Annotated in this window: 42 protein-coding genes and 1 rRNA gene; 19 read left to right on the forward strand and 24 right to left on the reverse strand. The window is 71.5% G+C overall.

From position 1 onward, the window contains the following. The first annotated feature begins 189 nt into the window (after positions 1 to 189). The 5 genes from ACFVT2_RS36905 (at position 190) to ACFVT2_RS36925 (ending at position 3,998) form a co-directional block, all read left to right on the forward strand. Positions 190 to 1,128: an alpha/beta fold hydrolase gene (locus tag ACFVT2_RS36905; protein ID WP_390025321.1), complete on the forward strand. Its 939-nt coding sequence runs from the start codon at positions 190 to 192 to the stop codon at positions 1,126 to 1,128. Between the two features lie 97 nt (positions 1,129 to 1,225). Further along, on the forward strand, positions 1,226 to 1,963 hold the full coding sequence (locus ACFVT2_RS36910; RefSeq protein WP_390025323.1) for a MerR family transcriptional regulator: 738 nt from the start codon (positions 1,226 to 1,228) through the stop codon (positions 1,961 to 1,963). Positions 1,964 to 2,376: 413 nt separating this feature from the next. Beyond that, positions 2,377 to 2,832 carry a helix-turn-helix domain-containing protein gene (locus ACFVT2_RS36915; protein ID WP_390025325.1) on the forward strand — a complete coding sequence of 152 codons (456 nt, stop codon included), beginning with the start codon at positions 2,377 to 2,379 and terminating at the stop codon, positions 2,830 to 2,832. A gap of 32 nt (positions 2,833 to 2,864) precedes the next feature. Next, complete coding sequence (locus ACFVT2_RS36920) at positions 2,865 to 3,509, forward strand: hypothetical protein (RefSeq protein ID WP_390025327.1); 645 nt, start codon at positions 2,865 to 2,867, stop codon at positions 3,507 to 3,509. Positions 3,510 to 3,656: 147 nt separating this feature from the next. Continuing rightward, the gene (locus tag ACFVT2_RS36925; RefSeq protein WP_180985833.1) at positions 3,657 to 3,998 is read left to right on the forward strand and encodes a DUF2516 family protein; all 342 of its coding nucleotides are present in this window, start codon (positions 3,657 to 3,659) and stop codon (positions 3,996 to 3,998) included. Positions 3,999 to 4,213: 215 nt separating this feature from the next. On the opposite strand, the gene ACFVT2_RS36930 is transcribed toward ACFVT2_RS36925, so the two are convergent. The 3 genes from ACFVT2_RS36930 to ACFVT2_RS36940 all read right to left on the reverse strand — a co-directional run bounded on the left by ACFVT2_RS36930 (position 4,214) and on the right by ACFVT2_RS36940 (position 7,756). Further along, on the reverse strand, positions 4,214 to 4,501 hold the full coding sequence (locus ACFVT2_RS36930) for a hypothetical protein (RefSeq protein WP_390025329.1): 288 nt from the start codon (positions 4,499 to 4,501) through the stop codon (positions 4,214 to 4,216). A gap of 65 nt (positions 4,502 to 4,566) precedes the next feature. After that, on the reverse strand, positions 4,567 to 6,192 hold the full coding sequence (locus tag ACFVT2_RS36935; RefSeq protein ID WP_390025331.1) for a SpoIIE family protein phosphatase: 1,626 nt from the start codon (positions 6,190 to 6,192) through the stop codon (positions 4,567 to 4,569). Between the two features lie 442 nt (positions 6,193 to 6,634). Then, positions 6,635 to 7,756 (reverse strand): NlpC/P60 family protein, encoded by a 1,122-nt coding sequence (locus ACFVT2_RS36940; RefSeq protein ID WP_390025333.1) that lies wholly within the window; start codon positions 7,754 to 7,756, stop codon positions 6,635 to 6,637. A gap of 428 nt (positions 7,757 to 8,184) precedes the next feature. Here ACFVT2_RS36940 and pstS point away from each other — a divergent pair, with 428 nt between their 5' ends. The 4 genes from pstS to pstB all read left to right on the forward strand — a co-directional run bounded on the left by pstS (position 8,185) and on the right by pstB (position 12,519). Further along, the gene (pstS, locus tag ACFVT2_RS36945; protein ID WP_390025335.1) at positions 8,185 to 9,312 is read left to right on the forward strand and encodes a phosphate ABC transporter substrate-binding protein PstS; all 1,128 of its coding nucleotides are present in this window, start codon (positions 8,185 to 8,187) and stop codon (positions 9,310 to 9,312) included. A gap of 100 nt (positions 9,313 to 9,412) precedes the next feature. Further along, positions 9,413 to 10,408, forward strand: a complete 996-nt coding sequence (pstC, locus tag ACFVT2_RS36950) for a phosphate ABC transporter permease subunit PstC (RefSeq protein WP_390025337.1) — start codon at positions 9,413 to 9,415, stop codon at positions 10,406 to 10,408. 118 nt (positions 10,409 to 10,526) lie between these two features. Further along, positions 10,527 to 11,606: a phosphate ABC transporter permease PstA gene (gene pstA / locus ACFVT2_RS36955; RefSeq protein ID WP_390025339.1), complete on the forward strand. Its 1,080-nt coding sequence runs from the start codon at positions 10,527 to 10,529 to the stop codon at positions 11,604 to 11,606. A 136-nt stretch (positions 11,607 to 11,742) separates the two neighbouring features. Beyond that, positions 11,743 to 12,519, forward strand: a complete 777-nt coding sequence (gene pstB, locus ACFVT2_RS36960) for a phosphate ABC transporter ATP-binding protein PstB (RefSeq protein WP_390025341.1) — start codon at positions 11,743 to 11,745, stop codon at positions 12,517 to 12,519. Positions 12,520 to 12,663: 144 nt separating this feature from the next. Here the strand turns inward: pstB and ACFVT2_RS36965 are convergent, their stop codons facing one another. Then, positions 12,664 to 13,662, reverse strand: a complete 999-nt coding sequence (locus tag ACFVT2_RS36965; protein WP_390025343.1) for an anion permease — start codon at positions 13,660 to 13,662, stop codon at positions 12,664 to 12,666. A 9-nt stretch (positions 13,663 to 13,671) separates the two neighbouring features. Further along, positions 13,672 to 14,292, reverse strand: coding sequence for a DUF47 domain-containing protein (locus ACFVT2_RS36970; RefSeq protein ID WP_100606098.1), 621 nt, complete (start codon positions 14,290 to 14,292; stop codon positions 13,672 to 13,674). A gap of 194 nt (positions 14,293 to 14,486) precedes the next feature. Here ACFVT2_RS36970 and ACFVT2_RS36975 point away from each other — a divergent pair, with 194 nt between their 5' ends. Continuing rightward, positions 14,487 to 14,903, forward strand: coding sequence for a metal-sensitive transcriptional regulator (locus ACFVT2_RS36975; RefSeq protein ID WP_390025345.1), 417 nt, complete (start codon positions 14,487 to 14,489; stop codon positions 14,901 to 14,903). 20 nt (positions 14,904 to 14,923) lie between these two features. Here the strand turns inward: ACFVT2_RS36975 and ACFVT2_RS36980 are convergent, their stop codons facing one another. Then, positions 14,924 to 15,127 (reverse strand): hypothetical protein, encoded by a 204-nt coding sequence (locus tag ACFVT2_RS36980; RefSeq protein ID WP_390025347.1) that lies wholly within the window; start codon positions 15,125 to 15,127, stop codon positions 14,924 to 14,926. Between the two features lie 193 nt (positions 15,128 to 15,320). Beyond that, positions 15,321 to 16,181 (reverse strand): hypothetical protein, encoded by an 861-nt coding sequence (locus ACFVT2_RS36985; RefSeq protein WP_390025349.1) that lies wholly within the window; start codon positions 16,179 to 16,181, stop codon positions 15,321 to 15,323. 228 nt (positions 16,182 to 16,409) lie between these two features. Here ACFVT2_RS36985 and ACFVT2_RS36990 point away from each other — a divergent pair, with 228 nt between their 5' ends. Continuing rightward, entirely contained in the window at positions 16,410 to 16,595 is a 186-nt protein-coding gene (locus ACFVT2_RS36990) for a hypothetical protein (protein WP_390025351.1), read from the forward strand. Between the two features lie 232 nt (positions 16,596 to 16,827). Beyond that, positions 16,828 to 18,411 carry an FAD-binding oxidoreductase gene (locus tag ACFVT2_RS36995; RefSeq protein WP_390025353.1) on the forward strand — a complete coding sequence of 528 codons (1,584 nt, stop codon included), beginning with the start codon at positions 16,828 to 16,830 and terminating at the stop codon, positions 18,409 to 18,411. Positions 18,412 to 18,557: 146 nt separating this feature from the next. Here ACFVT2_RS36995 and ACFVT2_RS37000 read toward each other — a convergent pair whose 3' ends face one another. Then, a complete protein-coding gene (locus ACFVT2_RS37000) occupies positions 18,558 to 19,283 on the reverse strand; it encodes a phosphatase PAP2 family protein (RefSeq protein WP_390025355.1) in 726 nt (241 codons plus the stop codon). Positions 19,284 to 19,503: 220 nt separating this feature from the next. Next, positions 19,504 to 20,508 (reverse strand): NlpC/P60 family protein, encoded by a 1,005-nt coding sequence (locus tag ACFVT2_RS37005; protein WP_390025357.1) that lies wholly within the window; start codon positions 20,506 to 20,508, stop codon positions 19,504 to 19,506. Positions 20,509 to 20,968: 460 nt separating this feature from the next. Between ACFVT2_RS37005 and ACFVT2_RS37010 the strand changes: the two genes are divergently transcribed. From ACFVT2_RS37010 to ACFVT2_RS37035, 6 genes are all read left to right on the forward strand, one after another. Continuing rightward, positions 20,969 to 21,277, forward strand: coding sequence for a hypothetical protein (locus tag ACFVT2_RS37010; RefSeq protein ID WP_390025359.1), 309 nt, complete (start codon positions 20,969 to 20,971; stop codon positions 21,275 to 21,277). A gap of 549 nt (positions 21,278 to 21,826) precedes the next feature. After that, positions 21,827 to 22,678, forward strand: coding sequence for a hypothetical protein (locus tag ACFVT2_RS37015; RefSeq protein ID WP_390025361.1), 852 nt, complete (start codon positions 21,827 to 21,829; stop codon positions 22,676 to 22,678). Further along, complete coding sequence (locus tag ACFVT2_RS37020) at positions 22,668 to 23,963, forward strand: hypothetical protein (RefSeq protein ID WP_390025363.1); 1,296 nt, start codon at positions 22,668 to 22,670, stop codon at positions 23,961 to 23,963. Before ACFVT2_RS37015 ends, ACFVT2_RS37020 begins: the two co-directional genes overlap by 11 nt. Continuing rightward, a complete protein-coding gene (locus ACFVT2_RS37025) occupies positions 23,960 to 25,525 on the forward strand; it encodes an SCO6880 family protein (protein WP_390025365.1) in 1,566 nt (521 codons plus the stop codon). Before ACFVT2_RS37020 ends, ACFVT2_RS37025 begins: the two co-directional genes overlap by 4 nt. Before the next feature lie 46 nt (positions 25,526 to 25,571). Then, positions 25,572 to 27,050 carry an ATP/GTP-binding protein gene (locus ACFVT2_RS37030; protein WP_390025393.1) on the forward strand — a complete coding sequence of 493 codons (1,479 nt, stop codon included), beginning with the start codon at positions 25,572 to 25,574 and terminating at the stop codon, positions 27,048 to 27,050. Positions 27,051 to 27,193: 143 nt separating this feature from the next. Further along, the gene (locus tag ACFVT2_RS37035) at positions 27,194 to 28,702 is read left to right on the forward strand and encodes a type VI secretion protein (protein WP_390025395.1); all 1,509 of its coding nucleotides are present in this window, start codon (positions 27,194 to 27,196) and stop codon (positions 28,700 to 28,702) included. Between the two features lie 42 nt (positions 28,703 to 28,744). On the opposite strand, the gene ACFVT2_RS37040 is transcribed toward ACFVT2_RS37035, so the two are convergent. The 14 genes from ACFVT2_RS37040 to ACFVT2_RS37105 form a co-directional block, all read right to left on the reverse strand. Continuing rightward, entirely contained in the window at positions 28,745 to 29,581 is an 837-nt protein-coding gene (locus ACFVT2_RS37040) for a thioesterase II family protein (protein WP_390025367.1), read from the reverse strand. After that, positions 29,571 to 30,380 carry an SDR family NAD(P)-dependent oxidoreductase gene (locus ACFVT2_RS37045; protein ID WP_390025369.1) on the reverse strand — a complete coding sequence of 270 codons (810 nt, stop codon included), beginning with the start codon at positions 30,378 to 30,380 and terminating at the stop codon, positions 29,571 to 29,573. The genes ACFVT2_RS37040 and ACFVT2_RS37045 overlap by 11 nt, the downstream gene beginning before the upstream one ends. Positions 30,381 to 30,390: 10 nt before the next feature. Then, a complete protein-coding gene (locus ACFVT2_RS37050) occupies positions 30,391 to 31,137 on the reverse strand; it encodes a 3-oxoacyl-ACP reductase family protein (protein ID WP_390025370.1) in 747 nt (248 codons plus the stop codon). 131 nt (positions 31,138 to 31,268) lie between these two features. Continuing rightward, positions 31,269 to 34,181, reverse strand: a complete 2,913-nt coding sequence (locus ACFVT2_RS37055) for an aminotransferase class III-fold pyridoxal phosphate-dependent enzyme (RefSeq protein WP_390025372.1) — start codon at positions 34,179 to 34,181, stop codon at positions 31,269 to 31,271. 14 nt (positions 34,182 to 34,195) lie between these two features. Further along, positions 34,196 to 35,572, reverse strand: coding sequence for a beta-ketoacyl synthase N-terminal-like domain-containing protein (locus ACFVT2_RS37060; protein WP_390025373.1), 1,377 nt, complete (start codon positions 35,570 to 35,572; stop codon positions 34,196 to 34,198). Beyond that, a complete protein-coding gene (locus tag ACFVT2_RS37065; RefSeq protein WP_390025375.1) occupies positions 35,562 to 36,839 on the reverse strand; it encodes a beta-ketoacyl-[acyl-carrier-protein] synthase family protein in 1,278 nt (425 codons plus the stop codon). The genes ACFVT2_RS37060 and ACFVT2_RS37065 overlap by 11 nt, the downstream gene beginning before the upstream one ends. Further along, the gene (locus ACFVT2_RS37070; RefSeq protein WP_390025377.1) at positions 36,836 to 38,065 is read right to left on the reverse strand and encodes a beta-ketoacyl synthase N-terminal-like domain-containing protein; all 1,230 of its coding nucleotides are present in this window, start codon (positions 38,063 to 38,065) and stop codon (positions 36,836 to 36,838) included. Before ACFVT2_RS37070 ends, ACFVT2_RS37065 begins: the two co-directional genes overlap by 4 nt. An 8-nt stretch (positions 38,066 to 38,073) precedes the next feature. Further along, positions 38,074 to 39,408: a beta-ketoacyl-[acyl-carrier-protein] synthase family protein gene (locus tag ACFVT2_RS37075; protein ID WP_390025379.1), complete on the reverse strand. Its 1,335-nt coding sequence runs from the start codon at positions 39,406 to 39,408 to the stop codon at positions 38,074 to 38,076. Between the two features lie 61 nt (positions 39,409 to 39,469). Further along, complete coding sequence (locus ACFVT2_RS37080) at positions 39,470 to 40,048, reverse strand: acyl carrier protein (RefSeq protein ID WP_390025381.1); 579 nt, start codon at positions 40,046 to 40,048, stop codon at positions 39,470 to 39,472. A 740-nt stretch (positions 40,049 to 40,788) separates the two neighbouring features. Then, positions 40,789 to 42,099 carry an NAD(P)/FAD-dependent oxidoreductase gene (locus ACFVT2_RS37085; protein WP_390025383.1) on the reverse strand — a complete coding sequence of 437 codons (1,311 nt, stop codon included), beginning with the start codon at positions 42,097 to 42,099 and terminating at the stop codon, positions 40,789 to 40,791. A gap of 3 nt (positions 42,100 to 42,102) precedes the next feature. Continuing rightward, entirely contained in the window at positions 42,103 to 42,294 is a 192-nt protein-coding gene (locus ACFVT2_RS37090) for a ferredoxin (protein ID WP_390025385.1), read from the reverse strand. 121 nt (positions 42,295 to 42,415) lie between these two features. Continuing rightward, positions 42,416 to 43,603: a cytochrome P450 gene (locus ACFVT2_RS37095; protein WP_390025387.1), complete on the reverse strand. Its 1,188-nt coding sequence runs from the start codon at positions 43,601 to 43,603 to the stop codon at positions 42,416 to 42,418. A 133-nt stretch (positions 43,604 to 43,736) separates the two neighbouring features. Next, positions 43,737 to 44,381 (reverse strand): TetR/AcrR family transcriptional regulator, encoded by a 645-nt coding sequence (locus ACFVT2_RS37100; RefSeq protein ID WP_390025389.1) that lies wholly within the window; start codon positions 44,379 to 44,381, stop codon positions 43,737 to 43,739. Beyond that, a complete protein-coding gene (locus ACFVT2_RS37105; protein WP_390025397.1) occupies positions 44,378 to 45,403 on the reverse strand; it encodes a saccharopine dehydrogenase in 1,026 nt (341 codons plus the stop codon). The genes ACFVT2_RS37100 and ACFVT2_RS37105 overlap by 4 nt, the downstream gene beginning before the upstream one ends. Positions 45,404 to 45,561: 158 nt before the next feature. On the opposite strand from ACFVT2_RS37105, the gene ACFVT2_RS37110 reads away from it, so the two are divergent. Continuing rightward, complete coding sequence (locus ACFVT2_RS37110; RefSeq protein WP_390025391.1) at positions 45,562 to 46,230, forward strand: 4'-phosphopantetheinyl transferase; 669 nt, start codon at positions 45,562 to 45,564, stop codon at positions 46,228 to 46,230. A gap of 88 nt (positions 46,231 to 46,318) precedes the next feature. Here the strand turns inward: ACFVT2_RS37110 and rrf are convergent. Then, a 5S ribosomal RNA gene (rrf, locus tag ACFVT2_RS37115) occupies positions 46,319 to 46,404 on the reverse strand; the annotation flags it as partial.

Consider the following 46,404-nt stretch of genomic DNA (forward strand, 5'->3'; position numbering starts at 1 on the left):
CCACCCCGCCACGGACCGTAGCCAGGAGCTGCGTGCCCGGGCGGAGGGAACGAGAACGCGGGCGACCAGTCGGACATCCAAAACCGTTCGGGATGACCGCAGTGACCAGGTACGGGTCCAAGACTCACTCCTGATCACTTAGTTGGAACGGTTGACCATGACGCTACGTCAGGGTTGGAGCCTGGTCGCATGACGAACGACAGCATTTCCTCGACCCGGCCCGCGCCGCCGATCAGCTCGACTCGGCCCGCCCCGCCGATCGGAGGGTTCCAGGAGATCGACGGCCGCCGCATTTTCGTGCATCGGTCGGGCAGCGGCGGACCGGCCGTGGTGTTCCTGCCGGGTGCCAGCGCGGTCGGCCTGGACTATTTCGGTGTGCAGCAAGGGGTTTCGCAGTTCACCACCGCCGTGGTGTACGACCGCGGCGGCACGGGCTACAGCGATCCCCTCCCGCTGCCGCGCACCGCCGCCGCGGTCGCCGCGGAACTGCGCGAGCTGCTGCGCGCCCAGCACATCGCCGCCCCCTACGTCCTGGTGCCGCACTCCCTCGGCGGCCTCTACGCGCATCGGTTCGCGCAGCTGTACCCGCAGGACGTGGCCGGTCTGGTCTGGCTGGACGCCTTGCACCGCGACTGGGACGACTTCATGCCGCCCGCGGCGAGTCTGGCCGCGGTCGAGCAGATGGCACCTGACCGGGAGCAGTTGGAACGGATGCGCCCGGCCCTGCGCAAGATGAACGCCGAGTTGCTCGCGGACCACCCGGAACACATGCGGCAGGCGCTGATCGACGCCAAGGCGAGTGACGAATGGACCCACGCCGGCATCGCCGAGCGCACCAAGTTGGCCGAACTCGCCACCGAACTACGGGCCGGGCCAGACCTTCCCGACGTTCCGGTGATCGCTCTCACCGCGGTCGGCACCGACCCCGCCCAGCAGGCGCTGACGTCGGAGCGGACGCTGCGAGAGATGCACGACGGCCACACGAGAATGGACGCGGCCCTGGTAAGCGCGGTCTCGCACGGGGAACAACGCATCCTCTCCGACACCGTCCACCACCGACTCTGCTTCGACCGCCCCGACGCCGTGGTCCAGGCGATCCGCGACGTCGTCGACCGAACTCGCCTCTAGGGCCGGCCCGATGGATCAGGGCCGGGTCCGCGCCTGGCCCACCGGACGCTCCCTAGACTCGGCACGACCACAACTGCACGAAGACCCGAGGAGGACGGTGCTCACGATCAGCCAGCTCGCGGCAACCGCCGGCGTGACCGTGCGCACCGTTCGCCACTACCACCACGTCGGCCTGTTGTCCGAGCCCGAGCGCGATACCTCCGGCTACCGCCGCTACAACGCGCAAGCGGCGGTGGATCTCATCCGGATCAGGACCCTCGCCGATGCCGGGGTGCCGCTGGCCCGTATCGACGCGCTGCTGCATGCGCAACCGGCCGAATTCGCCGCGGCCATCACCGACATCGACGCCGCCTTGCAGCGCAAGATCGACCAACTCGCCGAATACCGCCGCAGGATCGCCGAACTGGCCGGCGGCGAAAGCCTTGTCCTGCCTCCCGAGGTGGTCGCCATCCTGAACCGCATGCGCGGTCTCGGGGTCAGCGAACTGCGGGTACGACTGGAGCGCGACTCGTGGATCCTGATGCAGGCACTGGACCCGCACGCCATGCCGCAGCGGATACGGGAGAAGAACGCCGGCTTCGACGACCCCGAGACGACGCGCCTGTATCTCGCCTGCGATCAATCGGTCGACTGGGATCCGGACGATCCACGCCTGGACCGACTCATCGACGACCTGGACGCGTGGGAGATCACGCACGAAGGAGACAGCGACCGGGCAGGGTCCCTGAAGCTGGTCTCTTCCCGGATCTCCGAGGCATCACCGGCATGGCAACGCATCATCGATGCGCTCGCCCACCGCGCCAAGCAGCGCCGAACCGCCGGGCACGACAGCTGAAGCCGGCACCCTGGCCAGGTCCGACAGCGGGATGAGCTCCCGGAGCCGGTCGTAGGCGTCCGTCGCCTGATCGGCAACGCGGTGACGCGGTGACGCGGTGACGCGGTGACGCGGTGACGCGGTGACGCGGTGACGCGGTGACGCGGTGACGCGGTGACGCGGTGACGCCTCCGGGCTCGCTGCGAAGCCCGCCACCGACCATCGGGCAGGTGCGGCCCGCGTAGTCACCTGCACCGCGCCGCGCACCGCGACGAGCGGCACGCCGATGGCTACCGCGAGGACATCCGGTTCATCGTTCATCCTGGCCGCCCCACCCGGAAAGCGGCCGACCAGCGCACCCGGTCACACATGGCGCACGCCACTATTGCTAGCACTTGCTTGCAATAGTTAGCACTGCCGTGCAGTATCGAGACATGGCATCTCTCAATGTCGGCAACCTCGGCGACTTCCTGCGGGAGCAGCGGCGCACCGCGCAGCTGAGCCTGCGGCAGCTGGCGGATGCCGCGGGGGTGTCCAACCCGTACCTCAGCCAGATCGAGCGCGGTCTGCGCAAGCCGAGTGCGGAGATCCTCCAGCAGCTGGCCAAGGCGCTGCGGATATCCGCCGAGACGCTGTACGTCCAGGCCGGGATCCTGGACGAGCGGCGCGGCCCGGACGGCGCCGGGGTGCAGACCGCGATACTCACCGACCCGTCGCTGAACGAGCGGCAGAAGCAGGTCCTGCTGCAGATCTACGAGTCCTTCCGCAAGGAGAACGGGCTCGGCGCCAGCGACGCGGACGACGGCACGGCGCACCGGTCCGGCAACGGACCCGAGGACGGGGGCCACCCCCATGAGGCAGAGGCCGACGGCGGCCCGCACGCCACCTGAGCAACCCCATCGTTTCCAGGAGGAACCACGTCATGGCCATCACCACCGATGACCTCCGCAAGGCCCTGACCGACACGACCCCGCTGTACGCCCTGGCCGGTACCGCCGACCTGGCCGCCGAGAAGCTGAGCGAGGTGCCGCAGCTGGTCGAGAAGATCAAGGCCGAGGCACCCAAGCGCTTCGAGTCGGTCCGCAGCACCGACCCCAAGGACATCCAGGCCCTGGTCACCAAGCAGGCCAAGGAGGCCCAGGAAAAGCTGACCGATCTGCTGGGCTCGCTCGACGGGGACCTGAAGAAGTTCCGCGACCAGGCGCAGGAGCTGGCGCTGCGCGGCGTCGGCCGGGCCGCCGAGGTCGCCGTGCAGGCCCGTGAGACCTACGACGAGCTGGCCGAGCGCGGCCGCGGCGCGGTGCAGAACTGGCGCGGCGGCGCCGCCGAGCAGGTCGAGGAGCTGGCGGTGGCGATCGAGCCGGAGTCGGCGCCGAAGACCGAGGCCAAGAACGGCACGGAGACCGGCAGCCGCGCCAAGACCGTGCCGGCCAACGGGACCCGTACCGAGGCGAAGGCCACCGCCTCGACCGAGCCGAGGACCGCCACGGCGAAGAAGCCGGCCGCGCAGCGCAAGCCCGCGGCGGGCCCGGCGAAGAAGAGCACCCCGCCGTCGTCCGCGTCGTGAGCCGCCGGTGAGCGGTGGTCATCGCACGGGCCGGGCACTCCGCACGTGTCCGGCCCGTTGTCCGGGTACGGTGGGGCTCGCAGGAGCCACACAGACCGAGATGACAGACCGAGTTTCCTGGCGAACGGCTAACGGGCGGTGGACGGCGTGCTGATTTACGGATTCCAGAGCATTCTGAGCTGGGTTCAGCTCGCCCTAGGCATCTATTCCGCCGTGATGCTGATCGACGCGGCCGTCCGCCGCGACGACGCCTACCGCGCGGCCGACAAGCACAACAAGGCCATGTGGCTGATCTTCCTCGGCGCCGCCACGGCGCTGCTGTTCCTGCTGCCGCTGCTGTCGTTCCTGCCGATCATCGGCCTGATCGCGGTGATCGTCTACACCGTCGACGTCCGGCCGGCGCTGCGCGCGGTGGCCGGCGGCGGACGCGGTCCCCGCCGGGGCTCCAGCTCGGACGGGCCCTACGGGCCGTACAACGGCGGCCGCTGAGCCCGGGCGGGCCCGCCTCCGCGCCTTGGCCATCAGCGCGGTGAACACCCTCTCCCAGGTGCCGTCAACGACCCACATCCGCAGCCGGTCGTAGACGCCCCGCCAGTTGCCGTACTCCTTTGGCAGGTGGAGGGAGCAGCGGCTCGATCCGCGCCCACTGCGCATCATTCAACGACACGCACAGGCCAACGCGCAGACGTCCCGGAGGGGAACGGCTACCGGCTGTCCGCGCCGTCGGCCGGATCAGCAGCTGTCCACCAGGCGATGACGCGAGTGGCCACCGCTTCGGGTGGCCGACTCGAAGGAAGCCCGAAATGGGCCTCCAGCTCATGCCGCAGGTACTCACCGATCTCCGCCCGGTCGGCACCACCGTGGAGCCTGCGGAACAAAGGGCCGATCATGCAGTCGTACTCGTCCTGGACGGCATCAGCGACACCGATCGGATCCCACTCATTGAGCAGCCGCCGCAGGTCCTTCTGAGCGGAGGTGTTCCAAGGGCGCATCTGCCCAGAGTGCCATCCGGGAACGCCAGCGATCACTCATGGCGTCTTGAGCCTGACGACAGGCCCTAGCTCCGGTCCAGCAGCAGGACCGCCACGTCGTCCGTGAGTTCCCCGCCGTTCAGGGCGCGGACCTCCCGCACCGATGCCTCCAGGAGTTCCTCGCCCGTCAGGCCGCTCGCCATCTGGCGGGTGACCAGCTCGGTCATTCCCTCTTGGCCCAGCCGCTGGGTGCCCTCGCCGATGCGGCCCTCGATGAGGCCGTCGGTGTACATCAGCAGGCTCCAGGCCGCGCCCAGCTCGACCTGGCGGCGCGGCCAGCGGGCCTCCGGCAGCAGACCGAGCGCCGGGCCGCCGAATTCGTACGGCAGCAGTTCCGGCCGCTCGCCGGCGCGGGCCAGCAGCGGCGCGGGGTGGCCGGCCAGGCACACCCCGGCGCGGTGGCCGTCCTCGGAGATGTCGACGGTGCACAGCGTCGCGAAGATCTCGTCGTCGGAGCGCTCGTTCTCCAGCACCTTCTGGAGGGTGGCCAGTAGTTCGTCGCCGTACAGTCCGGCGAAGGTCAACGCGCGCCAGGCGATGCGGAGTTCGACGCCGAGCGCGGCCTCGTCGGGGCCGTGGCCGCAGACGTCGCCGATCATGGCGTGCACGGTGCCGTCCGGAGTGCGGACGGTGTCGTAGAAGTCGCCGCCCAACAGGGCACGGCTGCGGCCGGGCCGGTAGCAGGCCGCGAAGCGCAGTTCCGAGCCGTCGAGCAGCGGCGTGGGCAGCAGGCCGCGTTCCAGGCGGGCGTTCTCCTGGGCGCGCAGCCGGGACTCGGTGAGCTGGCGCTGGGCGAGGTCGGCGCGCTTGCGTTCCACGGCGTAGCGCACCGCGCGGCTGAGCACCTTGCCGTCCAGCTCGTCGCGGAAGAGGTAGTCCTGGGCACCCACCCGCACCGCGTCGGCGGCCCGCTCGGCGTCCGTTTCGCAGGTGAGGACGAGGACGGCCTGCGAGGGCGCCATGCGCAGCACGGCGCGCAGGGCGGCCAACTCGTCACGGGGGGTGCCGACGGCGTCGGCCCGGGCCGGGATGGCGGTCCCCCCTGGACCGAAGCGCGTCGAAGGTCCTTGGGGGAGCTCCTCGCGGCCGGCCGGCTCGGCCGGGGTGAGGTCGAGCAGGATGCAGTGCACGTCGTCGGTGAGCAGCCGCTCGGCCTCGGTGAGGTTGCGGGCGGTGCGCAGCCGGACCTTGCGGCCGGCCCAGTCCCACATCTCGGGGACGTGGTTGTTCGGGTCCTCGCCGATGAGGAGCAGGGTCAGCCCCTGGGCGGGCGGCTCCGGCGCCGGCTCGGCGGCGGCGAAGGCGGCGGCCGTGGGGTCCTCGACCGCGGACTCCTCGGGCGTGACGGAGGTCACCGGCTCGGCCGTGGTGGCGGGCGCATGGGCGGCCACCGGGCGGGCAGCAGTCCGTCCGGCCGGAAGTCGCCGGTCAGCGGCCGGCCGCGGCAGGTCGGCCTCCGGGAGGTCCCGGGGCAGCGGGGCGGGGCCGAGGGACGCCTCCGGCGCACCCTGTGGCGTGCGGGAAGCCTCGGAGCAGCCCCCGTGCGCGGGCGTGCCGACGGCGGCGCGGGCGGTTTCCGCGCAGCCGCGGTCCACCGATCCTGCCTGGTGCGGCAGCACGGCCGTCCGCTGGTGCGGTACGGGTACGGGCATGGGTCTGCTTCCTTCCCTCCCCCCGAGGGGTACGGCGGTGCACCGACCGGCACACCGCCGTGCCCGGTTCGACCCTTGCTCGTCGGTCAGCGGAGCGGGGCACTACCGGGCATCGAATGGCGACCATAGCGCCCGGACCACTGCACACGGAATGCCCTTTGGCACGCGGCCTTCGTCATATGCCAGGACTGATAAGCCATTTCACCTGCGGTGGCCGGGAAGGGGAATGACGAACATCACCCCGGGCGAGCGCATTCAGCTACCGGATCGCTACGGCAAGGCGGCCGTCGATCATCCTCGGCCCGTCGCGCGAGAGGAAACAATGAAGTCGCGGCAGTGCTGTCCGACACCACCGACATTCCGCCCGCACGGTACGGAATGAGCGCCCGGAAAATGTCCGGAATCACTCCGTACCGCCATTGACGGCGGGCGCCGCGCCCGCTCAGCCGGCAGAGCCCCCGTCCGGCCGGACGACGCCCAGGATCGGCATCGAGCCGGCGCCCGTGATCGTCACCTGCCGGCCCGGGCGCGGTGCGTGCACGATCGCGCCGTCGCCGAGGTACATCCCGACGTGGCTGGCGTCCGAGAAGTAGATGACGAGGTCGCCCGGGCGCATAGCCTTGAGCGCCACCCGGGGCAGCTGCCGCCACTGCTCCTGCGAGGTGCGCGGAATCGTCCGGCCCGCGGCCTGCCAGGACCGCAGGGTCAGCCCGGAGCAGTCGAAGGTGTCCGGCCCGACCGCGCCCCAGACATAATTCTTACCGATCTGCGAAGTGGCGTACGAAATCGCCTTCTTGCCCTGGTCGGACGCTTTGTTGCTGATGTCTTTGAGTACGCCGGAGTCGAGCCATTTCTGCTGGGCCAGCAGCGCCTGGTCGTCCTCCAGTTTCCGCAGTCGTTCCTTTTCCTTGGCGGCCAGTCGGGATTCCAGTTCTTTCGCCGCGTCGATCTTGTCGTTGATCTTCTTCCGGGCGGCGTCCTTCTTCTGGCGATTGGTTTCCAGTTGCTCCCAGCGGCGACTGGCGTCCTGGGCGTAATCCTCCAAGTCGCTTTTGAGGTGCGTGAGTTGGCTGATCACACCCTTGACGGCCTGCTGTCCCTTACGGGCCAGATCGGCATTGGCAAGAAAGACCTCCGGGTCGGCGCTGAGCATCAGCTTCGCCTCGGGGGGAATTCCGCCGGTGCGGTACTGGGCGCTGGCCAGCGCCCCGGCCCGGCGCTTGAGGGTGGCCAGCCGGCGCTGTGCGGCGTCGATGGTGCGGGCCAGCTCGACGATCTTCTTCTGCTGGAGCTGGACCTGTTCCTCGGCGGCGTTGTAGTCCTCGGTGGCCCGCTCCGCCGTGCGGTAGAGGCCCTCGATCTCCTTGCGCACCTCGTCGAGGTGGCGGGCGTCGCCACCGGGCGACGGCGTCGGGGCCGGAGTGCGCTGCGCCGCCGTCGCCGTCCCGCCGAGCAGTCCCGTCGCGCAGAGCACGACCGCGGTGCACACCGCCAGCCGGCCGCCCCGTACGCCCCGCCCCGCACCCCCGCCCCGAACGCCCTGTTGTGCCCCCTGGCTCCCCACCAGTCACCTCCGGTCGTTCCGCACCGATTCGTGCGCTCTCCTTCGGCGCGGATGCTGCCATACCGGCCGGTAATTCAACAGAGCGACGGGCCGTTTCGTGGAGGGAAACGGGCGCTCGGGCCCGGAATCCCGCGCTCCAGGGCGGCGCCGCGCACCGGAACCGGGCGCTCCCCGGCGGCGCTCCCCGACCGCGCCCTCTGACCTCGGCCGCACCCCGGAGGCGGCCGCCCGCACTCGTCCGCACCGCACGCAGCCGACGGCCGAGGTTCACCGTGCGTTCACTCCGCTCCATCGGCCGCTTCACCTGATCTGCCTAATTTCGGCCGTACCGAGTGCGCGGCTCGCCGGAAGGCAACGCGACACCGCCCCGTCCCGTCACCACCCCGCACGCCGCGGAAACGGCGCGCACCAGGAAGGAACTCTCGACAGTGAAGCTTCAGCGCAAGAACCGGGTTCGCGCCCTCGCCGTTGGCGCTCTCGCCGTCTCCGGTGCCCTGGCCCTGACCGCGTGCGGCTCCGACAACACCAGCGGCGGTAGTGGCGGCGGCGGCAGCTCCGCCAAGGCGGCCAACGTCAAGTGCGACGGCAAGGGCAAGCTGCTCGCCTCCGGCTCGTCGGCGCAGAAGAACGCCATGGACGTCTGGGTGCAGAACTACTCGGGCGCCTGCCAGGGCACCGAGATCAACTACCAGCCCACCGGCTCCGGCGCCGGCGTCACCACCTTCCTCCAGGGCCAGACCGCCTTCGCCGGCTCCGACTCGCCGCTCAAGCCCGAGGAGATCGCCAAGTCGAAGACGCTCTGCAAGGGCGGCCAGGCGATCGACCTGCCGATGGTCGGCGGCCCGATCGCGGTCGGCTACAACGTCCCGGGCGTCGACAACCTCGTCCTGGACGCGCCGACCCTGGCGAAGATCTTCGACTCGGAGATCAGCAACTGGAACGACCCCGCGATCAAGAAGCTCAACCCGGGCGCCAAGCTCCCGGACCTCAAGATCCAGGCGTTCCACCGCTCCGACGACTCGGGCACCACCGACAACTTCACCAAGTACCTCAAGGCCGCCTCCGGCGGTGCCTGGAAGCACGAGCCGGCGAAGAAGTGGGAGGGCGCCGGCGGCCAGGCGGCGTCCGGCTCGGCCGGCGTCTCCTCGCAGGTCAAGCAGACCAGCGGCGCGATCTCCTACTTCGAGCTGTCCTACGCCACGGCCAGCAAGATCCCGACGGTCAAGATCAACACCGGCGCCAAGGCCCCGGTCGAGGCCACCGTCGACAACGCCTCCAAGGCGATCGCCGAGGCCAAGCCGGCCGGCCAGGGCAGCGACCTGGCGCTGAAGCTGAACTACACCTCCAAGGCCGAGGGCGCGTACCCGATCACCCTCGTGACCTACGAGATCGCCTGCGACAAGGGCAACAAGGCCGACACCCTGCCGGCCACCAAGTCCTTCCTCACCTACGTCTCCAGCACGGACGGCCAGGCCGCCCTCAAGGCCCTCGGCTACGCCCCGCTCCCGACCGAGATCGCCGACAAGGTCCGCAAGACCGTCGCCACGCTCTCCTGACCCGCCGGGCGGCGGTCCCGGTGAACCACCCGGGACCGCCGCCCATCCGGTGCATCGCCGCGCAGGAGCCCCCGCAAGGCTCCGCAGACCGGAGAAACCCATGGATTACTCAGCACACCCGACCACCGCAACGCCCCCGCCGCCACCGGCCGCCGGATCGGTCTCCGGCAAGGCGGTCCGCCCCGGCGACCGGATCTTCCTCGGCCTCTCCCGGGGCTCCGGGATCGCCCTCCTGGTGATCATGGCCGCCATCGCGGCCTTCCTCACCTACCGCTCGGTCCTCGCCATCTCCGGGGACAAGAGCAACTTCTTCACCACCCTCGACTGGAACGCCGTCGGCACCGAGCCCAAGTTCGGCATCGCGGTGCTCGCCTTCGGCACGCTCGCCAGCTCGGTGATCGCGATGCTCATCGCGGTGCCGGTCGCGGTCGGCATCGCGCTGTTCATCTCGCACTACGCGCCGCGCAAACTGGCCTCGCCGCTCGGCTACGTCATCGACCTGCTCGCCGCGGTCCCCAGCATCGTCTACGGCCTGTGGGGCGCGCTCTTCCTCGTCCCGCACCTGAGCGGCCTCTACGGCTGGCTGAACGACTACCTCGGCTGGACCGGGATCTTCAGCTACAGCGACGGGGCCGCCCGTTCGCTGTTCACCGTCGGCATCCTGCTCGCCATCATGATCCTGCCGATCGTGACCAGCGTCAGCCGGGAGGTCTTCCTCCAGGTCCCGCGGATGCACGAGGAGGCCGCGCTGGCCCTCGGCGCCACCCGCTGGGAAGTCATCCGGATGTCGGTGCTCCCCTTCGGCCGCTCCGGCGTCATCAGCGCCTCCATGCTCGGCCTGGGCCGGGCGCTGGGCGAGACGATGGCGGTCGCCACGGTCCTCTCCCCGAGCTTCCTGATCAACGCCAGCCTGCTGGACCCGGGCGGCGGCACCTTCGCCCAGAACATCGCCAGCAAGTTCAGCGAGGCCGACACCTTCGGCCAGGACGCCCTGATCGCCTCCGGCCTCGTCCTCTTCGTGATCACCCTGCTCGTCAACGGCGCGGCCCGGCTGATCATCGCCCGCCGCAAGGAGTACTCGGGGGCCGCAGCATGAGCTGGGGGAACCGCCCAGCGGTAGCTGGGGGAGCACGCGAGGCCGCCGGGCCGCAGACGAGCACGAAAGCCGCACCTCTGCGCCGAGTGGGCGGAGAAGCGAAGAAAGAGGGCGCAGCATGACCGTCGCCACCAGCCACCGGCACCGCAAGGTCGCCGAGCCGCGCACCCCGCTCGCCCTCAAGCAGTCCCGGCTGCCCCGCTGGACCCTGCCGGTCCTCGCGCTGGTCGCCGTCGCCGCCGGCTGCGGCGTCGGGCTGGCCGCCGGCCTGGACTCCGCCGTCCAGTGGGGCCTGATCGCCGCACTGGTCTTCATCCTCGGGACGTATCTGCTGACCGCCGTCGTCGAGGGCCGCCGCCAGGCCAAGGACCGGCTGGCCACCACCGTCGTGTGGACCGCCTTCCTGCTCGCCGTGGTCCCGCTCGCCTCGCTGCTGTGGGAGACCGTCGCCCGCGGCTCCAAGGTCCTGGACGGCTACTTCCTGTCCCACTCGATGGGCACGCTGCCCGACGCGATGCCCGGCGGCGGGGTCTACCACGCGATCATCGGCACCCTGGAGCAGGTCGGCCTGGCGACCCTGATCGCCGCCCCGCTCGGCCTGCTGACCGCGATCTACCTCGTCGAGTACGGCCGCGGCACGCTCGCCAAGGTCGTCACCTTCTTCGTCGACGTGATGACCGGCATCCCCTCGATCGTCGCCGGCCTGTTCGTCCTCTCCGTGTGGATCCTGATCCTCGGCTTCGGCCCGTCCGGCTTCGCCGGCTCGATGGCGCTGGCGATCCTGATGATGCCGGTCGTGGTCCGCTCCACCGAGGAGATGCTCAAGCTCGTCCCGAACGAGCTGCGCGAGGCGTCGTTGGCCCTCGGCGTCCCGAAGTGGCGCACGATCCTGAAGGTCGTCCTGCCCACCTCGATCGGCGGCATCACCACCGGCGTGGTGCTCGCCATCGCCCGCATCACCGGCGAGACCGCCCCGGTGCTGCTGCTGGTGTGGGGCGCCAAGACGATCAACAACAACCCCTTCGAGGGCGCCCAGCAGTCCCTGCCGCTCTACGTCTTCCAGCAGTGGCAGCAGGGCTCCGACGCCTCCTACGACCGGGCCTGGGCCGCGGCACTCGTGCTGATCGCCTTCGTCATGGTCCTCAACCTGGTGGCTCGCGGCATCGCCCGCTGGAAGGCCCCGCGGAGGACGAACTGAGCTGCGGCGGAGGCTGGGTGCCGCGCCCGAGGAACGAGGGCGTGGCACCCGGCCGGAGCGGAAGCGAAGTGCAGTCCGACCATCCCGGTCAGCCCGGCCGCTGACCAGCCCCACCACGAAAGAAGCAGTGATTTCCATGGCCAAGCGAATCGACGTCAGCGGCCTGAACGCGTACTACGGCGCCCACAAGGCCATCGACGACATCTCCATGACCGTCGAGCCGCGCTCGGTGACCGCCTTCATCGGCCCCTCCGGCTGCGGCAAGTCGACCTTTCTGCGCACCCTGAACCGGATGCACGAGGTCACCCCCGGCGGCCGCGTCGAGGGCAAGGTGCTGCTGGACGACGAGAACCTCTACGGCTCCGGGGTCGACCCGGTCGCCGTCCGCCGCACCGTCGGCATGGTCTTCCAGCGTCCCAACCCGTTCCCCACCATGTCGATCTTCGACAACGTCGCGGCCGGCCTCCGGCTCAACGGCACGTACCGCAAGAGCGAGCTCAAGGACGTCGTCGAGCGCTCCCTCAAGGGCGCCAACCTCTGGAACGAGGTCAAGGACCGCCTGAACAAGCCCGGCTCGGGCCTCTCCGGCGGCCAGCAGCAGCGGCTGTGCATCGCCCGCGCCATCGCGGTCGAGCCGCAGGTGCTGCTGATGGACGAGCCCTGCTCGGCGCTCGACCCGATCTCCACCCTCGCCATCGAGGACCTGATCGGCGAGTTGAAGGAGCGCTTCACGATCGTCATCGTGACGCACAACATGCAGCAGGCCGCGCGGGTCTCGGACCGCACCGCGTTCTTCAACCTGGCGGCCGTCGGCAAGCCCGGCAAGCTGATCGAGATCGACGAGACCGAGCGGATCTTCTCCAACCCGTCGGTCCAGGCCACGGAGGACTACATCTCCGGACGGTTCGGCTAGGCCGTCGCCCTCCCGGCGGCCGCCCCCGGTGTCCTGCGGTGCTGCATGGCGGTGCCACCACAGGGCGAAGGGCCCGCCCCTCCTTCCCGGGGGGCGGGCCCTTTCACGTCGACGCGTACCGTCCGCGGGACGGCACCCGGAACGTCAGCCGAACGCCAGCTTGATCAGCCAGAACGCCAGGGCGGCGACCAGCGCCGCGGCCGGCATGGTGATGAACCAGCCCATCACGATGTTCTTGGCCACGCCCCAGCGCACCGCACGCGAGCCCTTGGTCGAGCCGACGCCCATGATCGAGGCGGTGATGACGTGCGTGGTGGAGATCGGCGCGTGGAACATGAACGACGCCACGTACATCACCGAGGCGGACGTGGTCTCCGCGGCGAAGCCCTGCGGCGGGTCCAGCTCGATGATCCGCCGGCCCAGCGTCCGCATGATCCGCCAGCCGCCCGCGTACGTACCGAGCGACATGGTGATCGCACAGGCCAGCTTGACCCACAGCGGAATGGCGTCGTTGGCCTTCTCGACGTCGGCGATGACCAGGGCCATCACCACGATGCCCATGGTCTTCTGGGCGTCCTGGAGGCCGTGCCCGAGCGCCATGCCCGCCGCCGAGACGGTCTGCGCTATGCGGAACCCGCGCTTGGCCTTGTGCGGATTGGCCTTACGGAACAGCCACAGGATCAGCACCATCACGAAGTAGCCGAGCACCAGGCCGATCACCGGCGAGATGAACATCGGCAGGACGACCTTCGAGATCACCCCGGACCAGATCACCGTCGTACCGCCGGCGAGCGCGGCACCGACCATGCCGCCGAACAGTGCGTGCGAGGACGACGACGGCAGGCCGAAGTACCAGGTGACGAGGTTCCAGACGACCGCGCCGAGCAGCGCGGCGAAGAGGATGCCCATCCCCTTGGCACCGTGGGGAGTGGAGATCAGCCCTTCACTGACCGTCTTGGCGACGCCGCTGCCCAGAAAGGCACCGGCCAGGTTCATCACGGCCGCCATCGCCAGCGCGGCCCGCGGGGTCAGCGCCCGCGTCGACACCGAGGTCGCGATGGCGTTCGCGGAGTCGTGGAAGCCGTTGGTGTATGTGAAACCGAGCGCGACCGCAATGGTCACGACAAGCGCGAAGGTGTCCATGGCCGGGGCTCAGGACTCCTTGACCGCGATGGTCTCGACCGTGTTGGCGACGTGCTCGAAAGCGTCCGCCGCCTCCTCCAGGATGTCCACGATCTGCTTGAGCTTGAGCACCTCGATGGCGTCGTACTTGCCGTTGAAGAGGTGGGCCAGCAGCTTGCGGTGGATCTGGTCGGCCTGGTTCTCCAGACGGTTGACCTCGATCCAGTACTCGGTGAGGTTCGACATCGTGCGGAGGTTCGGCATCGCCTCGGCGGTCAGCTCGGCCGCCCGCGCCAGCACCTCGATCTGCTGCTCGACTCCCTTGGGGAGCTCCTCGACCTTGTAGAGGACGACCAGATCGACGGCCTCCTCCATGAAGTCCATGATGTCGTCGAGCGACGAGGCGAGGGCGTAGATGTCCTCGCGGTCGAACGGCGTGATGAACGAGGAGTTCAGCTGGTGGAAGATCGCGTGTGTCGCGTCGTCCCCCGCGTGCTCGGCCGCCCGCATGCGTTCGGCAATCTCAGCCCGTGCGGAGGCGTCCGCCCCGAGCATTTCCATCAGGAGTTTGGAGCCGGTGACGATGTTGTCCGCGGAAGCGGCGAACATGTCGTAGAAGCTCGTCTCCCTGGGGGTCAGACGAAAGCGCACGTGAAATCCTCGGGGTGCATCGGATTCGGTCGAGTTGATGCTAGGCGCATCATCCAGCCACAGCTAACCGGCATTCCTTCAGTGTCGCCCATCGGGCAGCATGCTCTGCACGGGGTACCGCGGGTGCCCTCAAACTTCGGTACGATATACCCGCCGGGGGTATACGGACCGCCTCAATACCACGGGAGATGGCCATGACGACCACGGACGCGGGCACCAGCGGCGGCACCGCAGCCGCCGCGGCCTGCCACGGCCCCCAGCCGGAATCCGCCCCCCGCACCGGGCCCGGAGCTGTGACCGATACCGCTGTGGAAAATCCGGCGCCGGGCGGTCACGGCTACGCCAAGCAAAAGGACGCGCACATCAAGCGACTGCGCCGTATCGAGGGCCAGATCCGCGGCCTCCAGCGCATGCTCGAAGAAGACGTCTACTGCATCGACATACTCACTCAGGTCTCGGCGAGCACGAAGGGCCTGCAGTCCTTCGGCCTCCAACTGCTGGAGGAGCACCTGCGGCACTGCGTCGCCGACGCCGCCACCAAGGGACCGGACGCCATCGACGCCAAGGTCCAGGAGGCGACCAAGGCGATCGAGCGGATGCTACGGAGCTGACCGCCGCGGAGCCGGGCGCGTCAGGGCGGGTCCGGCGCCCCCCGGTCGGGGCCGTCCCGGCGCGGAGCCCCGGCCACGTGCAGGAGTTCGTCGATCCGGTCGTTGCTGAGCCGGTCCTCGCTCGCGGCCGCCGCCGCGATCATCAACTCACCGGTGAGGTCGATCTCGGCCAGGGCCACCTGGTCCTGAACGGTCGGATGGCGATGGGCGGGCACGTCCGACACCTCCTCCCTTCGAGCGCCTTCCCACGCCTCGGTGGTTACCGCCAGCGTAGGGAGCGCCGCCCGTCCCGCACATGACACGGAAGGACCATTTCCGCTCCTGCCGACCGCCGCGGACGCGACCCACGAGCCCCGGCCCCCGAGGCCCCGGCCCCCGAGGCCCCGGCCCCGACGACGCGGCCCACGCCGCCGCCCGCTAGGACGACGCCGAAGCGATCTTCCCGGTGAAGATGTCGCGCCGGTCCGGCAGCCGCACCGCGACCACGGTGCCGAACCCGTACAGCTCGGTCGTGGAGGTCACCGACGCCCCCGCCGGCGCGCCGTTGGCGAACCGGAACCGCTGGCGGACCTTGCGCAGCCGCCCGGCGTCGTCCAGGTACGCGTCGAACGGCACCACGGCGGTGGTGAACCCTTTTTCCGCCGCCACCAACGCCGGCCGGGTCCGCGCCGACGCCCTCCCGGCGGCCGCGATCAGATCGGTCGTCCCGCGGTAGTGCCGCACCACCACCCCGTCCAGCCGCTCCTCCCCCTGGAACGTCACCTCCCGCGCGCCGCGCAGCAGTTCGGCGGCGGCCAGCGGGTCGGTCACCCCGCCGGTGACCAGATTCCCGTCGGACAGCGTGGCGGTGTCCACCCGCACCCACTTGTCGACCGGCACCCCCGCTCCCCGGTTCTTCATGAACAGCGCGCCGGGCGCCAAGATCTCGGTGATCGGCTGGTGGCCGCCGCTGGGCTTGCCCTTCAGGTCCGGCAACACCACCCGCAGCTGCCCGCTGGCGGTCGCGAAGTCATAGCCCCCGATCCCCCGGATCGCCACCCGCGTCCCGCCGCTGACCGTCTCCATCGCCGTCCGCACCTTGGCGGTGCCGGCCCGCACCAGCGCCTCGACGCCGCGCCGCAGCTCCACCGCGGCCGCCGCCCGCCCGGGCGCCGCGTGGTCGTCCGCCGCGGCACCCTCCGGTGAACAGCCCGTCGTCGCCAGCAGCCCCGCCATCAATCCCGTCCCGCACGCCACGGCCGCGGCGACCGCACCGCCTCGTCTGTCCTGCACCACCATGCGTACGAGCCCCCTCGGCCGCTGCGTTCGGGACCGCCTGGGCCGGCCGGTCCGCTCGGGACGGTCGGACGTTCCGCCCCCGGCTCGTCTGACGGTGCGTCGACCGATCCGTTCAACGACCGTTTCGGGGCCTCGTCACGCAACGGCACCCCGGGCGCGGCCCCGGTCGGCGCACTCCCGTCGCCGCCCGCCGGACGGGAATTCCGCGGCAGGGGCTAGCGTGGCCGGGTGCCCGAATCCCTCCCGCACCACGTCTTCACCACCGAGCGCGGTTCCTTCTGCCTGGCCCGTTGCGACTGCGGTTGGACCGGGATGGCCCGCCGCGCCCGCTCCCAGGCGCGGACCGATGCCGAGCGTCACCTGGCCGCCGCGCAGGGCAGCCACGGCGCCGCCCCCGGACGCCCCGTGGAATGACCCGGTCCGTTCCGGGAACCCACCACCCCCCGCGCCGCATCTGGGTAATCAGGGACACAACAGCACCGCGCGGCAACGGACTTCACTCGCGTTACCGGACGGAACGGCACAACGGGGACGCGTCCGGTCGCCCCCGCCCGGTGCGGTGTCCCGGCACACGCCCCGCGACCACCCGCCGGACGACCGGCGGACCGGGGCCGGACCGTACGACAACCAAGGGGGATTCATCCCAGTGAAGCGGCGCACACTCCTGACGGCCGGCGGCGGACTCGCGGCCACCTCCCTCGCCCTGGCCACCGGCTGCGACGCCCCGGGCGGACCCGCCGCAGCGGCCTCCGGCAGCGGGACCACAGGCGCCATGAACACCGCGGCCGCCGCCAAGAGCCCCGCCACCCAGACGGCCTGGAACGCACTCGGCAAAAGCCTCGACGGCGACCTGATACGCGCGTCCGACGCCTCCTACACCTCCGCCCGACGCCTCTACAACACCCGCTTCGACACCCTCAAGCCGTCCGCCATCGCCTACGTCAAGCACCCCGGCGACATAGCCGAATGCCTGGCCTTCGCCCGCCGCTACAACGCTCCGGTCGCCATCCGCAGCGGCGGCCACTCCTACGCCGGCTTCTCCAGCGGCGACGGCAAGCTCGTCATCGACGTCTCGGCGCTGAACAAGGTCGGCGCGCCGTCCGGCGGCACCACCCGGATCGGCGCCGGCGCCAAACTCATCGACGTCTACGAGGGCCTGGCCCCGCACGGCGTCACGGTCCCCGGCGGCTCCTGCCCCACCGTCGGCATATCCGGCCTCACCCTCGGCGGCGGTCACGGCGTGGTCTCCCGCGCGTACGGCCTGACCTGCGACAGCCTGGTCGGCGCCACCGTCGTCACGGCCGACGGCAAGACCGTCGACTGCGACCAGGACCACCACCCCGACCTCTTCTGGGCCCTGCGCGGCGCCGGCAACGGCAACTTCGGAGTGGTCACCGAACTCCGCTTCCTCACCCACCCGGCGCCCCGCGCGGTGATGGGGTACATGACCTGGCCGTGGTCGAAGGCCGCGGCGGTGCTGGGCTCCTGGCAGAAGTGGGGCCCGGACCAGGCCGACGAGATATGGTCCGCCGCCCACTTCGACGCTCGCCCCGGCGGCACCCCCGCCGTCTCCGTCGCGGCCTTCTCCCTCGGCGGCTACCGGGACCTCCAGAACGCCGTCGACAAGCTCGCCGACCAGCCCGGCGGCCCCGGCCCGGCCACCCACGTCAGCCTCACCCCGATCGGCTACCTGGACGCGATGGAGGCGTACGCGGGCTGCTCGTCGAAGTCCACCGCCCAGTGCCACATGCCGGGCACCCTCCCCGGCCACACCGGCGCCGGAATGCTGGGCCGGGAGACCTACGCGGCCCGCTCGCACTTCTTCGACCGCTCACTGTCCGCGGCGGGCGTCCAGAACCTGCTGACGCAGATCGAGAGCGGCGGCCGCAAGGGCGTCACCGGCAACGTCGCGCTGACCGCGCTGGGCGGGGCGATCAACCGCGTGGGCGCCGGCGACACCGCCTTCGTCCACCGCCGCTCCCGCTTCCTCGCCCAGTACCTGGCGTCCTGGCCGGCCGGGGGCTCCGGCGCCACCAGCACCGCCTGGCTGAACGGCTTCCACAGCGCGATGCAGCGCCACTCCTCGGGCGCGGCGTACCAGAACTACACCGACGCCGGCCTGTCCGACTGGAAGTCCGCCTACTACGGGACGGCCGCCGCCCGCCTCGACAAGGTCAAGCAGAGCTACGACCCGCAGCGGCTGTTCAGCACCTTCGCCCAGGCCCTCTGACCCGCCCCGGACACCTACGGAACGCCGATGGCCCGGCCCCCCTTCCACAAGGGGCCGGGCCATCGCCCTACGCTCCGTCGGACGCCCGGGCTCCGGGCACCCGGACCGTCAGGCCGGATCGGACCGTCAGGCCGGATCGGGAGGTGTCACGCCGCCAGGTCCTTGTCCCGCTCGTCCTGATGGCGCAGCGCCGGCTCCGCGGCCATCACCGGGCCGGGCTCCACGCCCCGGCCGGCCGCCACCGGCTCCGTCGACCGGCCTCCGGCCCGAACCAGCCAGGCCAGCGGCGACCGTTCGACCGCCGTCATCATCGGCACCAGCACCGCCTGCGCGAGCGGCGCCAGCAGCAGCGCGACGGCCGTGCCGAGGGCGAACCCGCCGACCACGTCGGTCGGGTAGTGGACGCCCATGTAGACCCGGCAGAACCCTTCGAGCAGCGCCAGCCCGATCCCGATCAGGCCGAAGCGGCGGTGCGCGATGAAGAGGCCGACGCCGACGGCCATGGTGAGCGTGGCGTGATCGCTGACGAACGAGAAGTCGCTCTTGCCGGGGATCAGCACCGTCAGGCCGGCGTGGTCCTTGAACGGCCGCGGCCGCTCGACGAATCCGCGGATCGGGATGTTGGCCAGCAGCGCCAATCCGGCGGCCAGCGGCGCCCAGACCAACCCGGCGATCGCGGCCGGCCTCTCCGGCCGGCGGCGGGCGGCCCACCAGGCGATCAGACACAGCACTCCGAGGGCGGCGACGATGCCGTACTCACCGAGGAACTCCATCGCGCGGTTCACCCACTGTGGAGCGTGCTTCGCGAGGCCGTTGATGCCGTCGAGCACGTCGACATCGGGGTTCGGCCCCTCGAATGCGAGTCCAGCCATCTACCGTGGCCCCTTATCTTCCGCGCGCCGTGCGAGCGCCGCCCTGTGCTACCAACCCCCGTTGCCGATCCGCGTGACCGTCGAGCCTGTGCTGCCGCGAGCGTTGCCGTGTCCCCACGCCAGGGGAACGCGCCGCTCGCCCCCGGCGTTCCACTCTCCACGGGATGATCACCAGGACGTTATCGAAGCTTGATGCGTCACCGCAGTTCAGGACTTATGTTCACCCGCCGTTCCCGGTGGGGAGCGCTTTCGCGCCATCCGACGTCACGCGGGTGGCGCCGATGTAGTCCGGCGTATCGATCTTGTCGAACCGGATCACCGCTCCGGTGTAGGGCGCGTTGATCATGTACCCGCCGCCCACGTACATGCCCACGTGGTGGATGGACCGCGGGTCGTTCAGGTCGTACGCGAAGAACACCAGGTCGCCCGGGAGCAACTCGTTCCGCTTCGGGTGCGGGCCTGCGTTCCACTGGTCGTTCGCCACCCGCGGCAGTTCGATGCCCACCGACTCGTAGGCGGCCTTGGTCAGCCCCGAGCAGTCGAACCGCCCGCCCTGGTCGGCCGTTCCGTTGCCGCCCCACAGATAGGGCGTGCCGAGCTTGCCCTGGGCGTAGTAGATGGCGCCCGCGGCCTGCCGGGAGGACGCCACCGGGCCGACCGGGGCCTCGAAGCTCTTGGCCAGCGTCGTGATCGTCTTCACGTAGTTCTGCGTCTCGCCGTACGGCGGCACCCCGTTGTACTGGATGACCCGGTACGCGCCCGCGTTGTAGGCGGCGAGCATGTTCTCGGTGGCGTTCCCCGCCGCGCCCTTCACATAGCCGGCCAGTTCGCAGTCGTACGAGGCGGCCGACGGAATGGCGTCCTCCGGATCCCAGATGTCCTTCTTGCCGTCGCCGTTGCCGTCGATGCCGTGAGTGGCCCACGTCTCCGGGATGAACTGCGCTATGCCGCGGGCGTCCGCCGGGCTCTGCGCATGCGGGTTCCAGCCGCTCTCCTGGTAGAGCTGCGCCGCCAACAGGGCCGGATTGATGGCCGGGCAGAGCGTCCCCCACTTCTGCACCAATGACTGGTACGCGGCCGGCACCGCCCCCTTGGCCAGCCCGACCGCCCGGCCCGCGGCCCCCGCCAGCCCGGCCGCCGCCCCATACGTACCGATCACGAGCAGGCCGACCAGGCAGAGCATCAGCCCCACCCCGAGCCCACTGGCCATCCAGAATTTCCGCACCCCACAACCCTCCCCCATTCAGGCCCGGTTCACAGCCCTTTCGCCGGCCACCGCGCGCCCTGCCGCCGCATCCCGGTGCACGGGCCGGCGCACAGGGCGCTTCGAACGGTGTGCGATTCGCGTCACATCCGCCCGCCGCCACCACGGACCCGCCGAACCGCCCTCCCCGCCCCGCCCCTTGGGGCACGCCTCAGTGGACACCGCCCCACCCTCGCCCCACTCCTCCCCCCACCCCGCCCCGACAGTCATTGCTCAGCGTTATCCCCCGTGATACACACGGTGAGACAAAGGGAGGCGGCGGACGGCGGACGGGGCCACCCACACGACACCCCCACCGGATCCGTCAAAGAAAGCCGCCAAGTCGACATCTGATGGCGTCTTCGTCAGCGAAGATGGAGACTGGATCCGTGCCGAACGGCACGGCCTGGCAACTACCCATAAAGGGGCGGTGAGTTCACACATGTTCATTGCAGCCCAAAAGGGCGACATCACCACCATCATCGGCGGAATCGCCCCGGACTGGGGACCGTTCGGCACACTGGGCAACGAGGCCCGCGTGATGGTGGAAGTCATCATGGCGGTCGCGATCCTGATCTGCCTCGGCATCGCCATCTGGGGCGCCGCCAAGCAGCGCATCGGCGCCACCGCACTCCGCGACACCTTCAGTGCCGAGCAGGGCAAGGGCCTGATCGTGGCCGGCCTCACCGGTGTCTTCATCATCGGTTCACTCGGCACGCTGTTCACCATCGTCTACGGCATGGCCGTCTAGCCGCCGCGCACCGGCGGCCCGACGGCCGGCCGCCGGACGGCCCGGGCACCCCGGCGGGACGGGCACCACCCTTCACCCTGCCCGCCACCACCGGCCACCACACCGCGCACGTCGGCACGTACCCGTCCCGGCGCCGCCCCTCGTGCGCCCCCGCCCGGCCCCTCTCCGCCGTCCCGTGCCCCCACATGTCCCACCCCCTTGCCCGAGGCCCCATGCTGACGCTCACTCACCCCGGACCGCGGGGCCCTGAGCCGCGCCGTGACCACACCCGCCACCAGCGGGCCGATTGGGCTGCCCGTGTCGCGGGGACAGGTGGTTCCGGAGACAAGCAGGCCGCGGCGGGCGTTCGGCGGACGAAGGGCACAAACGCCCCAGAGTCCCCCATTCGCCTCTGCCGCCCAGCAACTGAGGACCCGTCACGGTGAGATGTACTCGTACCACTTCACCCGAGCCGCCGCCCGCGCAGCTACGGTCATATGAAGGCGGCACACCTACGGCACGGACGGCGAGGGCGGCAGCGGCGATGGCGGCAGAGGGGGCACAGGCGCGATGAGTATCGGCGACGACGGAGGCTACGGCGACGGCCGCGGCTCCGGTACGGGCCAGACCAGGACCAGACTTCCCGACGGCGAGACCGACACGTACGGCACACCCCGCCGCGCCCGGGCCGGCCTCTCCAGCCGCAACCTCATCACGGTCGTCGGCGTGGTCGTCCTGCTGCTCGCGGCCATCGCCTTCGCGAACCGGGGCGGCAGCGGCAACAGCGAGACCGACTCCGGCTCCACCGGCCCCGCCAAGGACCGGGCCGCGGCCCAACCGACCGCCCCCACCGGCACCAAGCCGGTCACCGGCAAGACCGGCGACATCGCCTCCGGCTTCCCGAAGACGGAACAGGGGGCGCAGTCGGCGGCGGCGAATTATGTGGTGGCGCTGGGCTCCAGCCCCATGTTCAACCGCGACCAGCGACACCAGATCATCGGCACCGTCATGGCGCCGTCGGCCGTTGACGCCGTCCAGGCCAAGCTCGACACCCTCTACTCGCCGCAGTTCTTCAAGAACGCGGGACTGAAGCCGGACGGCACTGCACCGGCGGGGATGGCATTCGTCTTCCGCACCATCCCGGTCGGCACCAAGGCCACCGCCCTCTCCGCCTCCGAGGCAACCGTCGACGTGTGGTGCACCGGCCTGCTCGGCCTGGCAGGCGAGGGCTCCACCAAGCCGGTCACCACGAACTGGATCACCTTCACCATGAAGCTGACCTGGACCGGCAACGACTGGAAGACGCTGAGCTACACGCAGAAGAACGGTCCGGCGCCGGTCAGCGGCGATGTTCCCGCGTCCGGGGCGAAGGAGATCGCGGGAGCGGTCGCAGGGTACGGAGGTTTCACCTATGCCCGGTAATCCGCTCGGCCGCCGCACGCTCTCCCGCGTGTCCTTGGTGACGGCAGTTCAAACCTCGCTGATTCTCTTCGCCACCCGGGCCTTCGCCGCTCCGAGTCCCAAGCCTTCCGGTGACACCTGCGATCTCGTCCCCGGCGCGCAACAGCAGTTTTGCCAGACCGGCGACAAAGCCGGCACCGGTGTGCCCAAGCTGCCGACCGGCAACCCACTCGACAACAACCCCCTGGACCCCCTCGGTTCGCTTGCGCAGGGGTGTGCCAAAGCTGCGGCCTGGATTGTCGATAAATTGTCGGAGGCCGTGAAGGCCACCTCGCAGGTGGACTTCACGAATGCGGCGTTCCTGCGGCAGTACGCGGTGGTCTTCGCCGCGTCCACCGTGCTCACGCTGGTGCTGTGGCTGCTGGCCGTCGCCAAGCGGGCCGTGCGGGGGGTGCGGCTGACGGAGGCGATCAGTGAGGCGGTCGGGTTCCTCTGGCTGACGGTGCTGGCGTCCGCGTTCACGCCGTTGATCCTCTACACGGTGGTGTCGGCGACCGATGGCGTCACCGAGATCATCGCGAAGGGGACGGGGGCGCAGACCGACACGTTCTTCGGGGCGTTCTCGCAGGCGTTGACCAAGGGGACGGACATCGGCGGCGGCCCGATCATGCTGATCGTGGTGTCGTTGGTGTCGGTGCTGGCCGCCGGTGTGCTGTGGCTGGAGCTGGTGATCCGGGCGGCGCTGCTGTACGTCGGGGCGCTGCTGGGGACCGTGGTGTACGCCGGGCTGGTCGACAAGAACATGTGGGGTCACGTCCGCCGCTGGGCGGGGATCATGATCGCGGTGATCATGGTGAAACCGGTGATCGTGATCGTGTTGGGGATCGCCGGTGCGCTGTCCGGGGACAAGGGACCCAACGCCTTCTCGGCCGTGGTGTCCGGGCTGGCCATCATCGTCCTGGCGATCTTCGCGAGTGCGGTGATCTACCGGTTCGTGCCGGGCTTCGGCGACGAGATGGTCTCGGCGCGGTCCAGCAAGGGACGGGCCACCGACGGCAGCCAGGCGGCCGCCATGATCTCGTCGCCCGCGGCGCTGGTGTCGCAGGGCATCAAGACGCACAGTTCCCGCCGGTCGGGCGGGGACGGCGGCGGCGCGCAGGGCGGGCAGTCCCGGCCGGCCGACGCGGTGTCCGGCGGGGTCGCCGCGCACGGCTCCCGTTCGGCCTCGACGGCGCCGGCCCCCCGGACGACCCCCGGTACCGGCGGTCCCCGCACCGGCAAGACACCTGGAGGTGAGGGGCGTTGAGTTCGCCGTCCCAGCCGATCGCGCCGCGGCGCACGTACTTGATCGGCCGCGCCCGGCCCAACGCCGTCGTCGGCAAGAACCGGGAGACCGGCGAGATCACCCTGATCATCGCCGGTGCGTTCCTCGGGATGATGTGCGGGCTGTTGGTGCCCTCGCTGCCGCTGCGGATCGCCAGCCTGACCGGTTTCCCGATGCTGGGGCTGGCCCTGGTCTACGTCCCGTACAAGGGGCGCACGTATTACAAGTGGTTCGAGATCCGGCGGAGTTTCCGCCGTAGCGTGCGCAAGGGCGGGGCGGTGTACCGCTCCGCGGCCGCGGAAGCCGGCGTACGGCTGGACGGGAGAGAAGTGGAGATCGGGCCGCCGCCCGGGATCGGGCGGATCAGTTGGCTGTCGGCGCCGTTCGGGCCGGACGAGATCGCGGTGCTGCTGCACGCCGATCGGCGGACGGTGACCGCGGCGATCGAGATCGAGGGGCCGGGCGTCGGCCTGCGGGACAGCGAGGACCAGGAGGCCCTGGTCGACCGGTTCGGGACGTTGCTGAAGCACGTGGCCAACGGGGACGGGTTCGTGACCCGGTTGCAGATGCTGGCGCGGACGCTGCCCGCCGATCCGGACGCGCACGCCAAGGACGTCGCCCAGCGGGGGGACACCGGCTCCCCGCACTGGTTGCGTGAGTCGTACGAGCAGTTGCAGTCGATGGTGTCCACCTCGTCCGAGCAGCACCGGGCCTATCTGGTGGCCTGTATGCACTTCAACCGGGAGTTGGCCGCCGAGGCGGTCACCATGGCCCGGGCCGCGGCCACCCAGCGCAGTGGTCTGCTGCGCCGGAAGCTGGACCGGGACGCCGGGCTGGCGGTGGTGATGGCCCGTGAGCTGACCGACATCTGCGCCCGGTTGACGGAGGCGGACATCCGGGTGCGCCAGCCCCTCGGGCAGGCGCGCCTGTCCTCCCTGGTGCACTCCATGTACGACCCGGACCACCCGATCGACCACATCCAGGCGATGAGCAAGCGCAACGCCTGGCCGGCCGAGCTGGACGCGACCGAGCCGACGTACCTCCAGGCCAAGACCCGGGAGTCGTCGACGCGGGCGCCCTGGTGCCACGCCACCGCCTGGGTCAAGGAGTGGCCGCTGACCCCGGTGGGCGTCAACTTCCTGGCACCGCTGCTCGTCCACACTCCGGACGTGATCCGGACGGTCGCGGTCTGCATGGACCTGGAGCCCACCGAGGTGGCCATCGAGCGGATGCTGACGGAGAAGACCAACGACGACGCCGAGGCGAGCCGGGCGGCGAAGATGAACCGGGTGGTGGACCCGCGGGACGTCGCGCACCACGGGCGGGTGGACCAGCGCGGCGAGGACCTGGCGTCCGGTGCGGCCGGGGTCAACCTCGTCGGCTACCTCACCGTCTCGTCCCGTTCGCCCGAGGCGCTGGCCCGCGACAAGCGGACCATCCGCGCTTCGGCCGGAAAGTCCTACCTCAAGCTGGAGTGGTGCGACCGTGAGCACCACCGGGCCTTCGTGAACACCCTGCCGTTCGCGACCGGTATCCGCCGTTAACGCCGCCAACGCCACTTAAGCCCCGGGAGGCGCGTACGCCATGGCCATGTTCGATCCGCTCGGTGCCCTCACCGAAGCCTTCACCAGCTTCCTGTTCGGGAAGGTGGAGACGACACGGCTGCCGGTACGCACCTCCACCGGCCAGGCACAGGCGGTCTACCTGCCGACGGCGGCGCCCGGGCTCGGCGACTCGGGCGTGATCATCGGACGCGAGGTGTACTCCGGCAAGGGGTACATCTACGACCCGTTCCAGCTGTACGGACAGCAGCTGCCGGCGCCGCACTGGCTGGTGCTCGGAGAGTCCGGCAACGGCAAGTCCGCGCTGGAGAAGACCTACGTGCTGCGGCAACTGCGGTTCCGTGACCGACAGGTCGTGGTGTTGGACGCGCAGGGCGAGGACGGCGTCGGCGAGTGGAACCTCATCGCCCAGGAGCTGGGGATAACCCCCATCCGCCTGGACCCGACCGCCGCCCTCAACGGCGGCATCCGCCTCAACCCGCTCGACCCCTCGATCACCACCACCGGCCAGCTGGCCCTGCTGCGGACGATCATCGAGGTCGCCATGGGGCACGGTCTGGACGAACGTTCCGGCTTCGCCTTGAAGGTCGCGCACGCGGCGGTGCTCAGCGGGCACGAGGACGAGGTGGACGGGACGGACGGGGTGGACGAGACGGACAGGGCGCCCCGTGCCGTCCGGCAGCCGGTGCTCTCCGACATCGTCGAGCAGTTGCGGCACCCCGAACCGTCGTCCGCTGAGGCGATGAACGTCGACATAGACGACGTCCGCGCCTGGGGCCTGGACGTGGCGCTGGTGCTGGACCGGTTGGTCGACGGTGACCTGCGCGGCATGTTCGACGGTCCGACGACGGCGGGCATCGACCTGGACGCGCCGCTGATCGTCTTCGACCTCTCGCACATCGACCGGAACTCGATCGCGATGCCGATCCTGATGGCGATCGTGGGGGTCTGGCTGGAGCACACCTGGATCCGCCCGGACCGCAAGAAGCGGATCTTCCTGGTCGAGGAAGCCTGGCACATCATCAACTCGCCGTTCGTGGCCCAGCTCTTCCAGCGCCTGCTGAAGTTCGGCCGCCGGCTGGGTCTGTCGTTCGTGGCCGTCGTCCACCACCTCAGCGACGTGGTGGACGGGGCGGCGGCGCGGGAGGCCGCGGCGATCCTCAAGATGGCGTCCACCCGCACCATCTACGCCCAGAAGGCCGACGAGGCGCGGGCCACCGGGCGGGTGCTCGGACTGCCGCGCTGGGCGGTGGAGATCATTCCGACCCTGACCCCCGGCATCGCCGTCTGGGACGTCAACGGCAATGTGCAGGTCGTCAAGCACCTCATCACCGAGGCCGAGCGGCCGCTGGTCTACACCGACCGGGCGATGACCGAGTCGTCCCCGCTGCCGACGGACGAGGCCCGCGCGCTCGCGCGGGCCGCGGACGCCGAGGCGGAGGCGCGCGCCGAGGCCATCGCGATGGAACGGCAGTTGCGGAACGAGTCGAGCGAGACGGTGGCGTGAGGCGCGGATACGACGCGGACGGCCGGGGCGACGACCGGGGCGATGGTCGTGGCTACGACGGCCGGGGCTACGACGGTCATGGCGACGACGGCCGCTACGACCGCAGGGACGGCCGGGGCGGCGGTCGTCCCAGGAACCGTGGCGTGCCCGACACGCTGCTGGTGGGGCTGATCGGTTTCCTGCTCGGGCTGACCCTGGTGGTGTGGACGGCGACCGGTCTGGCCGGGCTGTTCGCGCACGGCGGCTGGCCGTCGGGGGTGACGTACACCGGTACGCCGATCGCGCTGCGGCACCTGATCGCCGCGCCGCACGACATCGCGGCGGCCTGGCCGGACACCCCGAAGGGCCAACTGTCGGGCTACGGCCTGTTCTGGGGGCTGTTCGTCGGCGAGCTGATGGTGCTGCTGGTGCTGGCGATCTTCGCGCTGGGGACGGTCACCCGGTACCGGGCCGTCCGGGCGACACAGCGGGCCCAGCAACGGGCCCAGCAGCGGGCGCAGGCCGCACGGGGGCGGCACACCGAGCCGGTCGTTCCCGCGGGGGCGGAGACGGCCGTGCCGGCCGCTCCACAGCCCGCGGCGGCCCCGGCGGCTCCGGTGCCCGCCGTCCCCCAGGTGCCGGCCGCGGCCCCGGAGCCGTCGCCGGCCCCCGGCCCGCTCCCCGAGCAGCGCAGCACCGCCCCGGCCCCCGCGCCCGCACCGGCCCCCGCACCTGAACCGACGCTTCCGCGCGTCCAGTTCGGCAGCGACCGGGCCGTCCTCCGGGCCGCGGCGCTGGCCGCCGCCACCGCAGCCGCCGGACCGCTGGTCGTCGCCACCACCGACCCCGCCCTCTGGGCCGAGACCAAGGACGCCCGCGCCAAACTGGGCCCGCTGCTGGCCTACGACCCCACGCACCGCCTCGACACCCCGGCCCGGCTGCGCTGGTCGCCCACCGCGGGCTGCGAGGAGATCGGCACCGCCGCCGCCCGCGCCACCGCGCTGCTGGCCCCGGTCCGCCCGGCCAGCGCCCTGGACTCGGCCGTCGCGGACGCCGCGCAGACCCTGCTGCGCTGCTGGCTGCACGCCGCCGCGCTGGACGGCCGCCCGTTCCGTCAGCTGCACCGCTGGGCGCACGCCGCGGGCGGCGCCCAGGAGCCGGTCCGCATCCTGCGCACCCATGCCAAGGCGTCCCCGGGGCAGGCCGGCGAACTGGAGTCGGTACTCACCGCGCACACCGAACGCCGGGAGATGGCAAAGGAGTTGCTCGGCCGGGCGCTGACCGCGCTCTCCTCGGTCCACATCCGCGACGCCAGCAATCCGCTGCGATCGGATGCGCTGGTTCTCGAATCATTCCTCGCCGAGGGGGGAACGCTGTACCTGGTGGGCGAGTCCATCGAGGACCCGCCCACCGATCCGGGTGCGATGCCGCTGATCACCGCACTCCTCTCGCACGTGGTCGAGCACGGCCGCCGCATGGCCGAACGGTCATCCGCCGGTCGGCTCGACCCACCACTCACCCTCGTCCTGGACGACATCGCGGCGCTCGCCCCGCTGCCCGCCCTGCCGGGCCTGCTGGAGACGGGCCGGGAGCGCGGCCTGCTGACGCTGGCCACCATGCGCTCCCGGGAACAGGCCAGGGCCCGTTGGCCGCAGGGCTTCGCGCCGGCCTGACGCACCCCGCCCGGCCGACGCGAAGTCCTGCGGCCAACGGGCCTACCCGACCGCCGCCACCACGCGGCGCGGCGGCGCGGAGACCAGGTGGTCCGCCAGCTCCGCCCAGTGCCCGGACAGGTAGAAGTGGTCGCCGCCGGGGAAGACCCGCAGTCGGAAGCCGTCGGCGGTGTGCTCCTCCCAGGCGGCCACCTCCTCGACGGTGACCAGCGGGTCCCGGTCGCCGGTCAGCGCGGTGACCGGGGTGGTCAGCGGCGGACCGGGCCGGTGCCGGTAGGTCTCCACGGCCTGGTAGTCGCTGCGGACCACCGGCAGGGCCATCGCCAGGACATCCCGGTTGTCCAGCAGCCGCGGGTCGGTTCCCCGGGTCCGCCGGATCTCGTCGATCAGCCCGTCGTCGTCCCGGAGGTGGACCGTACCGCCGCGGACCTTGGACGGCGCCCAGGCGCTGGAGACGATCAGGTGCGCCGGGGCGACCCCGTCGCGCGCCAGGAGGCGGGCCACCTCGTACGCCACCAGGGCGCCCATGCTGTGGCCCAACAGGACCAGCGGGCGGTCGGTCAGGGCTGACAGCGCCTGGTACGCACCGGTCGCGAGCGTCACCAGGTGCGCGACGCGGGCCTCCCGGATCCGGTCGTTGCGGCCCGGGTACTGGACCGCCAGCACCTCGTACGGGCGGCCGCCGACGGTGCGGGCGGCGACGGCGGTGGCCAGCGGCCGGTAGGTGCCGGCGCCGCCGCCCGCGTGCGGGAAGCAGACGACCCGGGCGGCCGCGGCGGCGGACTGCGCCGGCCCCGGGCGCAGTCGCCGCAGCCACGGGTCCGCGGCGGGGGCCGACCGGGGCCGCGGGAGGGTGAGCGCCCGAGCGTCACATGCCACGGGTGTAGCCCCCGTCGACCGTGAGGGACTGTGCGGTGACGGCGGCCGCCCGGTCGGACACCAGGAAACCGATGAGTTCGGCGGCCTCCCGCGCCTCGACCAGCCGCCGCAGCGGGATGGACTTGCGCGCCTGGCGCAGCATCCGCGCCAGGTCGGCGCCGATCTCCTCCGCCGAGGCGGCGATCTCGCGGCGCAGCATCGGGGTGTCGATCCAGCCCGGCAGCACCGCGTTGACGGTGATGCCGCGGGACGCCAGGTCCAGGGCGAGGCCCTTGGTGTAGCCGATCAGGCCGTGTTTGGAGGCGCAGTAGGCGGTGTTGCGCATCTTGCCGGCCTTGCCGAGGATCGACGAGACGTTGACGATCCGGCCCTTGTCGACGAGGTACTCCAGGCAGGCGGCGGTGACCGCGAAGGTGCCGTGCAGGTTGATGTCCAGCACCCGCAGCCAGGTTTCCTCGTCGTCCGGGCCGTTCTCGTCGGCGACGCCGGCGTTGTTGACCAGGATGTGCAGGTGGCCGGCGGCGCGCAGCGCGGCGCGCAGTGCGCTGCGGACCGTCTCCCGCTCGCGCAGGTCCGCGACGAGCGTGGTGGCCTCCGCGCCCAGGTCACGCACTTCCTTGGCGACGGTGTCCAGCGGAGCGGCGTCCCGGTCGAGGAGGATCAGGTGGGCGGCGCCGGACTCGGCCAGCAGCAGGGCCACTTCGCGGCCGATGCCCTGGGCGGCGCCGGTGACCACGGCGGTCCGGCCGGCCAGTTCGCCCGGTACGGGTCCGGGTACGGGGGTGTCGAGTTCGCTCATGGCCGGCCCCTCACGCCATCTTCAGGCCGCCGTCGACGTGCAGTACCTCGCCCGTGGTGTACGTGTTGCGCGGGCTGGCGAGGTACATCACGGCGTCGGCGATCGTCTCGGGTTCGGCGTACTTCTTCAGCAGCAGCCGGCTCATGATCTCGTCCGCGCCGTGGGCGCGGATGGTGTCGGTCATGTCGGTGTTGATGACGCCCGGGGCGACCGCGTTGACGAGGATGCCCCGGGAGGCCAGCTCCACCGCCATCGCCTTGGTGAAGGACTCCAGACCGCCCTTGGCCGCCGCGTAGTTCGACTGGCCGCGGCCCGGCTTGGAGGCGGCGGCGGAGGAGATGTTGACGATCCGGCCGTAGCGCTGGCGCAGCATCGCGGGCGCCGCCGCCTGGAGGGTGAGCATCGGGGCGACGAGGTTGGTGCGCAGTACGTCCTCGATGTCCGCGAGGCTCTGGTTGACCAGCAGTTCGTCGCGGGTGATCCCGGCGTTGTTCACCAGGACGTCGAGCCGTCCGAAGGCGGCGCGGACGCCGGAGACGACCGTGTGCGGCACCTCGGGGTCGGAGATGTCCCCCTGGAACAGCTCGACCTTGCGGCCCAGCTTCGCGATCTGCTCGGCGACCTGCTCCGCCTCCGCCGTCGCGCTGCGGTAGTTGAGGGCGATGTCGCAGCCCTCCTCCGCCAGCCGGACGGCGATGGCGCGGCCGATGCCCCGGCTGCCGCCGGTCACCAGTCCCACCTGACCTGCGAATTCCATGAGCTGACGGGTCCTTTCTGATGAAGTCGGTCGGCCGGCTGGGCCGTTGGGGCCGGGCGCCGCACGCGGGGATGCCTGCGACGGGTCGCGTGCGGCGCCCGGGGGTACCCCCGGCGATGGCCGGGGGAGGCTCACACCGAGTGCGCGCTCTTGTAGTCGGCCAGCCGCAGCCCGTGCGCGTCGGCCAGTGCGGCGATGTCGATGACCTGCTGGCGGCTGATGTTCCCGTAGGAGTAGTGCCGGTCGATGCCGGCCAGGCCCATCAGCGCGGTCTCCGCCATGCAGGCGAAGAGCTGGCCGGCCTCCAGGAAGGCCCGCGCCGAGGGGTGCAGGCTCTCGCCGTTGGGCGTGGCGACGATGCCGCCGAGCATGTACGCCAGGTCCGGCCGCTGGGTGGCCAGGTCCGGCACCGCGTTGTTGGGGACCGCGATGTCGCAGACCACCGCGTCCGGCGCGAAGTGCTCCCCGGTCAGGAACGGCTCGGGGCTGTTGGAGGCGCACAGCACCAGCTGCGCCTCGCGGAGCGCGTCGCTGTCCTGGGTGACGGTCAGGAACGGGTCCTGGCCGTAGCGCTCCTCCAGGTACGCGGCGATCGCCTTGCCGCGCTCGGTGTCGTCCGCGGACGGGCCGTCGGCCAGCCACTTGGCGATCAGCGGCTCCTCGGCCAGCCGGGCCGGGATGCCGGTCAGCTCGCCGCCGTCCGCGATCCGCGCCCAGCACTCCTGGTAGATGCCGTGCACGGTGTTCCGCAGGCGCCGCGCCGAGCCGTCCCGGCGGCTGCCGACCAGCACGATCCTGCTGAGCTGCTCGGCGAACAGCTGGCTGTAGACGGAGGCGATGTTGCCGGCCGCGCCGACCACCGCCAGCGTGGCGTCGGCGACCGCGAAGCCGCGGTCGCGGGCGCCGCGCTCCATGGCCCGTACGCCCATCGCGACGGTCAGCGCGTTCCCGGAGGTCAGCGCGATGCCTGGGACGTTCAGCGAGGTGCAGTTGTTCGTGACGATCGAGGTGTACATGCCGAGCCCGGCGACCTCGCAGCCGTCCTCGCGGGCCGCCTGCACCCGCTCCTCGACGTCCGCCCGGATCCCGGCGACGTCCCCGGAGGCCAGGTAGCGGCCCATCTGCTCGGAGCCGACCATCAGCGGGTAGAGCGCGAACTCCACGGCGCTGCCCAGCGGCGAGTCGATCCGCACGGCCGGGTAGGGCGCCGCCTTCTTCACCGGGTCCATGCCGAGGACGAAGGCGCGCAGCGCGGCGTCGCCGAGGTCGGCCAGCGCCGGGTCGACCTGCCGCAGGTGGGCCGGGGTGATCAGGTGGTTGACGAACGCCACCTTGCGGACCGGGCCGGTCACCGGGCGCGGCTCGCCCTGCTCGTAGCCCTCGATGGCGCCGCGGAAGTCGCGGATCTCCGCCCGCGGCTTGGGGATCGTCCGGTCGCTGGCCGGGTGGACCAGGTGCAGGGTGTCCTCGTAGCGCAGGATGCGGCAGAGCCGGTCCAGGGCGCCGCGCAGCCGCTCGATCTCCTCGTCGGTGAGGAACGCGGACGGCTGGATGCGCAGGACGTTGCCGGCGCTGCCGGTCGGCGCCATCCGGATCCGCTCCTGGCGCAGCAGGTAGCCGGAGAGGAGGTAGCCCAGCGCCCCGGTGTAGGCACTGCCGCGCAGCACCATGGAGCGGGCCTCGCCCTGGTCGCGCAGCTGGACGCCGATGAACAGGCCCTTGCCGCGGATGTCCTCGATGATGTCCGGATAGGCCGACTTGAGGTCCGCCAGCATCGCGACCACCCGCTCGCCGCGCTCGGTGACCTGGCGGTACGCCTGTCCGTCGGCGTCCTCCAGCATCGCGACGACCTTGCGGGCGATGGACGAGGAGAAGTCGTCCATGGCGAACGTCGAGCTGTGGATCAGGTCGAACTCGCCCTGGTACAGCGACCGGCGGACCAGCATCGCGGAGACCTTGGCCAGGCCGCCGCCCAGCGACTTGGAGAGCGTGTAGTAGTCGCCGCGCAGCCCGATCAGCGAGCTGGCCAGGAAGGCGCCGCAGCGGCCCATGCCGCTCTGCACCTCGTCGATGATCAGCGCGGTGCCGACCTTGTTGCAGAACAGCCGGATGGCGCGGCCCTGTTCGGTGGTGAGCGCGTGGATGCCGCCCTCGCCCTGCACCGGCTCGACCATGAAGGCGGTGATGGCCGGGAAGTCCCGTTCGACGACCCGTACCCGGCCGTCGGCCAGTTCGGTGTCGAGCAGCACCACCCGCTCGTCCTCGGCGATCCGGTCCAGCAGCTCCGGCTGGTCCATGGGGACGAAGCGGACCCGCGTGCCCAGGTTCTGGAACGGGGTGCGGAAGCCGGCGTTGTAGGTGAGCTGGACGCTGCCGACGAGCTTGCCGTGGAAGGACCGCTCCAGCGCCAGGAAGAGCGGTCTGGTGGCCAGCGCCGCCGCGTTGTGCGCGCCGATCGCGGCCAGCAGCCCCTCGATGCCGGCGGCCGGGGCAACCTGCCCCTGGAGGGCGGGCAGCTGGTAGGCGTCCGGGTCGACAGCGGCCGTGCCGCGGCGGACCGCGTCCCGGGCCGTCTCCAGATGCGCGGCGGTCTCCTCGGCCAGCGCCGCCACCTTGGTCACCCGGACCAGCTCGGCGTGCTTGACGGCCGCCTCGACGGCCTCGGCGCCGCTGTTGCCGAAGGTGGCCAGGTACGGCTCCTTGATGCCGGTCTCCCGGCGGACGACGTCGCTGAGCTCGGCGCCGAGCCGGCCGGCCTCGCCGCGCAGCGAGAACTGGGCGTGCACGGCCCGGTTCTGGTCCAGCAGCTCCTTGGCGTGCGCGACGATCTCCGGGTGGTTGTGTCCGAAGATCAGCGAGCCGTAGCCGCCCATCAGGTCCAGGACCGGCACCAGTTCGCCCTGGTCGTCGCGGTGGTAGAGGGTGTTGCCCTCGGCCCGCTCGTACTCGACGTCCAGCCCGAGGGCGGTGAACACCCGGCCCATCTGGGGCTGCACGAATTCGGTGAACGCTGAGGTAGCTGACGTAGCTGACGTAGCTGACATGGGGTGGTGGTCTCCTAGACGAGGTGCGGCCGCTTGGCGAGCAGTGCTCCGGCGAACCCGTTGAAACTGCTGTGCAGGCTGAGGACGGAGTCGATCCGCCGCTTCCGGGCCGACCCGGTGACGAAGTCGGTGCCGTCGTCCGGCGGGGTCGCCAGGTGCGCGATCGGCGGCAGCTCACCGGTGGCGAACAGGCTCGGCGCCAGGGCGAGTTCGGCCAGCGGGCCGGCGGCCCCCAGGGTGCCGATGACCGGCCGTACGGAGCTGACCGGGACGCCGCTGTCCTTGAGCAGCGCGCGCAGCAGCTCGGCCTCGGCGGCGTCGTGCTGGACGGTGCCCTTGCCGTCGGCCAGGACGGCGCCGAGGGTGTCCGGTGTCACCCCGTGCGCGGCCATCAGGCCGCGGGCGCTCTCGGCCAGCGCGGCCGGGCCGACGCCGCTGTCCACGGCGGGCCGCAGCGCCGCGCCCAGCACCTCCACCAGCGGGCGGGCGCCGCGCGCCGCGGCGTCCCCGGCGCGCTCCAGGACCAGCGCCACCGCGCCCTCGGCCAGTACCGAGCCGTCCCGCTCGGCGTCGAAGCTGCGCAGCGAGGCGGTGCCGCGGCCGCCGGCGGTGAGGTTGCCGGCGCGGTACTGCGCGGCCAGCTTCAGCGGCTCGTTGTAGCTGCCGGCGCCGACCACCAGCGCGGTGTCGCAGTCGCCCCGGCGGAGGCTGAACGCGGCCCGCTGGAGGGCGCCCAGCGCGGCCCCGGCGTCCTGGACGAAGGCCGCGCAGTCGCCGCGGAACCGCTGGGCGATGCTGACCAGCGCCAGGGTGTTGTTGTTCAGCGCCCGGATGACGGTGAACGGGTTGAAGGTCGCGGCGTTGCCGAACGCCTCCGCCACCACCCGCGTGAGGTCCGCGCCGACCTGCGGCGAGGTGTCGGTGCGGGCCTGGTCGAGCGCCTTGTGGAAGGCGGCCACGCTCAGTTCGGTGGAGTCGTCCTGGGCGACGTAGAGCCCGCGCCGCTCCTCGGGGATGGCCTGCCAGCTGTCGCCGGCCTGCCGCATGGCGTCCTCGGCGGCCAGCACCGCGTTGAAGGTGAAGGCGGTGCCGAACTTCCGCAGCTTGTGCGGGACGCTGTCCCGGCTGGCCTGCTGGAGGTCGGCGGGGACGTGCCCGAAGTGGGTGATCTTCTTCGTCCGGACGTAGGGGTCCTGGTAGGCCGCGAGCGCGGGCCGTGCCTCGCGCCAGGCCGTCCACAGGGCCTCGGGCCCGCGCCCGGTGGGCAGCACGGCGCCGATACCGGTGACGACGATCGCGTCGGGGTCGAAGGAGGGGTCGGCGGCCGGGTCGAAGCCGGAGCCGTCAGCGCCAGGGACGACGCCCGCGCTCGAAACGATGTCAGTGCTCATAACCACGCACCACCAGACTGGCGTTGAGTCCGCCGAAGCCGAAGGAATTGCTCACAGCCACCGACACCTCCTGGTACCGCGCCTTGTCCGGCACGTAGTCCAGGTCGCAGGCCGGATCCGGGTTCTCCAGATTCAGCGTCGGGGGCACGATGCCGTCCCGTACGGACAGCACGGTGGCGATCAGCTCGGGCGCACCGGCGGCGGCGATCAGGTGTCCGAGCATGGTCTTGTTGGCGGTGACCGCCAGCTTCCGGTAGTGCTCGCCGGCCGCGAACACGTCCTTGATCGCCCGGGTCTCGATCGGGTCGTTGAGGGGGGTGGAGGTGCCGTGCGCGTTGATGGAGTCCACCGCGTCCGGCGCCACCCGGCCGTCGGCCAGCGCCCGGCTCATCGCCAGCGCGGCCCCGTGCCCCTCCGGGTGCGGGGCGGTGACCTGGTGGGCGTCCAACGAGCTGCCGAAACCGGCCAGTTCGGCGTAGATGGTCGCGCCGCGCCGCCGGGCGCTCTCCTCGCTCTCCAGCACCACCATGGCCGCCCCCTCGGCGGCCACCAGCCCGCTGCGGTCCCGGTCGAAGGCCCGGCACAGCCGGTCCCCGAACAGCTCGGACGTGGACGGCGCACCCAGCAGGTGCAGCCCGGTCATGGTCGGCAGGTTGAGCACCGAATCGGCGCCGCCCACCACCATCGCGTCCACCTCCCCGCGCCGGATCATCTTCATGCCGTGGCCGATGGCGTGGGTGGCCCCGGCGCAGGCGGTGGAGAAGTTCAGCGCCGGGCCGCGCAGCCGGTGCCGGGCCGCGATCCCGGCGGCCAGCGCGTCGTTGGTGCAGAACAGGCCGCTGGCCCGGTCCAGTCGGTCGCGCCGCCCGAAGAGCGTCTGCCAGCCGGGCTGCCCGTCCTCGCCGATCGCGTGCAGCAGTTCGTAGGGGTCCCGCTCCGGCACGCCCGAGCCGACGGCGGTGCCGATCCGGCCCACCGGGCCCGGCCCGTCGATTCCGGCGTCGGCCAGCGCCTGCGCGGCGGCCGCCAGCCCGAACCGGGTACGCCGCTCCAGCGGCCGGTCCGGGTCCGCCTCGGCGCCGTGGCGCGCGGCGAACGCGGTGTCGTCGACCGGTGCCGCGTAGCGCACCGGGAAGTCCTCGACACCGGGCAGCTGCCAGGCGCGGATCGCCGACCGGCCCGCGGTCAGGCCCTCCCACATGGTCTGCCAGTCGAGCCCCAGTCCGCAGACGGCGCCCAGTCCGGTCACCACGACGCGGCGGCTCATTTCCCGGCTCCTTCCAGTACGACGGCGCACACCTGGCCGCGTGCGCCGCAGGCCAGCACCAGGGCCCGCGGGGCGGGCAGCGCCTCCTCGCGCACCGCGTCACCGTCGGCGGCCAGCCGCCGCCCGGACGCCAGGCCGCGCAGCGCCAGCAGCGTGTGCGCCAGCGGGTGGGCGGGGCCCAGTACCCCGGTGGCCCGTTCGCCGGTGAACTGGGCGGGCCGGTCCGCGGTGCCCGCGAAGACCCGGTCCAGCGCGGCGCTCTGGGCCCGTGCGCCGTCCGCCGTCCAGGCGGCGTCGGGCAGCACCCAGCCGATCCCGCCGGCGTCCGTACCGGCGCTCTCCAGGGCCGCGTGGACGGCCTCGGCGATCGCCTCGGTACGGTCCTCGGTCCCGGCGCCGAAGGCCCGGCCGTAACCGGCCAGCCGCGCACCGGGAGCCCCGGAACCGGCCACGGAACCACCGGAACCACCGGAACCAGTGGTTCCGCCGGGGCCGCCGGGGCCGCCGGGGCCGCCGTCGGCCCGCTCGGCGAGCAGGAAGGCCGCACCCTCCCCCGGCACCGCGCCGTTCCACCCCAGCTCCTCGTACTGCGCGAAGAGCAGCGGATGCACCTTGGGGCTCACCGCCCCGACCAGCGCCGCCTCGTTCTCCCCCTCCGCGACCGACAGCGCCCCGTCGATCAGGGCGGTGAGGCCCGCGTCGGAGAACGGCGAGTACGCGGCCATGGCCCCGGTCAGCCCGAAGACCGCCGAGATGTGCGCCGCCACGGTGCTGTTGAGGTGGGACAGTCCGCTGAACGGCGGGACCTCCCGCCCGTAGAGCGCGGCGACCTCGCCCGGCGACCCGGCGGCCTTGTGCAGCCGGTCCAGGGCGCCGAACCGCAGCAACTCCTCGTCCACCGTGGGCAGTCCGAGGTAGAGCCCCCAGTCGGGGCCGCCCACCGGGCCGCGCTCCGCCGGGCCGGCCAGCGCCAGCCGCGCCCCGTAGAGCGCCATCCGGGCCTGCTTCTCCGAGGTGCGCAGCACTCTGCGGTGCACCCCGAGGGTGGCCGCGTCCGGGTCGTCCACCAGGAAGGCGGTGTCGAAATCCGGCCAGGGCCCGGCCAGGGCCTCGGTCGGCCGGCGGGTGTCCTTACCGGCGACCAGGGTCTCCCACAGGACGCCCGGACCGGTGCCGGCCGCGGTGTACAGGCCGGGCGCGGTCAGTCGTACGTGATGCGTCGTCATGGCCCCGTTCACCCCGCCTCGGCCAGGATCAGCGAGCAGTTCTGGCCCCCGAAGCCGAAGGAGTTGGACAGCACCGCGGTCACCCGCGCCGGGCGCCGCTCGGTGACGATGTCCAGTCCGCCGGTGACCTCGTCCGGTTCGGCGAAGTTCAGCGTCGGCAGCAGGGTCTGCCGCTCCAGGCTGAGCACCGACAGCACCGCCTCGGCCGCCCCGCTGTTCGCCAACGAGTGCCCCATGGCGGACTTGTTGCCGGTGACCGGGAGCGTGGCGGCCCGCGCCCCGAAGACGGTGTGCAGCGCCGCCGCCTCGCAGGTGTCGTTGGCCTCGGTCGAGGTGCCGTGCGCGTTGACGTGGTCGATGTCCTCCGGGGCGAGCCCGGCATCGCCGAGCGCGGCCCGTATGCACTCCGCGTAGTCCGAGCCGTCCCGCGTACTGGACGTCATCTTCACCGCCTCGGTCACCCCGGCGTACCCGGCGACCTTGGCCAGGATGCGGGCGCCGCGCGCCTCGGCGTGCGCCCGGGACTCCAGGACGAGGAAGGCCGCGCCGTCGCCGATGACGAAGCCGGCGCGGTCCTTGTCGAACGGGCGGCTGATCTGCGCCGGTTCCCGCCCCTGTGCCGGGGCGAGCGCGCCCACCCCGTAGAAGGCGGTGACCGCGGCCAGCGTGGTCAGGCTCTCGGCGCCCCCGGCGAGCGCCACGTCGAGCGTGCCGCTGCGGATGTAGCGGTAGGCGCTGCCGATCGCCATGCCGCCAGCGGCGCAGGCGTCCGCGTGGGTCTCCAGGACGCCGGCCGCGCCGAAGTAGTCGGCGAGCGCGGCGGTGGCGGAGTCCGGCTGGATCTTTTCGTACCGCTGCGGGTCGAGCCCGCCGGCCGCGTCGGGCGCTGCCGGGCCGTCGAGGTGCTCCAGGTAGCCGTCCAGGTCCAGGGCCCCGGCCTCGTGGTCCACGTGGGCGGCCAGCGAGGTGAGTTCGGCCGGTTCCATGACCATGCGGTTGCAGGCGAGGAAGACGCCACCGCGCTCGGTGTCCAGCCGCCTCGGCAGTCCGCTGCGCTCCCATGCCTGGGCCGCGGCGTGCCAGGCGAGGACGCCGGCCGACCCCAGCGACCCGGCCTCTTCGGGCGCCGCGTCGGCGAGCGCCTGCCGCACCTGGGGGTCGATGTGCGCCGAGACGGCACAGGGGACGCCCCACTCCTTGTGGAGGGGGTGCTCGGTGATGAGCGTGCGTCCTTCCGCGATGTGGTCGAACAGCGCCTCCGGGTCGGTCAGTTGCCCGGCGACCAGACCGATCCCGGTCACCACGACCTCGTGTTCGGCCCCGTTGGGTATGAGGGGTGTCACTTGCTTTCCTTTCGCACGACTCGCACGACGAGCGACGCCTTCCGCACCGGCCGCGGGACGGTCAGCCGACGGGCTGGGCGTGCCCGATGGCGGCGAGCGTCGCCCGGACGCCCTCGGCCATCACCTCGTCGCCGGTGGCCGCCTCCAGCGCGGCACCGCAGCCGGCGCAGATCGCCTTGCCGGACGCGGCCAGTTCGGCCTTGTCGGCGCCGCACTCGGTGCAGGTCCCGGGCAGGTGGTCGAAGATGGCGTGGGTGAAGGCGGCCCAGTGCGCGCTGGTGGCCGCCGCGGCGACCTCGTAGGGCCGCTGACCGGCGTGCACCTGCTCAGCGGAGTAGCCGAACGCGCTGCGGCGCAGGACCTCGGCGGCCAGTTCGGTGATGCCGCCGCGCTCGTCGTACAGCTTCTCGGAGCCGCCGAGGGCGGTGGCGAGCTGGTCCAGGACGTTCGACTTCGGCAGCGCCACGCCGAGCTTGGTCTCCATCTCGAAGCGGAATTCGACCAGGTCCAGGGATTCCGCTCCCAGGTCGGCGACCAGGGTGGCGTCCGCGGTGATCTCGTCGGCACCGGTGCCCAGGACCTGGGCCAGGCCCTCCCGCACGATGTCCTGGATCTGCTGGGCCTCGTAGGGGTTCTGCATTCTTCTCTCCTCGTTTCTGAGCACTCTGAACACCACCGTCGACCAGTCATGAAAATTCGCGGAAAACGGCAGCCGAAATTACCCGGCGGCACATTGCCGACCCGCCCACCATCGGCCCTGAAAGAACGCAGGGCACCATGAATACGCGATGCCGAAATTCCGCTTCGCAAGCCTTTTGTGAAGTCGTTCAGAATTTCAGGAAACGACTGCCACAACCGGCTGCCACTCGGTGAAAGATGTTGATGGATTGCCCGCCCAGGGCACGACACCTGGTCGTAAGAACGACTGGTTCATCCTGCGGACACAAGAGAACGGGAACGCTTCCGAAATTCAGGAAGTCCCAATTTCAGACGCCGATGTAGGCGCTACACATGGCCATCCCCCGTAGCAAATGATCCCCCGACACCTGCTTGCACAAGAGCAGACTGTCGTCGGTGACGATCACCTCGTCGCGACGCACTCGCAAAGCCCGCCCCGCCTCTACTGGAGGCGCGATAAAAACGTTACCAGAGCCGCCCAGGACCGTCACTCGTTTGTGCGATAGGTCACGCGACCCAGAGCGCCCAAGGAGAGGTAAACCATAAATGTTCCGTGGTAATGGAAAACTTAACGCGCCATTCACACAGGTCGGTTTTACTGCTCGACCCGGCGGCCTGGCGGGTTACCGGACGTAAACTTAGTCGGTATCCAATCGCTTTCCGGCCACGGCGCTGAATTCCGGCCATTGGCCGGACACCGCCTCACCCGACGGGCCCGCCCCCGGCCGACACCCCACCGGCCACACCGGGCACTCCGGTCTCCCCGGACCCTCCGGCCGCCGGCCCCGTCGCCGCCCCCGGTCCCTCCTCCTCCTGGAGCCGCCGCGCGTACCCCGCCAGCCGCTTCCCCAGATTCACACTCACCGCGCCGACCAACCGGCCCTCCCGGTAGTGCGCCTCCAGCACCTTCTCCGCACCCGGCTCCCCCTCCTCGACGACCACCCGATCCCCGGTCCCCGGGAACCCCACCGACCTGATCCGCAGCCCGAACGCCGAGGTCCAGAACGACGGCAGGTGCACATACGACTCGGCCGCCGCCGGCCCCGCCAGCAGATTCCGCGCCGCCAACTCCCCCTGCGCCGCCGCATTGCTCCAGTGCTCCAACGGAACCGGCCCGTCCGCATCCCGCACCGCATCGCACCGCGCCACGTCCCCGGCCACCACGATCCGCGGATCGACCACCCCAGCCGCACCGGCCGCCCCAGCCGCCCCGGCGGTCCGCGCGAACAACCGCTCGTCACAGTGGACCCGCCCGGCCGGCAACGCCAACCCGGCCCCCAGCAACCACCCGGTCGCCGGCACCATCCCGATCGCCACCACCGCCACCTCGGCCGGCAGCACACTCCCGTCAGCCAGCTCGACCCCGCCGACCCGCTCCCCGGCCACGCGAAAACCCGTCACCCCGGTGCCCGACCGCAGCGCGACCCCGGCCCGACGCGCCGCCTCCGCCACCACATCCGGCACCGTCCCGCCCAGCGCCCGCAACGGCCGCCCGAACGGCTCCACCAACGTCACCCGCACCCCGAGCCCCAGCCCGACCAGCGACGACGCCAGCTCCACCCCGACGAAACCCGCCCCGACGACGACCACCTCACGGGCCCCGCCGTCGATCTCCGCCCGCAGCGCCCGGACGTCGTCCAGTCCCCGCACGGTCAGCACCCCGGCCGGCACCTCCCCGGGCCAGGCCCGCGCCTGCGCCCCGGTCGCCACCACCAGCCCGTCGTACGGCAACTCGGCACCATCGGCCAGCCGCACCCGACATCGCTCCCGGTCCAACCCCACGGCCGCGGTCCCCCGGACCCACCGGGCACCGAAGTCCTCGGCGCCCGCCAGCCGGATGTCGTCCGCGGTGAGCGTCCCGGCCACCACCTGCTTCGTCAACGGCGGCCGGTCGTACGGGAGTTCCGCCTCGTCCGACACCATGGTCAGCGCTCCGGAGAACCCCCGCGCCCGCAGCGCCTCACCGGCCCGGACTCCCGCCAGGCCCGCGCCCACCACGACGACCTCACGCAAGGTTCAGGCCCCCTCGACCGAGATCGCCCGCACCGGGCACGCCCGCGCCGCGGCCACCACCTTGTCCGCGAGCTCCGGCGCCGGGTCCGGCGCGACCACCAGCTGCTCATCGTCGTCCAGCTCGAAGACCTCGGGCGCCACCAGGGCACACTGCCCCAACCCGTCACACAGCTCGTAATCGACCGTGATCCGCATACGCGCCTCCCCCAACTCCCCAACAACTCACGTCAATTGACCGGCGAGGAGCCGCCCCCGCCACGCCCGCGGCCGGCGGCACCACCCCGCGGGGCCCGCACCGCCGACCGCGGTAACACCGTTACACCGTCTCCCGCGCATACCGCAGCGGCAGTTCCTCCAGCCCCCGGATCGCGTCCGAGGCCAGCCACCGCACCTCCCCCGCCGGCACACCCAACTCCAGCGTCGGGAACCGGTCCAGGATCTCGGTCAGCGCGATCACCGCCTCCTGACGGGCCAGCCGCTGCCCCAGGCAGAAGTGCGGCCCCATCCCGAACGCGACGTGCTGCGCGGTGGCCCGCCCGATGTCGAACACCTGGCCGTCCTCCCGCACCTCCGCGTCCCGATTGGCCGCGTTCAGCAGGAACCGCACCAGCTCGCCCTTGCGGATGGTGACCCCACCGGCCTCGATGTCCGTAAGCGCCACCCGGTTCACCGTGGTCATCGCCGACCCGCGGAACCGCAGCGCCTCCTCCACCGCCCGCCCCACCAACGACCGGTCGGCGCGCAGCGCGGCCAGCTGCTCCGGATGCGTCAACAGCTCATGCAGCGCGTTGGCCAGCAGGTTCGTCACCGTGTCATGGCCCGCGATCAACAACACCGCGGCAAACGACGACAGTTCCTCGTCCGACAGCCCGGTCCCGTCCTCGAACCGCGCCGCGATCAGCTCACTGAGCAGGTCCTCCGTAGGCTGCTCCCGCTTGGCCCCGATCAGCCCGATGCAGTAGGCGAACAGTTCGCCCGCCGACGCCTGCATCGCCTCCAGCGACGGCGCCGCGGAGATGTCCATCGCCCACTTCCGGAACGGGTCCCGGTCCTCGCCGGGCACCCCCAGCAGATCGCAGATCACCTCCAGCGGCATCGGATAGGTGAACGCGTCGATGAAGTCCACCGTCCCGCTGTCGCCCAGCTTGTCCAGCAGCTGCCGGGTGATCTCCACGATCCGCGGCTCCAGCTGCCGCACCGCCTTCGACGCGAACGCCGCGGTCACCAGCCGGCGGTAACGGGCGTGCCCCGGGTCGTCCTGCTCCAGCAGCATCACCTGCAACCCCGGGACCAACGCCCCGTGCGGCGCATGCGTATGCACGTCGTTCGACAGCCGCGGATCGCTCAGCAGCTCCCGGGTCAGCGCCGCACCCAGCACCGTCCAGGTCTCCTGCTGGTTCAGCTGCCGGGTACGGATGATGTCGTGGCGCGCGGCCAGCCTTTCCAGCTCCCGCTCCAGATCCGCCGTAGCCGCCAGCTCGGCCAGATCGATTACCTCGGACATGACGAACTCCCCCCTGTGCCACGAATGACGGGCCGCCGGCCCACACCGCGGCCCGCACGCCGCACCGTGGGCCGACCGGCCCCAAGAAACCCCGCCCCGGACACCAACGGCCGGCGGCCGGTACGCCCCGGACTCAGTCCCGGAGCAACTGCACTGCCTGCTGGGCGAGTTGGGCATCCATCGCGCCCGACCGGCTCCCGGCGATCCCCGACCGCATCAGGGCCGCCCCCTCGACCAACGCCACGAACGTCTCGGCCCGCGCCCGACAGAACTCGGCGGACCACTCCGGCCGCCCCTGCTGCACGAACGCCTCTACATGGGCCACGTACTGCTGGTAGAACTCCCGGACCACCGCGGCGATCTCGTCATCCCGCGCCGCCAGCGCCCACACCTCGACGTACAACCGGACCAGCTGCGGGTCCTCCTGCTCGGCCAGCACCACCGCCACCACCCGGGCGGGTTCCGCCTGACCACCCTCCGGCACCTCGATGACCGACGGGTCCTCCCGGCTCAGCCGCAGCCCCGTCGTCTCCGCCAGCCGCGTGAGCGAACGGTCCAACGCCCGCTCCAACACGGCCTTGATCAGGTCCGCCCGGGTCGGGAAGTAGTGCTGCAAATGCCCGACCCGCACGCCCGCCTCACCGGCGATGGCCCGCAGCGACGCATCCGCGTTGCCCTTGGCGACCAGTACGGACTCGGCGGCATCCAGCAGGCTCGTCCGCCGCAGGCTCCCCTGCCGCGTCAGCTGCGGCTTGCCGTCGCCCTTCTCCTCGCTCATGACACCGTGACCTCGACCCCTGCCTTCTCCAGAGCGGAGACGACGTCCTGCGGCACCGGCGTCATCTCGGGGAACACCACCCCGGTGGGCGCCTCGGCGCCATCCGCACCCAACACCCGGCGCAGCCCCAACAGCCCGCCCAGCGCGGTGAGATGGGCCTGCCCGGCGGCATCCTTGACCACCGCCGTACGCCGCTCCCCGCCCCGCCCACGGACATCGATCCGCAGCAGCGCGCTGCCACCCTCACCGGGCGAGTACAACATCGACCGACGGGTCTTCTCGAACGAGTCGCCCCGCCCCCACCGGAAGAACCCGGTCTTCTTCAACGCCAGCAGCGTCGACGTCGACGAGTTCGCGCTGAACCCGATCCGCGTGATCGCGGTGTCCAGCCCCAGCACCAGCGGCAGCGTGAACTGCTCCGGCGTGTCGATCCGCGCCACCTTCGTCCGGTGCTCGCCGATCTGGACGAACCCGGCGTCGCTCAACGGCATGATCATCCGCCGCTCGCCGTTCTCGGTGACCTCGTAGTCCAGCCCCAGCCGGTCCATGAACTCCACCGAGTCCGTACCGGCCCGGTCCTTCAGGTCGTACCGGATGGCGATCTGCACCCCGGCCGCACCGCCCAGCTCGGCCGACAGCGCCGCGGTGACCAGCGCACTGACCCCGCCCATCCAACTCGACGAGAGCAGTACCGGCGCCTTCGGCGGATTGACCGCCGCAACCGCCGTGGCCCGCTGCAACCGCGCCGTCCACCGCGTGATGTCCACATACGGCACCCCGCCCCGGATGGCGGCCAGCATCACCCGGTCGTCCGGGTCGTTCACCGTACTGATCACGGCCCGGACCTTCGCCGCGAACGGCTCCGGATCACCCAGGTCCCAGCGCCGGACCTCCGCCCCCACTTCCTCGGCCAACGCCTGCCCCTTCTCGGGCGTACGCCCGGTGAGCAGTAACGGCCAAGAGGGGGCGGCGAGCCGGGTCAGATCGCCACCGACGGTCCCGTAACCGCCGACCACGAGCACCGGACCATTCACATCAAGCTGGAGGTCATCGTCCACATCGCCGACATTAGGTCACCCGACCTAGAATCTCAACGTCCGCCATTGTCGCCCCCGTCACATAGAGTCGTCACCCGACAGGCCGTCTACTACCGCCCACCACCGAGGAGTTGAGCCCCCACATGCTCATCGAGCACGTCCTCCCCCCACACGCGGTAGGCGAGGACGCCCTCGGTGACCCGCCCGCCACGGCCCCCACCGGCCTCTTCCCGATCGAGGAACGCGAGATCGCCCACGCCGGCGAGAAGCGCCGCCGCGAATTCACCACCGCCCGCCAGTGCGCCCACCGCGCCCTGACTCGCCTGGGCCTACCCCCGACCCCGGTACCCCCCGGCCCCACCGGCGCCCCCACCTGGCCCCCCGGCATCACCGGCAGCATCACCCACTGCGACGGCTACCGCGCCGCCGCCGTGGCCCGCACCGCCGACCTCCCCCACCTCGGCATCGACGCCGAACCCCACGCCCCCCTGCCGCCCCTGGTCCGCGACGGCATCACCACCCCCACCGAACGCACCCACCTCCAGGACCTCGCCACCACCCACCCGGACATCCCCTGGGACCGCCTCCTCTTCAGCGCCAAGGAATCCGTCTACAAGACCTGCGCCCCGCTCTCCCCCCGCCCCCTCCAATTCGACGACGCCGAAATCACCTTCACCCCCACCAACGGCACCTTCACCGCCCGCCTCCTGCTCCCCTGGCCGGCCGACGTCCCCGCCCCCGTCCTCCCGGGCCGCTGGCACACCGCCCACGGCATCCTCCTCACCGCCACCACCCTCCCCCGCCCGTCCTGACGCCCCTGCCGCCCCGCATTTCCAGCACAACGCAAAAAAGCCTCGTTCCCCGAGTCGAAACTCGGGGAACGAGGCTTAATCAAAATTTGTTCGGCGGCGTCCTACTCTCCCACAGGGTCCCCCCTGCAGTACCATCGGCGCTGAAAGGCTTAGCTTCCGGGTTCGAAATGTAAC

Origin of the sequence: Streptomyces sp. NPDC058000 (assembly GCF_042886435.1) — a bacterium.
GTDB lineage: Bacteria > Actinomycetota > Actinomycetes > Streptomycetales > Streptomycetaceae > Streptomyces.

What these genes read in the sequence shown, in the direction of transcription:
- ACFVT2_RS37065 (WP_390025375.1), bottom strand. Translation starts at nt 36,839, where the DNA reads ATGAGCCGCCGCGTCGTGGTGACCGGACTGGGCGCCGTCTGCGGACTG.
- ACFVT2_RS37080 (WP_390025381.1), bottom strand. Translation starts at nt 40,048, where the DNA reads ATGCAGAACCCCTACGAGGCCCAGCAGATCCAGGACATCGTGCGGGAG.
- ACFVT2_RS36985 (WP_390025349.1), bottom strand. Translation starts at nt 16,181, where the DNA reads ATGGTGGTGCAGGACAGACGAGGCGGTGCGGTCGCCGCGGCCGTGGCG.
- ACFVT2_RS37030 (WP_390025393.1), top strand. Translation starts at nt 25,572, where the DNA reads ATGTTCGATCCGCTCGGTGCCCTCACCGAAGCCTTCACCAGCTTCCTG.
- ACFVT2_RS36930 (WP_390025329.1), bottom strand. Translation starts at nt 4,501, where the DNA reads ATGCGCCCTTGGAACACCTCCGCTCAGAAGGACCTGCGGCGGCTGCTC.
- ACFVT2_RS37090 (WP_390025385.1), bottom strand. Translation starts at nt 42,294, where the DNA reads ATGCGGATCACGGTCGATTACGAGCTGTGTGACGGGTTGGGGCAGTGT.
- pstA (WP_390025339.1), top strand. Translation starts at nt 10,527, where the DNA reads ATGACCGTCGCCACCAGCCACCGGCACCGCAAGGTCGCCGAGCCGCGC.
- ACFVT2_RS37000 (WP_390025355.1), bottom strand. Translation starts at nt 19,283, where the DNA reads ATGGCTGGACTCGCATTCGAGGGGCCGAACCCCGATGTCGACGTGCTC.
- ACFVT2_RS36965 (WP_390025343.1), bottom strand. Translation starts at nt 13,662, where the DNA reads ATGGACACCTTCGCGCTTGTCGTGACCATTGCGGTCGCGCTCGGTTTC.
- ACFVT2_RS37095 (WP_390025387.1), bottom strand. Translation starts at nt 43,603, where the DNA reads ATGTCCGAGGTAATCGATCTGGCCGAGCTGGCGGCTACGGCGGATCTG.
- ACFVT2_RS37050 (WP_390025370.1), bottom strand. Translation starts at nt 31,137, where the DNA reads ATGGAATTCGCAGGTCAGGTGGGACTGGTGACCGGCGGCAGCCGGGGC.
- ACFVT2_RS36920 (WP_390025327.1), top strand. Translation starts at nt 2,865, where the DNA reads ATGGCCATCACCACCGATGACCTCCGCAAGGCCCTGACCGACACGACC.
- ACFVT2_RS37060 (WP_390025373.1), bottom strand. Translation starts at nt 35,572, where the DNA reads ATGAGCACTGACATCGTTTCGAGCGCGGGCGTCGTCCCTGGCGCTGAC.
- ACFVT2_RS37010 (WP_390025359.1), top strand. Translation starts at nt 20,969, where the DNA reads ATGTTCATTGCAGCCCAAAAGGGCGACATCACCACCATCATCGGCGGA.
- ACFVT2_RS36905 (WP_390025321.1), top strand. Translation starts at nt 190, where the DNA reads ATGACGAACGACAGCATTTCCTCGACCCGGCCCGCGCCGCCGATCAGC.
- ACFVT2_RS37020 (WP_390025363.1), top strand. Translation starts at nt 22,668, where the DNA reads ATGCCCGGTAATCCGCTCGGCCGCCGCACGCTCTCCCGCGTGTCCTTG.
- ACFVT2_RS37100 (WP_390025389.1), bottom strand. Translation starts at nt 44,381, where the DNA reads ATGAGCGAGGAGAAGGGCGACGGCAAGCCGCAGCTGACGCGGCAGGGG.
- ACFVT2_RS37015 (WP_390025361.1), top strand. Translation starts at nt 21,827, where the DNA reads ATGAGTATCGGCGACGACGGAGGCTACGGCGACGGCCGCGGCTCCGGT.
- ACFVT2_RS36915 (WP_390025325.1), top strand. Translation starts at nt 2,377, where the DNA reads ATGGCATCTCTCAATGTCGGCAACCTCGGCGACTTCCTGCGGGAGCAG.
- ACFVT2_RS37110 (WP_390025391.1), top strand. Translation starts at nt 45,562, where the DNA reads ATGCTCATCGAGCACGTCCTCCCCCCACACGCGGTAGGCGAGGACGCC.
- pstC (WP_390025337.1), top strand. Translation starts at nt 9,413, where the DNA reads ATGGATTACTCAGCACACCCGACCACCGCAACGCCCCCGCCGCCACCG.
- ACFVT2_RS37070 (WP_390025377.1), bottom strand. Translation starts at nt 38,065, where the DNA reads ATGACGACGCATCACGTACGACTGACCGCGCCCGGCCTGTACACCGCG.
- ACFVT2_RS37045 (WP_390025369.1), bottom strand. Translation starts at nt 30,380, where the DNA reads ATGAGCGAACTCGACACCCCCGTACCCGGACCCGTACCGGGCGAACTG.
- ACFVT2_RS36935 (WP_390025331.1), bottom strand. Translation starts at nt 6,192, where the DNA reads ATGCCCGTACCCGTACCGCACCAGCGGACGGCCGTGCTGCCGCACCAG.
- ACFVT2_RS37055 (WP_390025372.1), bottom strand. Translation starts at nt 34,181, where the DNA reads ATGTCAGCTACGTCAGCTACGTCAGCTACCTCAGCGTTCACCGAATTC.
- ACFVT2_RS36975 (WP_390025345.1), top strand. Translation starts at nt 14,487, where the DNA reads ATGACGACCACGGACGCGGGCACCAGCGGCGGCACCGCAGCCGCCGCG.
- pstB (WP_390025341.1), top strand. Translation starts at nt 11,743, where the DNA reads ATGGCCAAGCGAATCGACGTCAGCGGCCTGAACGCGTACTACGGCGCC.